Genomic DNA, 56,046 nt, shown 5'->3' with positions numbered 1-56,046 from the left:
TGGCCTGGCTCGCCTGGGGCCTGTGCACCTCTAGCCCGGCTTCCCGCACGAAGGAGGTGGTCACGATGAAGAAGATCAGCATGATGAATACGATATCCAGCATGGGGGTCATGTCGATCTGCACTTCATCACGCTGGCGTTTGGATTGCCGTCTCATTGCATTACCTTCTCTTCTCGCAGGCCGTCCCGGGTCTTGGCCAGCGCACGCTTGGCCTGGCTCTCGAGACGACTGAGTAACAACACGCCGGAGAGCGCCACCACCATGCCTGCCATGGTGGGGATGGTGGCGCGGGAGATCCCGCCCGCCATGCTCTCCGGGTTAAAGCGGTTGGCGGCGGCCAACGCATCGAATACGCCTATCATGCCGGTCACAGTGCCGAGCAGACCCAGCATGGGGCAGAGCACCACCAGGGTGCGGATGAAGATGAGATGGCGGTTGAGCTCGAGTTCGGCCTCGGCCAGCCAGCGGCTGCGGATCGCCTTGGCGTGCCAGCTGTGGCGCTCGCTGCGCCCCTGCCAGCGGCCGAACAGCTGCCGCTGCAGCGGACCGAAACCCAGGTTGAGGTAAAGCAACCGCTCGATCATCAGAATCCACATCAGCACCAGCAGGGCCAGGATGACCCAGAGCACGGGGCCGCCACGGCCCATGAAGCTCTGCAACTGTTGCCAGATGTCGACCATCATGCCACCCGCTCCATCCCGTCCCCGTTATTCTCGGCCCGCTCGGCCAGAATGCCGGCGACCTGCTGCTCCAGCACGTTGGAGAGCTCGGTGAAACGGGATTGCAGCAGGCTGTGGGCCAGGATCAGCGGAATAGCGGCCACCAGCCCCTGTACTGTGGTGATCAGCGCCATGGAGATGCCGCCCGCCATGATCTTGGGATCGCCGGTGCCGAACTGGGTGATGGCCTGGAAGGTGCCTATCATGCCGGTGACGGTGCCGAGCAGCCCCAGCATGGGGGCAATGGCCGCGATCACCTTGACCATGCCGATGCCACGCTCCATCCGGGGCGTCTCCTGCAGTATGGCCTCGTCCAGCCTCAGTTCGAGGGTCTCCATGCTCAGCTCCGGGTGCTTGTCTGCCACCGTCAGCACCCGACCGAGGGCGTTGTCGGCGTGGTATTCGCCGCTCTTGAGCTGGCGACGCACCAGGGTCAGTTCGCGGGAGAGGGTCCAGAGCCGCACGGCGGCAATGCCGAGGCCGATGGCGGCCAGCAGCACTATGATGGCGCCTACCTGGCCCCCTTGCTGGACTTGCTGCCAGAAGGTCGGTGCCTGGGCCTGCATCTCGAGCAGGACGCCGTGGGAGGGATCCAGCGGCAACGCCTCGCCTTCCTTGCCCTGATAGGCGGTCAGCTCGGACAACAAGCCGCCGGGCAGTCCCAGTACAGGGATCAGCCCTTCGCCGCTCGGTTGCAGGAAGCCTTCGCTGCCAAACAGCGCGAAGCTGCCGACCCGGGTCAGCGCCTGCTCACTGGCCGCGCCCTGGGCATTGAGCACCTTGCCATCGAACTGGACAACCCGACCCGACTCGCGGATCTCCTGCAGCAGGGTGGCGGGCAGCAGGGCGAGGGCGGCGCGATCCGGCACCTGCTTGTCCTGGGCCATGGCCTTCAAGGCTGTCAGGCGATCCGGATACTGGCCCTGCACCGAGGAGTCACCCAGTAGCTTGACCGCATCGCTGGCCCCCTGGCGGGTCACCGCGAAGATCTCGTTCATGTCGCCGGAGGCTTGCTCCCAGCGGGTGTTGAGCTCGACCAGCTGCTTTTCATTGCTGGCAAACTGGCCGGCCAGCTCCTTGCTCAGGCGCTGAGCCTCGGCCAATCTGGCGCGGGCACTGTGCAATTCGGTGGAGACAGATGCCAGATCCTGCTGTGCCTGTTGCTCGCGGGCCTGTTCCTGCTGCTGCCACTCTTCATTGGCAAGGGCCAGCTGGGAGCAGAGGGAGAGGGTGATCAGAAGGGGGAACCATTTCATGACTGAGCCTCCTGGCTACGCGCGACAGACAGGGGCACATGCAACAGTTGCGGGACTTTCTTGTCGGCCGCCATGTCCAGCGCATCGGCAAGGGGGGTAAGCCACTCGCTATCCAGCGGCAACCAGGTCTTGCTCTCGGCGGACCAGCGCCAGCCCTGGGTGCGATCGGCTGTCATGGCCAGCAGGGAGACGCGACCGAGCGCCAGCACATCGACCCGGCGCTCGGCACCATCCAGCGCCAGCTGGGCGGGATAGGCATCCATCCTGCTGCCGTATTCGGCTTCGATCTGGTAGGCCTGCAGCAGCTGGCGGAACTTCTCCGCCTCGCTCACGTCCGCCCGGGCCAGGGTCACCTTCAGCTGCTCGACCCGCGCCAGACGGTCCTCCTTGCGCAGGGGAATGTCATCCTGCACCAGCTGTTCCAGATCCGCCTGCATCTGCAACATCAGCGGGATCAGGCCCTGACGGGTCTCCTGAACCGCTTCCAGCTGTTGAGTCAGCTTGCCCAGCTCATTCTGCTGATCGGCCACCAGAGACTGCATGTAGCGGTTGTAGGCTTCCAGATCCCGCAGTTGCAGCTGGGCATTTTGCAGCTCCAGCCGGGCGGCAACGGCGGCATCGGCCGCCTTTTCTACGCGCTGCTGGGAGGCTTTCCCATCCGCGATGCTGTTTTTCAGTGCGGGCGCGACCAGATCGTCTGCCGAGGCGACGAAATGAACGGCCAATGGCAACAAGGCCAGACCCCAGATCTTTTTCATGGTACACAATCTTAACAATGATAACTATTCTCATTGTCTCAAAGAGTGGGGTCAGTGGCAATCAGATGATTTTCTTGGCCTGTGGCTGAAAAAACAGGATACTTTTTAGACAAGCACGGGAACAACTGGCGTTGGTAGTCACAACACCATTTTAAATAACTAAAAAATGTCTTTTCGATCAGGATGATAAGTGGTCGAAGAAGGAGACTTACATGTTTAACGATGCGATCTGGGAACACATAGATCGGTTCACCAAGGCCAAGAAAACCAGCGACATCCAGCAACAACTGGAGCGCTTCAGCCATCAGATGGGATTTGATTACTTCAGATTGCTGATCATTTTCCCCATCAGTATGCAGAAATCACACGTGGCCTTGTTCAACAACTGCCCGACCAGCTGGTTTGATGCCTACACGGAGCGGCACTACCTGACCCAGGATCCTGTGGTCTTCCTGGGCCTGAAGCAGACCCAGCCCATCTTCTGGAACAAGCTCGACTGCGACTCCCCCTGGCTGCCCAGCGCCAGCCGGGAAGTGATGAACCTCGCCGCCGACTTTGGCGTGAGAAACGGTGTCTCCTTCCCGCTGCACACCCCTCAGGGGGAACACGGCATCCTCTCCTTCATCAGCAAGGAAAGGTCCAACTCTGACCTGATGTTTGAAAACGTTCCCATGCTCTCATTTTGTGCCAGCTACATCTTCAACGCGGCGCTGCAGCTGATAAAGAGCAGGCCGGACCTGATGAAGCATCTGGCCGAGCTGTCGGATCGGGAGAAGGAGTGCCTATTCTGGGCCAGCGAGGGCAAGACCTCCTGGGAGATAGCCACCATACTGGGCATCAGCGAGCGCACAGTGAACTTCCACCTCAATCAGGTCACCAACAAGACGGATTCGAAGAACCGCAACCAGGCGATCGCCAAGAGCATCTCCAGCGGCATCATAGTGCCCTCGCTGGACGACGTGACCATCACCAATCTGCGGCTGTCATAACAGCAACCCCGCCAAGCAACCAAAAAAAGAGCCGCAACAGCGGCTCTTTTTTCATGTCTGACAACGGCTTATTCCACGGTCACGGATTTCGCCAGGTTACGCGGCTGATCCACGTCGGTGCCCTTGATGAGGGCCACGTGGTAGGAGAGCAGCTGCAACGGCACCGTATAGACGATGGGGGCTATCATCTCTTCCACGTGATTCAGGCTCATCACCCGCATGGTCTCGTCGCTCTTGAAGCCGGCGTCCGCATCGGCGAACACATAGAGGATACCGCCACGGGCGCGCACCTCTTCCACGTTGGACTTCAGCTTCTCCAGCAGATCGTTGTTCGGCGCCACGACGATGATGGGCATCTCGGCATCGATCAGTGCCAGCGGGCCGTGCTTGAGCTCGCCGGCGGCATAGGCCTCGGCGTGGATGTAGGAGATCTCTTTCAGCTTGAGCGCCCCCTCCATGGCGATGGGGTACTGGCTGCCACGGCCGAGGAAGAGGCTGTGATGCTTGTCGGCAAACTCTTCGGCCAGGGTCTCAATCTGCTTGGCCAGCGCCAGGCTCTCCTTGATGCGCAGCGGCAGGGCCTGCAGCGCCTTGACCAGTTCGGCCTCAGCCTCGGCGCTCAGGTTGCCGCGGCAGTGACCGACGGAGGCCACCAGCATCAGCAGGCCGGCCAGCTGGGTGGTGAAGGCCTTGGTGGAGGCCACCCCGATTTCTGCCCCGGCCCGGGTCATAAAGGCCAGGTCGGATTCGCGCACCAGGGAGGAGCCCGGCACGTTGCAGATGGCGAGCGAGCTCATGTAACCGGACTCCTTGGCCAGGCGCAGGGCCGCCAGGGTGTCGGCGGTCTCGCCGCTCTGGGAGAGGGTCACCAGCAGGCTGTTGGGGCGCACCACGGACTTGCGATAGCGGAACTCGGAGGCGATCTCCACGTCGCAGGAGACGCCGGCGATTTCCTCGAACCAGTAGCGGGCCACCATGCCGGAGTTGTAGGAGGTGCCGCAGGCGACGATCTGGACGTGCTCCACCTTGTCGAAGATGGCACGGGCGCCATTGCCGAAGGACTCGACCACCACGTGATCCGTGCCCAGACGGCCTTCCAGGGTGTTGGTGATGGCCTTGGGCTGCTCGTAGATCTCCTTGAGCATGTAGTGGCGGTACTCGCCCTTGTCACCGGCGTCGTGGGAGAGCTCGGACTCCAGCTCCTCGCGCACCACGGCATTGCCGTCGGTGTCGAAGATGTGCACGTCGCGGCGGGTCACCTCGGCCACGTCACCCTCTTCCAGGAAGATGAAACGGCGGGTCACCGGCAGCAGGGCCATCTGATCGGAGGCGATGAAGTTCTCGCCGATGCCGCGACCAATCACCAGGGGCGAGCCGGAGCGGGCCACCACCACGCGGCTGTCGTCACGGCTGTCCATCACCACTGTGCCGTAGGCACCGCGCAACTGCTTCACCGTGACCTGCATGGCCGCCAGCAGGCTGGGGGCGGATTTCAGCTCGTGGTGGACCAGGTGGGCGATCACCTCGGTGTCGGTGTCCGAGGTGAACTCGTAGCCCATGCCCTGCAGCTGGCTGCGCAGCTCTTCGTGGTTCTCTATGATGCCGTTGTGCACCACGACGATATGCTCGGAGACATGGGGGTGGGCATTGCGCTCGGACGGCTCGCCGTGGGTCGCCCAGCGGGTGTGGGCTATGCCGGTACCGCCATGGACGGACTGCTCCTCCAGTGCCTTGGCCAGCTCGGCCACCTTGCCGAGGCGACGCACCCGCTGCAGCGGCTGGTTGGCGCTGAACACGGCCACACCGGCGGAGTCATAGCCGCGGTATTCCAGACGGCGCAGGCCTTCTACCAGGATTTCAGCCACATCACGTTGGGCCACTGCCCCGACGATGCCACACATAGACTTCTCCTTGAAATGTAAGACGTTAATTCGATTGGATAATAGATGTTTGGGTCAAACCGCCACGGGGGCGCAGATCAGTGCTATCCCCCTGGCCTGGATCTGTGCTCTGGCCTCGTCGTCCAGCCCCACGTCGGTCACCAGGGTATGGATGCTGGACCAGGGCAGCTCGAGATTGGGGATCTTGCGGCCTATCTTCTCCGACTCCACCATGACGATGACCTCGCGGGACACCTCGGCCATTACCCGAGAGAGGCCCACCAGCTCGTTGAAAGTGGTGGTGCCCCGCTCCGGGTCTATGCCGTCGGCGCCGATGAACAGCTGGTCGAAGTCATAGGAACGCAACACCTGCTCCGCCACCTGTCCCTGGAAGGATTCGGAGTGGGGATCCCAGGTGCCGCCGGTCATCAGCAAGGTGGGCTCGTTCTCCAGCTCGCGCAGGGCACCGGCCACGTTGAGGGAGTTGGTCATCACGATGAGGCCGCGCTTGCTGCCCAGCATGGGGATCATGGCGCTGGTGGTGCTGCCGCTGTCGATGATGACGCGGTTGTGATCGCGGATGCGCTCGGCGGCGGCACGGGCGATGGCCAGCTTTCGTTTCGAAACTTGATCCGGGTTGCTGTCCACCACCATCTCGCTCGGCAGAGGCACGGCACCACCGTAACGGCGCAGCAGCAGACCGCCGGTCTCCAGCACTGCCAGATCCTTGCGGATGGTCACTTCCGAGGTGGAGAAGTGCTTGGCCAAGGCATCGACGCTGACTTCGCCCTGTTCCTGCACCAGGGTCACTATGGTGTGACGGCGCTGTTGAGTGTTGCGTTTGGTCATCTTAAAGTTTCGATTCGAAAGAATGGCGAAATATTAATACCTTTTTGGGAAAAATCAAACGGCAAATAGGATCCGATTTGGTTCGATGCCAGAATGGTCAGGCCGATTTGTGACGAGGACGCCATGCAAAAACGAGTCATCTGGCTGGTGGAAGATGAGGCCAGCATTGCCGACACCCTGATCTATGCCCTGCAGACCGACGGTTTCGAGGTGGAGTGGTTCCCCCTCGGCCAGCCGTTGCTGGCGCGACTGGAACAGTCGCACCCGGATTTTCTGATCCTGGATGTGGGGTTGCCTGACATCAGCGGCTTCGAGCTGTGCAAGCAGGTGCGGGCCCTGACCGACACTCCCCTGATGTTTCTCACCGCCCGCAGCGAGGAGATAGACAGGTTGATCGGGCTGGAGATAGGGGCCGACGACTACGTGGCCAAACCCTTCTCGCCGCGGGAGGTGTGCGCCAGGGTGAGGGTGATACTGCGCCGCAGCCAGCCGAGCGCTCCCCAGCCCAGCGCCCTGCTGGCACTGGACGAGGAGCGGGCCCGCATCTGCTTCCACGGTCAGCCCCTGACCCTCACCCGCTACGAATATCTGCTGCTCAAGACGCTCATGCAGGCGCCGGGCCGGGTCTACTCCCGCCAGCAGCTGATGGACCTGGTGTGGAGCGGGGCCGAAGAGAGCCTGGATCGCACCGTCGACACCCACATCAAGACCCTGCGCGCCAAGCTGCGGGAGCGGGACTCCGAGGCCAATCTGATCCTGACCCACCGCGGGCTGGGCTACAGCCTGGAGCTGGCATGAACTCAGGGGTGCCGGGCACCGGCCGGGGGATGAGATGAGAATCGGATTGCAACTGCTGTGCGGCCTGGTGCTGATCTTCGCCCTGGCCGCCTGGTTCGTGCTGGAGATCTTCGTCGAGGAGATCAAACCCGGGGTGCGCAGCGCCACCGAGGATACCCTGGTGGATATGGCCCAGCTGCTGGCCCCCCTGGCCCTGGACGATCTGCAGGAGGGGAGGATGGCGGATGGCCGGCTGGCCAGCGCCTTCGCCCGCCTCAACCAGAGCCCCATCAACGCCCTGATCGACGGTCACCTCAAGCAGCAGGCGGAGTACCGCATCTATGTGGTCGACGCTAAAGGCAAGGTGGTCTATGACTCGGACGGAGTGGATCTGGGCAAGGACTATTCCCGCTGGAACGACGTCTACCGCACCCTGCGCGGGGAGTATGGCGCCCGCAGCACCCGCAGCGATCCCGACGATCCCGCCAGCTCTGTGATGCACGTGGCTGCCCCCCTGCGCGAGGGGGACGAGATCCTGGGTTCCCTCACCGTCGCCAAGCCCAACCGCACCCTGCTGCCCATGATAGAGCGCAGCGAGCACCAGCTGTTGCAGGGGGCGGCCCTGCTGCTGTTCATCTCGCTGCTGATCGGCGCCCTGCTGGTGTGGTGGCTCACCCGCGCCATCGGCAAGCTGGTGCACTATGCCGATGCGGTCAGCCAGGGTCAGCCCGCCAGCCTGCCGAGGCTCCACAGCCCGGAGCTGGACCGGCTCGGCCACTCCCTCGAGACCATGCGCCGCCAGCTGGACGGCAAATCCTACATCGAAGCCTATGTGCACAGCCTGACCCACGAGCTCAAAAGCCCGCTGGCCGCCATTCGCGGGGCTGGGGAGATCCTCGCCGAGGCGCCGCCCCCCGAGGTGGCGCGGCGCTTTATCGGCAACATCAACCTGGAGACGGCCCGCATGCAGCAACTGATCGAGCGCATGCTGCAGCTCGCACGCCTCGAATCGGGGCAGGGGCTGGACAGACAGGCCACAGCCCCCGCCACGCTGGGCAGGCGGGCTCTGGATGCCCGCCAGATAGTCGCAGCCCGTCGTCAGGTGGCCCTGGGGGCAGAGCTCGCCGACGCCCCCAGGCAGAAGTGGGATCCCCTGCTGGTGGAGCAGGCACTGGGCAACCTGCTGGACAACGCCCTCGACTTCTCACCCGCCGGGGGTCACATCCGGCTGAGCGGCGCCATGGAGGAGGGGGGCTACTGCTTCCGGGTACGGGATCAGGGGCCCGGCATCCCGGACTATGCGCTGCCGCGGATCTTCGAGCGCTTCTACTCCCTGCCCAGACCCGACAAGGGCAAGAGCAGCGGCCTCGGGCTCAGCTTTGCCGCCGAGGTGGCCCGCCAGCACGGCGGCCGGCTGACCCTGGGCAACCAGCCGGAAGGCGGAGTGCTGGCCGAACTCTGGCTGCCTGCCGGCTAGGGGACTTCACACTGAACACACAGAGCCGGGCTAAGCTGCGCCTCCTCGGATAGGGTCCAGCCCGGACCCGTCTACCCGCGTTCTGATGAATCAAGGAGATGTTCATGCCCCGCATTCTGTTGTCCGGCCTGCTTGCCGCCGGCCTCTTCTGTGCCTTGCCCGCCAGCGCCACCACGGGCTGCCTGCTGTTCGCCGATGGCAGCGGCAAACCCCTCAGCGCCCAGGGTGACTGCGCCAGCCAGCTGACGCCCGCCTCCACCTTCAAGATCCCGCTGGCGCTGATGGGCTATGAGAGCGGCTTCCTGGTGGATGAACAGCTGCCCGCCCTGCCATTCAAAGCCGGCGACCCTGACTTCCTGCCGGAATGGAAGCAGACCACCACCCCGAGCAACTGGATGAAGTTCTCGGTGATCTGGTACTCCCAGCGCCTCACCGAATGGCTGGGAGAGGCGCGCTTCCAGCAATACGTCGACCGCTTCGACTACGGCAACCGGGAGTTGTCGGGCAACCCGGGCAAGCACGATGGCCTGACCCAGGCCTGGCTCAGCTCCAGCCTCGCCATCAGCCCCCAGGAGCAGGCCCGCTTCCTCGGCAAGCTGGTGAGCGGCAAGCTGCCGGTCTCCGCCGAGGCGGTGCGCCGCACCAGCACTCTGCTGCGTCAGCCCGACATCGATGGCTGGCAGATCCACGGCAAGACCGGCATGGGCTACCCCAAGTTGCTGGATGGCAGCCTCAACCGGGATCAGCAGATCGGCTGGTTCGTCGGCTGGGCCAGCAAGCAGGACAAGCAGCTCATCTTCGTGCACACAGTGGTGCAAAAACCCGGCAAGCAGTTCGCGTCCCTCAGGGCAAAGGAAGAGGTGTTTGCCGCCTTGCCAGCAGAGCTGAAGAAACTCTGATCCCCAACCGGCGCCTGGCGCCGGTTTTTTTATCCCCCTTCACTCCCACTTCACAGGGCCCCATCCCCGCTTCACCCGACCAGGGCACAGTCGATCCCATCAACAAGGAGAGGCGTCATGGTCAAACAGATATTCACCCACAAGATTGTGCTGCTGCTGTTGCTCAGCCTGCTGCTGATGATCCCGGTTCACTCCATCATGGAGCTGAACCGGGAGCGCCAGGCCTACCGTAGCCAGGCCATCCACAGCATCATGGCCAGCAGCAGCGGTCCGCAGCGCCTGCTGGGGCCTGTACTGGTGCAACCCTATACCCGGGCCGTCACCGTCGAGCAGGATGGCAAGCGCTTCGTGCGCGAGGAGCGGGTCTATCGCTACCTGCTGCCGGACAGACTGGATGTGCGGGCCAGCATGGAAGTCACCCCACGCAAGCTCGGCATCTATCAGGCTCAGGTCTATCACGGCCGGCTCTCCCTCTCCGGCCGCTTGCCGGCCAGCCTGGCCGACAAGGTGCTGGTGGCCGGCAACCCGGATCTCAGCTTCGACGCCGCGGATCCCGCCCTGATCCCGGGCAAGCCCTACCTCAGCCTGGTGCTGTCCGATGCTCGCGGCATCAGCAGCGTGCCCGAGCTGCAACTGGGGGAGCGGCGCATTCCGTTCGCCCCCGGAGCCCTGCTGGGTGACGGCCTGGCCGGCATCCATGCTCCGCTCGAGCGCCTGCCCGGGGAAGATGGCCGCTTTCACATCGAGCTTAACCTGCAGGGCATGAACGCACTCGAGGTGGTGCCGATCGGCCAGGACAGCAGGTTCAACCTGAGTGGCAACTGGCCCCATCCCAACTTCATCGGCGATTTTCTGCCCGGCAACCGCACCCTGAACGATCAGGGGTTCGACGCCAGCTGGCAGACCAGCTGGTTTGCCACCGACATGGAGCGGCGCTTCACCCGCATGATGAAGGGGGCGGGGGCCGAGTTGCCCACCTTCAGCGTCAGCCTGGTGCAGCCGGTGGATCACTACCAGCTGAACGAGCGGGCCGCCAAGTACGCCCTGCTGTTCATCGGCCTCACCTTCCTCAGCTTCTTCATGTTCGAGCTGCTCAGGGGGCTGCGGGTACACCCGATCCAGTACGCCCTGGTGGGCATGGGGCTGGCCATCTTCTATCTGGTGCTGTTGGCGCTGACCGAGCACCTCGGCTTTGGCTGGGCCTATCTGATTGCCAGCCTCGCCAGTGTGTCGCTCAACGGCTTCTACCTCAGCCATGTGCTGGGGGGGCCGCGTCAGGGCCTCGGCTTCGCGGCCCTGCTCGGGCTGGTCTACGCCATCCTGTTCGGGCTGCTGCAAGCCGAGGAGATAGCCCTGCTGCTCGGCGCCCTGCTGCTGTTCGCCATCCTGGCGCTCATCATGGTGCTGACCCGCAAGCTGGACTGGTATGGAGTGATGGGCAACCCGCCCCCTTCTCCAGCCCCGGGCCAAGAGAGCTGAAAACAAAACCGGCGCCCTCAGGGCGCCGGTTTCATTTCATTGATCGGGCATCACTTCTTCTTGACCGGGCGGGCCCAGTTCTTGATGTGGCGCTGGGGCACCCGGGTGATCACCAGCTCGTGCTCGGCCACATCCTTGGTGATGGTGGAGCCGGCCCCCAGGGTCGCCCCCTTGCCGATGCGCACCGGCGCCACCAGCTGGGTATCGGAGCCGACGAAGACGTCATCCTCTATGATGGTCTGGAACTTGTTCACCCCATCATAATTACAAGTGATGGTGCCGGCACCGATATTCACCTTGGCGCCGATGTCCGCATCCCCCAGGTAGGTCAGATGACCACACTTGGAGCCGACCCCGAGCCGGGATTTCTTCATCTCGACGAAGTTGCCGACATGGGCATCCTGCTCCAGCACGGCACCCGGACGCAGACGGGCGAAGGGGCCGACCGAACATTGATCGGCCACCAGGGCACCCTCGATGACGGAGTAGGGTTTCACCTCGCTGTGATCGCCAATCTCGCAATCCTTCAACACGGCACCGGCACCTATGCGCACATGGTTGCCGAGCTTGACCTTGCCCTCGATGATGACGTTGACGTCGATCACCACCTCCTCCCCGATCTCCAGGGTGCCGCGCAGATCGAAGCGGGCCGGATCGATCAGGGTGACCCCGGCGATCATCAGCTTCTCGGCCTGCATCTGCTGATAGCTGCGCTCGAGGGCCGCCAGCTGGACCCGGTTGTTGGCCCCTTCCACCTCCATGGCGCTGTCCGGATGGACGGCGGCGATGGGGCAGCCATCCCCATGAGCCATGGCGATCACGTCGGTCAGATAGAACTCCCCCTGGGCGTTCTTGTTGTCCAGGCGCGACAGCCAGCCGCTCAGCTGGGCGCCATTGGCCACCAGCACACCGGTATTCACCTCGCGGATGGCGAGCTGTTCGGCACTGGCATCCTTCTGCTCGACGATGCCGACCACCTGGCCGTTTTCCCGCACTATGCGGCCGTAGCCGGTGGGGTTGTCCAGCACCACAGTCAGCAGCGCCATGCCGTCGTCGGCCTTGGCGGCCAGCAGCCGTTGCAGGGTCTCGGGCTGGATCAGCGGGGTGTCGCCGTAGAGCACCAGCACGTCATCCTCATCCTGCCAGAACGGGATCGCCTGGGCGACCGCATGGCCGGTGCCCAGCTGCTGCGCCTGCAACACCCAGTTGAGATCCGGGGCGGCGATCCGCTCCTTGAGCAGCTCGGCGCCGTGGCCATAGACCAGGTGCAGTTGCTCGGCACCTATCTGGCGGGCGGTGTCGATCACATGGGACACCATGGGTTTATTGGCGACAGGGTGCAGCACCTTGGGCAGAACGGAACGCATGCGAGTACCTTTACCCGCAGCCAGGATCACGACGTTGAGAGACATAGCCAGCCTTTGAAACATGAGGAAATGCTCGGCGGAGTCTATCCAACGGGCAAAAAAAAAGCGACCCGAAGGTCGCTTTTTGCATCACCGTGATTAGCGGTAATTCTTTTTGACGATATCGATAACCCGCAGCTGGGCCATTGCTTTGGCCAGCTCGGCAGACGCCTGAGCATAGTCGATATCACCATGGGAGCTGCTGATCCGCTCTTCGGCACGACGCTTGGCTTCCTGGGCTTTCGCCTCATCCAGGTCATCGGCACGAATGGCGGTATCGGCCAGCACGGTCACGGCTTCGGGTTGTACTTCCAGCATGCCGCCGGAGATGTACAGCACCTCTTCGCTACCATTTTGCTTGATCAAGCGGACCAGGCCCGGCTTGATGGCAGTCAGCAACGGAGCATGACCGTGGCGGAGACCCAGCTCACCCTCGGAGCCTGTTACCTGGGCAGATTGCACGCGACCGGAAAACAGTTTCCCTTCGGCGCTCACTACATCCAGGTGAAATGAGATCATCTCAGCCATGGGCCCTCCTATCGAGGCTTACAGTTTCTTGGCTTTCTCGACGACTTCGTCGATACCGCCAACCATGTAGAACGCCTGCTCGGGCAGATCGTCATACTCGCCTTTCAGGATGCCCTGGAAACCGCGAATGGTCTCTTTCAGCGGCACGTACTTGCCGGAAGAACCGGTAAATACTTCGGCCACGAAGAACGGCTGGGACAGGAAACGCTCAATCTTACGGGCACGGGATACGGTCAGTTTGTCTTCTTCTGACAGTTCATCCATACCCAGGATGGCGATGATGTCCTTCAGCTCCTTGTAGCGCTGCAGCACGATCTGCACACCACGAGCGGTCTCATAGTGATCCTTGCCAACCACCAGCGGATCCAGCTGACGGGAGGTGGAGTCCAGCGGGTCAACGGCCGGGTAGATACCCAGTGCCGCGATCTGACGGGACAGAACTATGGTCGCATCCAGGTGGGCGAAGGTGGTCGCCGGAGACGGGTCGGTCAAGTCATCCGCAGGCACGTAAACGGCCTGGACTGAGGTGATGGAACCGGTCTTGGTGGAGGTGATACGTTCTTGCAGAACACCCATCTCCTCGGCCAGGGTCGGCTGGTAACCTACTGCGGACGGCATACGGCCCAGCAGTGCGGATACCTCGGTACCGGCCAGGGTGTAACGGTAGATGTTGTCCACGAAGAACAGCACGTCACGACCCTCGTCACGGAACTTCTCGGCCATGGTCAGACCGGTCAGCGCCACGCGCAGACGGTTTCCGGGCGGCTCGTTCATCTGACCGTATACCAGAGATACTTTGTCCAGTACGTTGGACTCCATCATCTCGTGGTAGAAGTCGTTACCCTCACGGGTACGCTCACCCACACCGGCGAATACAGAGTAACCACTGTGTTCGATCGCGATGTTACGGATCAGCTCCATCATGTTGACGGTCTTGCCTACACCGGCACCACCGAACAGACCGACCTTACCACCCTTGGCGAACGGACAAACCAGGTCGATAACCTTGATGCCGGTCTCCAGCAGCTCGGCGCTGTTGGACTGATCTTCGTAGCTGGGGGCTTCGCGGTGGATGGACCAACGCTCTTCTTCGCCGATCGGACCCTTCTCGTCGATGGGCTCGCCCAGTACGTTCATGATACGACCCAGGGTCGAGGTACCAACCGGTACCTGGATGGCCTTGCCGCTGTTAACTACTTCCAACCCACGACGCAGACCGTCGGAGGAACCCATGGTGATGCAACGAACGACGCCGCCGCCGATCTGTTGCTGAACTTCCAGTACCAGACCCTGGCCTTGGCCTTCGCTGATGACTTTCAGTGCATCGTACACCTGGGGCACGGCATTCTGCGGGAACTCGATGTCCACTACAGCGCCGATGATTTGGACGATGAAACCGTTACTCATGTCAAATCCTCTAAACCTTTGATAACCCTTGCCTTACACCGCAGCAGCACCGGATACGATCTCTGTCAGTTCCTGGGTAATACTGGCCTGACGGGCCTTGTTGTACACCAGTTGCAGATCGTTAATCAGGTTGCCGGCGTTGTCAGTCGCGGCTTGCATGGCAACCATTCGGGCTGCCTGTTCACTTGCCAAGTTTTCTACCACGCCCTGGTACACCTGGGATTCGACGTAGCGAATCAACAGGGTATCCAGCAGCTGCTTGGGATCCGGCTCATAGAGGTAATCCCAGTGGTGTTTCTTGGCGAGCTTGCTGTCTTCTGTTACGGGCAAAGGCAGCAGTTGATCGACTTTTGGTTGCTGAACCATGGTGTTGACGAACTTGTTGTACACCAGATACAGCCTGTCAATCTCACCGTTGTCGTAAGCCTTCAGCATGACCTTGACTGAACCAATCAGGTCATTGACGCTCGGGTTGTCACCCAGTCCGGAGACATGGGCTTTCACCTTGGCGCCGTGCCGTTCAAAGAAGTTGGAGGCCTTGCTACCGATCAGTGCCAAGTCAACCTTGGCACCTTTCGCGCTCCATTGCTTCATATCGTTGAGGGCAGCTTTGAACAGGTTGATGTTCAGGCCGCCACACAGGCCACGGTCGGTGGAGACGACGATGTAACCCACTCGCTTGACCTCACGTTCGATGAGGTAGGGGTGCTTGTATTCCAAGTTCCCCTGAGCGATATGGCCGATCACCTTGCGCATGGTTTCAGCGTACGGACGGCTGGCAGACATGCGTTCCTGCGCACGGCGCATCTTGCTGGCTGCCACCATTTCCATAGCGCTGGTGATCTTCTGAGTGTTCTTCACACTCCCGATCTTGTTACGTATCTCTTTTGCGCCGGCCATCTCTTCTCTCCATCAGGTGGCAGCTTGCGCTGCCACACACGCTTACCAGGTCTGGGTTGCCTTGAAGCTATCCAGCAACGCAGTCAGCTTGCCAACGATCGCGTCGTTGTAGTCGGCCTTGGCATTGATTTCAGCCATCAGCTCGGCATGCTGGGTATTGGCGTAAGAGAGCAGAGCGGCTTCGAAGTCGACTATCTTGCTCAGTTCGACATCGGCGAGGTAGCCCTTCTCGGCGGCGAACAGCACCAGAGACTGGTGAGCCACGCTCATCGGAGAGTACTGCTTCTGCTTCATCAGCTCGGTCACTTTCTGACCGTGATCCAGCTGCTTGCGAGTCGCATCGTCCAGATCGGAAGAGAACTGGGCGAAAGCCGCCAGCTCACGATACTGGGCCAGCGCGGTACGGATACCACCGGACAGCTTCTTGACGATCTTGGTCTGAGCGGCACCGCCCACACGGGATACGGAGATACCCGGGTCAACCGCCGGACGAATACCGGAGTTGAACAGCTGAGTGGTCAGGAAGATCTGGCCATCGGTGATGGAGATCACGTTGGTCGGAACGAACGCAGACACGTCGCCAGCCTGGGTTTCGATGATCGGCAGCGCGGTCAGAGAACCGGTCTGGCCAGTCACGGCACCCTTGGTGAACTTCTCGACGTACTCGACGTTGACGCGGGAAGCACGCTCCAGCAGACGGGAGTGCAGATAGAAGACGTCGCCCGGGTAAGCTTCACGTCCTGGCGGACGGCGCAGCAGCAGGGAGATCTGGCGATAGGCTACGGCCTGCTTGGACAGGTCATCATAGATGATCAGCGCGTCTTCACCGCGGTCACGGAAGTACTCACCCATGGAGCAACCGGCATAGGGAGCCAGGTACTGCAGGGCAGCTGCTTCGGAGGCGGAGGCGACGACCACTATGGTGTTGGCCAGGGCGCCGTGCTCTTCCAGCTTACGCACCACGTTGGCGATGGTGGAGGCCTTCTGGCCAATCGCAACGTAGACGCACTTAATGCCGGAGTCTTTCTGGTTGATGATGGTGTCGATCGCGATGGCGGTCTTACCAACCTGACGGTCACCGATGATCAGCTCACGCTGGCCACGACCGATGGGGATCATGGCATCGATGGCTTTCAGACCGGTCTGGACTGGCTGGTCAACAGACTTACGCTCGATAACGCCCGGGGCAATGACTTCGATAGGCGAGTAGCCGTCGTTGTCTACCGGACCCTTACCGTCGATCGGCTGACCCAGGGTGTTGACCACCCGGCCCAACAGACCACGACCGACCGGCACTTCCAGAATACGGCCGGTACCCTTTACTTTCATCCCTTCAGCCAGGTTGGCATAGGGACCCATGACAACGGCACCAACGGAGTCACGCTCCAGGTTCAATGCCAGAGCGAAGCGGTTACCCGGCAGCTCGATCATTTCACCCTGCATGGCATCGGCCAGACCGTGGATACGAATGATACCGTCACTCACAGAGACGATGGTACCTTCGTTACGCGCTTCGCTTTTGACATCAAACTGCGCAATGCGCTGCTTGATCAGCTCGGCGATTTCAGTGGAATTCAGTTGCATGCTCTAATACCCCAATCAAGATTGCAGCGCGTCGGCCATGCGATCCAGCTTACCGCGGACCGTGCCGTCGATAACCAGATCACCGGCCTTGATGAGCACCCCGGCCATCAAGGACGCATCTGTGCTGCAATTCAGCTTCACTTTGCGCGCGAGACGTTGTTCCAGAGAAGCCTGAATAGCGGCCTTCTGCTGGTCGGTCAGTTCGATCGCCGAAATCACGTCAGCCTGAACTTCTTTGTCCAGTTCAGCCTTGAGCGCGACATATTCAGCAACGACAGCCGGCAGCACACCCAAGCGACCATTCTCAGCCATCACCCGGATCAGGTTCTGACCATGCTCGTTGAGCTGCTCACCGCAGACACCGACAAACAGATTTGCCAGTTCTTCGGCGGCCACGGAGCCGTTTACCAGGTCATGGATGGTCTCGTTCTCTGCCACTTGTGCGGCGAAACCGAGCATCTCCAGCCATTGGTCAACCGCCTTGTGCTCAACGGCAAACTCGAAAGCAGCCTTGGCGTAGGGGCGAGCGATTGTAGTCAGTTCAGACATAGCCCCGTTCCCGTTACAGTTCTGCTACCAGTTTGTCGACGATGTCGCTGTTGGCAGCCTGGTCGATTTGGCGTGCCAGGATCTTCTCTGCACCCGCGATGGCAAGAGCAGCAACCTGCTTGCGCAGTTCTTCTTTGGCACGATGACGTTCAGCTTCGATCTCTGCACGGCCCTGAGCCAGGATTTTTTCCCGCTCTGCTTGAGCTCCAACAGCGGCTTCATCAATGATCTGGGCCTTGCGTTTGTTGGCCTGATCGATGATTTCAGCAGCCTGAAGCTTGGCTTCTTTCAGCTGATCGGTGGCGTTGGCCTTGGCCAAATCCAGATCTTTCTTGGCACGTTCGGCAGAAGAGAGACCATCAGCAATTTCTTTCTGACGGGCTTCGATGGCAGCGATCAGCGGCGGCCATACGTACTTCATGCAAAACACTACGAAGATGAAAAAAGCAACTGCTTGGCCGAGGAGGGTGGCGTTGATATTCACAGCCGATGTCCTCTTAAGTTAGTTAATGGGTTCTGCGTGAGTCGTGACGACTTAGGCAACCGCAAACATCACATACAGACCCAGACCAACGGCGATCATCGGGATCGCATCCACCAGACCCATGACGATGAAGAACTGGGTACGCAGAACAGGGATCAGGTCCGGTTGACGAGCAGCACCTTCCAGGAACTTGCCACCCAGGATACCGATACCGATGGAGGCGCCGATAGCCGCCAGACCCATCATCATTGCAGCAGCGATGTACAGCAGGTCCATGTTCAAGTTTTCCATGAGGATCTCCATTTATTTAGATGTAATTGATTGTATAAAAAGGATTATTTGAGTTGCATCAACCATGGTCTTCTTGCGCCATCGACAGATAGACGATGGTCAGAACCATGAAGATAAACGCCTGCAAAGTGATGATCAGGATGTGGAAAATTGCCCAAGGCACGGACAGGATCCACTGTGACCACCAGGGTAACAAACCCGCAATCAGGATAAAGATCAGTTCGCCAGCATACATGTTGCCGAACAGTCGCAGACCCAATGAAACAGGCTTGGAAATCAACGTGACGGTTTCAAGGATGAAGTTAACCGGGATGGCAGCGGGATGGTTGAAAGGCTGAAGCGTCAGCTCCTTCACGAATCCGCTGATACCCTTGACCTTGATGCTGTAGTACAGGATCAAGAAGAACACGCCCAAAGCCATGGACATGGTGATGTTAACGTCAGCAGAGGGAACCACACGCAGATAGGGAACACCCATCAACTGTGCAGCGTGAGGGATAAAGTCAACGGGGATCAGATCCATGAAGTTCATCAGGAAGATCCAGACAAACACTGTCAGTCCCAGCGGTGCGATGACCGGGTTCCGACCATGGAAGATGTCTTTGACGTTACCATTCACAAACTCGACCAGCATCTCCACAAAGCACTGCAGTTTACCGGGCACACCGCTGGTGGCCTTGACGGCTACACGGCGGAACGACCAGATAAACAGGGCGCCTAGCAAGACGGAAAATATCATTGAGTCGATATTCACCGTCCAGAACCCGGACCCGACTTGCAGGTGGGTCAGGTGGTGGGAGATATATCCCTGAGGAGTCAGGACTTCTCCGGTTGCAGACATGAGTTTTCCTAATAGTGGTTGTTAAGCGTGAATGAAACTATCCACTGTACAACGAGGGCGAGGATATAAGTGGCGAAGAACGAGACGGTGTCGACCTCGATCCCGGAGCCAAACATCAGGGCGAAAAGTCCTGTTGTAGTAATGAGCTTAATCCCTGCCCCACCATAAAAGTCCCGCAAAACCAGGCCCACGCTCTCTTTCGTCACCTTGCGGCGCAGAACCCAGAGCGTGAACAGGGCTTGAGGAACCCAGTACATTCCCCCCCCGAAGAGGGAAGAACGTCCGGCAAGCGCCCCGCTCTGATAAAACCAGACGGAACCGATCGCCAGGATCAGGATGAGCTGACAAACGAGCATAGCCAAGGCTAGCGTCAAACCTTCCAAGGCTACTTTCTGTTTCACCAACCTACCCCTGAACATTACAGAACTGTAAAAAATCGGGATCCGAAGACCCCAGGTTCACAGCTCGAAAAGCCGGTCAAATTATACCCGTGAAGACGGCTATTGCAACATGGCAAAAATCCTTAATTTTTGCGGCTTTCCGCGCGAAATTAAGGTTATGTTCATATCGAAAGGAATGGATGTTTTATTACTACAAAAAGCGTAAAAATCACGATTCTGACAGACCAAAATAGCCCAATACCCGGTCCAAATCCGCTAAGTTATCGTAACTTATTACTAACTTGCCGCTATCCTTCTTGCCTGGCTGAAGCTGTACCTGATTGCCAATTTTTTCTGAAATCTGGCGCTCGAGGTAACCAAACTGCGGATCGCGGACTGGCTCGACCTTGGTTTTTGCCGGTTCCAGCGTTTTTTGCACCAGTTTCTCGGTATCTCGCACCGTCAGCCCCTTCTGGGCGACCAGCTTGGCCAGCTCGGACTGGGCCGGGCCGCTCAGGGCAAGCAGGGCACGGGCATGGCCCATGTCGAGATCCCCGTGCTCGACGAACCGCTTCACGTCTTCGTTGAGCTGGTTCAGGCGCAGCAGGTTGGTGACCGTGGTGCGGGACTTGCCCACCGCTTCGGCCACCTGCTGGTGGGTCAGCTCGAATTCGGTCAGCAGTCGCTGCAGGGCCACCGCCTCTTCGATGGCGTTGAGATCCTCGCGCTGGATATTCTCAATCAACGCTATGGCCACCGCCGCCTCGTCGGGCACGTCCTTGACGATGCAGGGCACCACCTCGAGCCTGGCAAGCTGGGACGCGCGCCAGCGCCGCTCACCGGCGATGATCTCGAAGCGATTCTCGCCGATGGAGCGTACCACTATCGGCTGAATCACGCCTTGCACCCGTATCGAGTTGGCCAGGTCTTCCAACGCATCCTGCGACATGTCCTTGCGCGGCTGGTACTTGCCGGATTGCAGCCACTCCAGCGGCAGCTTGCGCAACTCGCCCTGGTTGGTGGGGGCCATGGCCTGTTCGGTACGCTGGTCGCTCATCACCTGTTTCTGGCGGGCGGCCGTGCTGGTGCTGAGCAGGGCATCCAACCCCTTGCCCAGCCCACGTTTCTTCGGCGTCATATGCTCTCTCGGTCTGCGGTGATCGGCTGAGACTCCTGCTCCTGACGACGCAGGATCTCGCCAGCCAGGGCCAGATAGGCCTTGGCCCCCACCGATGATTTGTCATAGTGCATGGCCGGGGCACCGAAGCTCGGCGCCTCCGCCAGTCTAACGTTGCGGGGGATGATGGTGCGATAGACCTTGTCCCCGAAATGCTGTTTCAGCTGATCGGACACATCATTGGCCAGCCGGTTGCGGTGATCGAACATGGTGCGCAGCACCCCTTCGATCTTCAGCTCCGGGTTGACCACGGCCGCCAGCTTGCTGATGGTATCCACCAGGGCGGTGAGCCCTTCCAGCGCGTAATACTCGCACTGCATGGGCACCAGCACGGAGTCGGCGGCGGCCATGGCGTTGACGGTCAGCATGTTGAGAGAAGGCGGGCAGTCGATGAAGACGTAATCGTACTTGTCCCGTACCGAGGCCAGGGCGTTGCGCAGGCGGATCTCGCGGGCGAAGAACTCCATCAGACGGATTTCCGCCGCCGTCACGTCGGCATTGGCGGCGATGAGGTGATAGCCACCCGAGGTCTCGGGGATGATCACCTCCTTGATGGGGGTGTCTTCGATCAGCAGTTCATAGGCGGTGCGTTCGACTTCGTACTTGTCGACGCCGCTGCCCATGGTGGCATTGCCCTGCGGATCCAGATCGATCACCAGCACCTTGCGCCGGGTGGCGGCCATGGAGGCGGCCAGATTCACACAGGTGGTGGTTTTACCCACTCCACCCTTCTGGTTGGCTATGGCAATGACTTTTCCCACACTATCCCCTAAATGAATACGGCGGCCCTATTCGGGCTGGATGGCTTTAAACTCCAGCAGATGACGCTCACCTTCCAGTTCGGGCACCACCAGCTGATGGGTGGCAACCAGACGAATGCTGGCAGGCAACTGTGCCAGTTCCTGCTCGGGGTATTGTCCCTTGAGTGCCAGGAAGCTGCCCTCGGGTGACGGCAGATGGTGACACCAGTTCAACATGTCCTCCAGGGAGGCGAAGGCCCGGCTGAGAACACCATCGAAGCCCACCTCGGGTTGATACTCCTCCACCCGGGATTTGACCGGCGTCACGTTGGTCAGCCCCAGCTCCTGGATCACCTGGCGGATGAAGTTGATCCGCTTGCCCAGGCTGTCGAGCAGCACGAACTGCTTGTCCGGATTGATGATGGCCAGCGGCAGACCGGGCAGACCCGGGCCTGTGCCCACATCGATGAAACGCTCACCGTGCAGGTGAGGACTCACCACCAGGCTGTCGAGGATGTGCTTGACCAGCATGGCGTCCGGATCCCGCACCGAGGTGAGATTGTAAGCCTTGTTCCACTTGTGCAGCAACTCAACCAACTGCACCAACTGGGTCTTTTGGGTGTCGGTGATAACAATACCGGCCTGCATGAGCAGGCCGTTCAATCTTTCCAGCATGGGATTCCTCAGGCGGTTTTACGCAGCAGGCCGTGTTTCTTCAGGTGAACCAGCAGGATGGAGATGGCCGCAGGGGTGATGCCGGAGATGCGGGAGGCCTGACCTATGGTCTGCGGCTTGGCATCGTTCAGCTTGGCGATCACCTCGTTGGAGAGACCGTTCACGTCGCGGTAGTTCATGTCCAGCGGCAACAGGGTGTTCTCGTTGCGCAGCTGCTTCTCCACCTCGTCGTGCTGGCGCTCGATGTAGCCGGCGTACTTGATCTGGACCTCCACCTGATCCGCCGCGGCCGCGTCTTCCAGCGCCGGGCCAACCCCTTCGATGGCCATCAGGGCATCGTAGGTCACCTCGGGGCGACGCAGCAGCTCTTCCAGGCTCTGCTCCCGGGTCAGGGGCGTGTTCACCAGGGCGTTGACTGCCTCCAGCGACGGGTGCTGCGGGTGGATCCAGGTCGAACGCATGCGCTGACGCTCCTGCTCCACCTGCTCCATCTTGGTGTTGAACAGGCTCCAGCGATGGTCATCCACCAGGCCCAGCTCGCGACCTATGGCGGTCAGGCGCAGATCGGCGTTGTCTTCCCGCAGCAGCAGACGGTATTCGGCGCGGCTGGTGAACATGCGGTAGGGCTCGCGAGTACCCAGGGTGGAGAGATCGTCCATCATCACGCCCATGTAGGCCTGATCCCGGCGGGGATGCCAGGCATCCTTGCCTTGGGCGCGCAGACCGGCGTTCAGACCGGCCATCAGCCCCTGGGCGGCCGCCTCTTCATAGCCAGTGGTGCCGTTGATCTGGCCGGCGAAGAAGAGGTTTGGAATGCACTTGCTCTCCATGTTGGCCTTGAGATCCCGCGGATCGAAGAAGTCATACTCGATGGCGTAGCCGGGGCGGGTGATGTGGGCATTCTCGAAGCCACGGATCGAACGGACGATCTGCACCTGCACGTCGAACGGCAAGCTGGTGGAGATCCCGTTCGGGTAGAGTTCGTGGGTGGTCAGGCCTTCCGGCTCGACGAAGATCTGGTGCGCCGTCTTGTCGGCGAAACGGGTGATCTTGTCCTCGATCGACGGGCAGTAACGGGGGCCTATCCCCTCGATCACCCCGGCGTACATGGGGCTGCGATCCAGGTTGTTGCGGATCACCTCGTGGGTCTTCTCGTTGGTGTGGGTAACGTAGCAGGGCACCTGACGCGGGTGCTGGCTGGCGTTGCCGATGAACGAGAAGACGGGACGAGGATCGTCACCGTGCTGCTGCTGCATCACGGAGAGATCGACGGTACGGGCATCGATACGTGGCGGCGTGCCTGTCTTGAGCCGATCGATGCGCAGCGGCAGCTCACGCAGACGCTGAGCCAGGGCGATCGAGGGAGGATCCCCGGCACGACCGCCCTTGTAGTTTTCCATCCCGATGTGGATCAAACCGTTCAGGAAGGTCCCTACCGTCAGCACCACCGTCTTGCCGCTGATGCGAATCCCGCTCTGGGTGACCACGCCGGCGACGCGATCCCCGTCCATGACGAGATCGTCACAGGCTTGCTGGAAGATCTTCAGGTTCGGGTAATTTTCCAGGGTCTGGCGCACCACGGCCTTGTAAAGCAGGCGATCCGCTTGGGCACGGGTGGCACGCACCGCGGGCCCTTTGGAGGAGTTGAGGGTGCGGAACTGGATCCCGCCAAGATCAATGGCCTGCGCCATGATCCCGCCCAGGGCATCCACTTCCTTGACCAGGTGTCCCTTGCCGATCCCGCCGATCGCCGGATTACAGGACATGTGTCCCAGCGTATCGATGTTATGGGTCAGCAACAGGGTATTCAGGCCCATACGGGCGGCCGCCGTTGCTGCTTCGGTTCCTGCATGACCGCCACCGACGACGATCACATCAAATTGTTCATGGTATTGCATTGGGGATCACCTTGATCTGCACGCCTGAAGATCTTTATTTGCCTGGGCTGAAGGGCGGATCATTCTATCCGTTTCGCCTCTTGAGGGGAACGTCTACTTCAGGATCAGTATGGATGCAGGATCCGTTAGTAGATCTTAAGGATCTTTAGATCGATCTTTTACTGGATCTTTTATTAGGATCCGGGGTTTCTGTTGATAAGCCCTTTTTGATCATAAAGATCATCCGTTTAAAGACGATCCCAGCTTGTGGAAAAGCTTGGATCCCAGGGCCGTGAACGGGGGGATAACCAGTGGTTTTATACACAGACCAGAACTGGATTAGATCTCATACATGGATAACTATAGGTTTTACAGAGCTTAACACTGTAGTTATACACATTACCCCTGGGCGTTGTGGGTAACCCTGTAGAACAACTCTCCCGGATCTATCTGTTAATAACCTGGTGGATAGGAATTTGGGGATAAGCGGGGAGATCAAGGTGTTTTTACCGGATCTCCCAGGCCCTGATCAGGCGATCATCTGCATCCAGTCCTGGATCCAGGCTTCGGCGGCATCTTCCGGGATCTCGTACTGGGTCACGTCTATCTCCAGACGATCCCCGATCCGGCTGGCGCCACATTCGGCCAGCAGTCGATCCAGCGTCTTGCCACCCTGGCAGAAGGTGTCATAACTGCGGTCCCCAAGCCCGATCACCCCATATTTCAAGGTGTTGAGATCCGGATGCTGGTCGGCAAGATCCTTGGCGAAGGGCTGAAGATTGTCGGGCACATCGCCGGCACCGTGGGTGGAAGTGATCACCAGCAGGATCGCATCCGGCTCCGCCAGCACCTCGGCCAGGCTGGCCGGGTTGTGGATCCGGGTCTGGTGGCCCGCCTGTTCCAGCAGGCTGGCGACATGATCTGCGACATATTCGGCGGCGCCCAGCATGGAGCCGACGACAAGATTGAGTTTGGCCATGGAATGGATCCTGATGTCATTGAAAGAAACGGAGAGCCGGGATTCTACCGCCAAAGGATGTGGATAAATATGGATAAAGCTTGGGGATAAGGATCCTGCACGATTTTTATGGCGAAGGCCGCCCTCGCCATCTTTTTTCATCTTCCTCTGTGTTCCCTTCTCTTGATCACCCTCCTGAATGAGTCTTTCTGCCGGAAAAGTCGCCCGTTGATACAACAGGTAACAATAGAGATGCAAATGATTAGCAATTATTGAATCGATTCGATCATGGCTCCTGTAGTAGCATTATGCCGATTTATTCGCCTAAGGAGTCGGGCAGACCGGCAGCATTGGGCACCCATAATAAGAAACCAATTTATAACTCATTGATATTTGAGACACTTATATGATTGCGCAAAAAAATACCCAAGATGCAGTGATGCGAAAGAAGGGGGCCCAGCTGTTGCCGCTCTCCTGCCTGCTGGCGAGCCTGCCGGTGCTGGCCGCAGAACCGGTGGATAAAGAGCTGCCCAAGGCGGCTGAAACCATGGTGGTGACCGGCACCGCCATGAAGGTCGAGGTGCCCATGGCCGAGACCCCCCGCGCCGTCTCCGTGGTCAACCGTGAAGAGCTGGATCAGCACGCCGTGCAGCAGCTCGACGAGTCCGTGCGCTACCGCTCCGGCGTGCTCACCGGTTTCTATGGCTCGGACAACAACACCGACTGGTTCAAGGTGCGTGGCTTCGATGCCGCTCAATACCTCGATGGCAACCGCCTGTTCGGCACCGGCTACTATGTCTGGACACCGGAGCCATTTGGTCTGGAAAGCGTGGAGCTGCTCAAGGGCCCGGCCTCCATCCTCTACGGCGAGGCGCCTCCCGGCGGCGTGATCAACTCCATCAGCAAGCGCCCCACCGCGACCCCTCAAGGCCTGGTCAATCTGCAACTGGGCAACCGGGATCTGCGCCAGGTCGGGGTCGATTTCTCCGACGATTTGACCGACGACAGCCGCTATCGCATGGTTGCGCTCTATAAAGAGCGCGACGGCGTGCTGGATGGCACCTACAACGAGCGCGCCTACCTGGCGCCGAGCGTGACCCTGGACATCTCGGATCGCACCAGTCTCACCCTGCTGGCCAGCTTCCTGCATGATGAAGGAGTGCCCACCAACGGCTTCTTCCCCGTCTATGGCACCCTCAATACCGAGGGCGGACAGATCGATCCCAGTACCAACCTGAGTCAGCCGGATTACGATCGCAACCGCAACACCCAGATCTCCACCGGTTACGAGCTGGCCCACCAGTTCAACCAGACCTGGGAGTTCAAGCAGAACGTCCGCTTCAACTACAACGATCTGCTGCTGCGCCAGACCTATATCTTCCCGACCTATGAAGGCACCACCGCCTACCGCGGCCTGGTCTACCGTGACGGCGACACCAAGAGTGCCACCATGGACAACCAGCTGGTGGGTTACTGGAACACGGATCGCACCGAGCAGACCCTGTTGATGGGGATAGATCTGCAGCGCCACGTGAACGAGGGGGTCGAGGCCGACAACTACGGCATGGGGTCCATCGACACCATGAACCCGGATTACAGCGGCTTCCCTGGCTTCGACGAGTCCACCGCCACCTATCAGAAGAACACCAAGGGTCAGAGCGGCCTCTACGCCCAGCATCAGATCCGCTGGGACGATCGCTGGTTGCTGACCGCAGGTGGCCGCTTCGACTATGTGGAGACCCACAACATCAGCGAAGCCACCAGCAAGAACGAGAAGCAGTATGACGACAACCTCTCGCTCTCTGGCAGCCTGATGTACCTGGCCGACAACGGCCTCTCCCCGTACTTCGCCTATGCGGAGTCGTTCGAAGTGCTGCCTGGCATAGACCCGAACACCAAGAACTCCTACAAGCCGCTGGAAGGCAAGCTGTATGAGACCGGCATCAAGTACGCCCCCAGCTTCCTCGATGGCTACATCAACCTGGCGCTGTTCGATCTGGAACAGACCAACTCGCTCGTCTCTACCGGCTCCGGCCAGCAGACCCAGGCCGGTGAAGTGACCTCCCAGGGGATCGAACTGGAAGGGAGCGTGCAGGCCACAGAGGCGCTGCGCCTGACCGCTGCTTATACCTACACCGATGCCAAGACCAACGACACCGGCAACGGTGATCGCCAGGCCAGCCTGATCCCGCGTCACCAGGCCTCCTTCTGGGGCAACTACAAGGTGCAGCAGGGTCCGGTCTCCGGGCTGGAAGTGGGCACCGGGGTGCGTTATATCGGCTCCAGCGTCGGCATAGGTGCCGTGAATGCGGACTACACCCCCATCTACGGTTCGGCCCAGGTGCCGGCCCAGACGGTGTGGGATGCGATGATCGGGTATGACTTCGCCAAGAACTGGCGTGCCCAGGTCAACGTCAACAACCTGCTGAACGACACCTATGTAGCGAGCTGTGACTACTACTGCTACTACGGTGAGCCGCGCAGCATAGTCGGCTCAGTCAACTACCGCTGGTAAGATACAGGCCGGGCGGGAGCCTCAAGCTCCCGCCCTCCTTCTTTTTGTACACAGGCCTGTCATGGAACTCTTGTCACTGGTTTACCGCCAATACCGTTGGCCCTTCATCGCCATTACCCTGCTCAGCCTGCTCAGTGCTGTCAGCGGGATAGGTGTCATTGCCTTTATCAATCAATATCTTATCGAGTCAGTCGGCGATCCGTTGCCGATCCTGGGTCAACTTGTCGGCCTTATCTTTTTGCTGCTGGTGATCACGCTCGGCTCTCAGCTGGCCCTGACCACCCTCGGTCATCATTTCGTCTACCGGTTGCGCGGCCGCCTGCTCAAGCAACTGCTGGACACCGACGTCGCCCGCATTCGCCAGATAGGGCAGGGGCCGCTGCTGGCCTCCCTCTCCAGCGACATCGGCCAGATCACCATCGCCTTCGTGCGCCTGCCGGAGCTGGTGCAGGGGCTGGTGCTCACCCTGGGTTCCATCATCTACCTCGGCTTGCTCTCTCCCGCCCTGCTCGGTGTCACCGCCCTCTGGGTCACCGTGACCATGGTGGTGGGCTGGCTGCTGGTGAACCGGGTCTATCGCCACCTGGCCCGGATGCGTCAGGCCGAAGACAGGCTCTACCAGAACTACCAGTCCATCATCGCGGGCAGCAAGGAGCTGGCCCTCAATCGCGAGCGGGCTCACTTCGTCTACCACCAGCTCTATGATCAGAACGCCCGGGACTACCGCCGGGAGATCATCCGTGCCGATACCTATCACCTGAGCGCGGTGAACTGGTCGAACATCATGATGCTGGGGGCCATAGGCCTGGTCTTCTTCCTGGCCAATGGCCTCGGCTGGGCCAACACCAATGTGGCCGCCACCTTTGCCCTGACCCTGCTGTTCCTGCGTACCCCGCTGCTGCAGGGCATCGGCGCCCTGCCGACCCTGATCTCGGCCCAGGTGGCGTTCGACAAGATAGCGACCCTGAATCTGGCCGAGCCGGAACCCAGGTTCCCGCTGCCACCGGCCCCCAGTGCCTGGCAACGGATCGAGCTGGAGCAGGTGAGCTTTCACTATCAGGGGGAGGGCGGCTTCGCCGTGGGCCCCATCAATCTGACCATTGAGCGGGGGGAGCAGATCTTCATCATTGGCGGCAACGGCTCCGGCAAGTCGACCCTGGCCATGCTGCTGACCGGGCTCTATCAGCCGGTCTCTGGCCGGATCCTGCTGGATGGTGAACCCATTGCCGATCGCAACGCCTACCTGGCGCTCTTCTCCGCCATCTTCACCGACTACCACCTGTTCCAGCACCTGCTGGGGCCTGAGCCGAAAGAGGCCCTGGTGGCCGAGTGGCTGGAGCGGCTGCAGATGGGCAGCAAGCTTTCCATCGAGGAGGGCTTCATCGCCAACATCGATCTCTCCCAGGGGCAGCGCAAGCGGGTGGCCCTGCTGCTGGCACTGGCGGAGCAGCGCGAGGTGATGCTGTTTGACGAGTGGGCGGCGGATCAGGATCCCCAGTTCCGCCGCATCTTCTATCAGGTGCTGTTGCCACGCCTCAAGGAGATGGGCAAGACGGTGATCGCCATCAGCCACGACGATCTCTATTTCTCCCTGGCGGATCGTCTGCTGGAGATGCGTCAGGGCCAGCTCACCGAGCTGACCGGCGAGCGGCGCGAGCAGGTGAGCCGGGATGCGGTCGCCCATCTCGATAGCGAGGTGCCGGTCTGATACCGGCCGCAAGGGGGAGGCGAGTGCCAACCCCTTTCAGTACAGGAATGAATCATGTTTGAGAGGAAATCTGCCGGTTTTATGGTGAACGCTCGCCGAGCCATGGCGCTCACCGACCCGAGCGTCGAGCACAGAGCCGGCACGGGAGCAGATCATGTTTGAGATGAAAGCCGCCAGCTTCGCGGTCAACGACCGCACCCTGCTGCAACCCACCAGCCTGCGTTTCGAGCAGGGTCAGGTCTACGGCCTCATCGGCCACAACGGCTCGGGCAAATCCACCCTGCTCAAGCTGCTGGCACGCCAGCAGCCCCTGAGCGATGGGGAGATACTGTTCGATGACAAGCCGCTGCAGGAGTGGGGCAACCGGGACTTCGCCCGTCAGGTGGCCTATCTGCCCCAGCATCTGCCGAGCGCCGAGAACCTGCTCGGCCGGGAGCTGGTGGAGATGGGGCGCTATCCCTGGCGCGGTCTGCTGGGCCGCATGGGGGAGGCCGATCACCGCCAGGTCGACAAGGCCATAGCGCTGACCCATACCGAGGGGTTTGCCGACAGGCTGGTGGATACCCTCTCCGGCGGCGAGCGGGGCCGGGTCTGGCTGGCCATGCTGCTGGCCCAGGAGAGCCGCTTCATCCTGCTGGACGAGCCGCTGGCTGCCCTGGACGTGGCCCATCAGGTGGAGGTGCTCACCCTCGTCAAACAGTTGAGTCGCCAGCTCAACCTCGGGGTCATCATCGTCATTCACGACATCAACATGGCGTCCCGCTTCTGCGATCGGCTGGTGGCGCTGCACGGCGGTCGTCTGCTGACCCACGGTGAGCCCGAACAGATCATGACAGGTGAGACCCTGCATGCCATCTATGGCATCCCGATGGAGGTCATTCGCCACCCGGCTCATGACCACGCCATCGCCATCGTTTAGACAAGGTTTGTTATCCCGATGCGTTTATTTGTACCCATATCACTGCAGACTGGCGAGACCCTGCACTCCATGCACCATGGCATCCCCATGGAGGTCATTCGCCATCCGGCTCATGACCACGCCATCGCCATCGTCTGACCGGGGGAGCTCTTGAACCTTTTATTGAAGATGGCCCCCTGCCTCGTCAGCCTGCTGCTGCCGCTGGCGACGCAGGCCGAGACGCAGCCCGCAGCCCCTGTTGCCGACGGTACTGTTCCGCGCATCGCCACCGTGGACTGGACCATAGCCGAAACCCTGCTGGCCCTCGGCGTGACCCCGCTGGCCATGGGGGATGTGAACTCCTATCGCGCCTGGGTCGGCGAACCCAGGCTCCCCGCCGGGGTGATCGACATCGGCCTGCGGGCCCAGCCCAACCGGGAACTGCTGGCTGAGCTCAAACCCGATCTCATCCTCATCTCCCCGCTGGCGGCCCCCCTGGCGCCGACCCTGTCCCGCATCGCGCCGGTGCAGTCCATCGCCCTCTATGAACCCGATGCCGAGCTGTGGCCGCGGCTGCGCGAGGCGACCCTGACCATAGCCGCGCTGGTGAACAGAACCGCCGAGGCCGAGCGCCAGCTCGCCGCGCTGGAGCGGGATCTGGCGCAGATGAAGGAGACGCTGCCCGCCGATCTGTCCCCCTTGCTGGTGGTGCAGTTCATCGACGAGCGCCATGTACGGGTGTTTGGCCGCCACAGCCTGTTCGAGGCGGTGATGGCGCGGCTCGGCCTGCGCAATGCCTGGCAGGGGGAGACCAACGCCTGGGGCTTCTCGGTGGCCAGTCTCGAGCAGTTCTTGGCCATTCCCGAGGCCAGGCTGGTGGTGGTGGATCCCATTCCCGTGGGGGTGAGTGAAAAGCTGCAGGAACCCGGGCTCTGGCAGCACCTGCCGCTGGTACAGAACACGCCCGTGCTGCATCTGCCCGCGACCTGGAGTTTCGGCGGCATGCTGGCCGCCCGTCGTTTCGCCACCCTGCTCGGCGAGGCCCTGCAGCCTCAGGGCGGCGTGGCCCTCAAGGGGGAAGCCCAATGAATCGTTTCGTCTCCTCTCCCTTGCTGCGCCCGGGCCTCTGCCTGCTGGCGCTGACCCTGGTGCTGGCCTATGGTGAGCTGGCGCGCCAGTTGCCGGGCGCACTCTGGTGGCAGGCGCTCTTCTCCCCCAGGCTGGACGACGCCCGCCAGGCGGTCATTCACTTCAGCTGGCTGCCGCGGCTGGTGGTCTGCCTGCTGGCCGGTGCCGCCCTCGGGCTGGCCGGCACCCTGATGCAGCAGGTGCTGCGTAACCCGCTCGCGTCCCCCACCACGCTGGGGGTGGCCTCCGGCGCCCAGCTGGCGCTGATGATGGTGACCCTGTTCGCCCCCTCCTGGCTGCTGATCGGGCGCGAGTGGATCGCCATGGCGGGGGGGAGCCTCGCCATGGGGCTGGTGTTTGCCCTGGCCTGGCGTCGCCAGCTCAACCCTGTGGTCATCGTATTCGCCGGGCTGGTGATCAACCTCTATCTGGCGGCCATCAGCATGGGGCTGCTGCTCTTCTTCCAAGAGGAGCTCAAGGGCCTGCTGGTGTGGGGTAGCGGCTCCCTGGCCCAGAACAGCTGGAGCGGCGTCCTCTACCTGCTGCCACGGCTGCTGCTGGCCGGCGTCCTGGCCGCTGTGCTGGTCCGCCCGCTGGGCGTGCTGGAGCTGGATGATGCCAGCGCCCGCAGCCTGGGGGTCTCCCTCAAGCAGCTGCGCTTTGCCGGCCTAGGGCTCGCGGTCTTCGTCACCGCCTGCGTGGTGAGCGTGGTGGGGCTGATCGGTTTCATCGGGCTGGCGGCACCGGCCATGGTGCGACTGCTGGGGGTGAGGCAGCTCGGCCAGCGCCTGCTGTGGGCCCCCATACTGGGTGCCTTGCTGCTGGCGGCCACGGATCTGCTGCTGCAATCCCTGAGCCGCTTCTGGCCTGTGCTGATCCCGACCGGGGCCATGACGGCACTGCTGGGGGCCCCTCTGCTGCTCTGGCTGATCCCTCGGCTTGCCTTCAAGTCAGGCGCTCCCAAGGCCGCCAGCGGCCTGACGGTGGCACGCCATGGGGCGCCCGCTCGCCTTATCGGCCTGCTGTTGATGGGGCTGCTATTGGCGGTGGTTGCGTCCCTGCTGGTCGGGCAGGGGATGCACGGCTGGAGCTGGCCGAGCTGGCTCAGGTGGCAGGCCCAGCTGGAGTGGCGCCTGCCGCGTACCCTGGCTGCCGGTGCTGCCGGTGTGCTGCTGGCCCTGGCGGGCACCCTGTTGCAGCGGGTCAGCAACAACCCCATGGCGAGCCCGGAGCTGCTGGGGGTGAGCGGCGGCACCTTTATGGGGGTGATAGCGACGGCCTTGCTGCTGCCCGCTTTGCCACTGCCCATGATGCTGCTGGGGGGCCTGCTCGGTGCCTTCGGCTGCCTGCTGCTGCTGGTGCTGGTGCTGGTCAATCGCAAGCACGGTTTCCAGCCTGAGCGGATCCTGCTCTCCGGCATCGCCATCACGGCACTGTTCGAGCCGCTGCAGGCCATCGCCCTGGCCAACGGCGATCTGCGGGTGCAGCAGCTGCTCTCCTGGATGTCCGGCTCCACCTATTACGTCACCCTGCCGGTGGCCTATGGCCTGACCGGGTTGGCGCTGCTGATGCTGGCGGCCTGCCTGCTGGTGAGCCGCTGGCTCGATCTTATGCCCATGGGGCCGGCGGTGGCGACGGCGCTCGGCATTCGTCTCAACCGCGCCCAGCTCATCATACTGCTGCTGGTGGCCGTGCTCACCGCCAGTGCGACCATGGTCATAGGCCCGCTCTCCTTCGCCGGCTTGCTGGCCCCCCACATGGCCAAGCTGATGGGGCTGGTGCGGGCCCGCTGGCACCTGCTCGGTGCGGCGGGATGCGGGGCCCTGCTCATGGTGTTGGCGGACTGGGTCGGCCAGCAGATCCTGTTCCCGCAGGAGGTGCCGGTCGGGCTGGTCTCCACCCTGTTAGGGGGCGCTTACTTCATGTGGTGCCTGCGCCGCCTCTAGGTTTGTGGATAAAAAATGCACAAAAAAAAAGCCCGGGATCATCCCGGGCTTTTCATTGCCTGTCGTGCAGGTTTATTTGCCGATGCAGAAGCTGGAGAAGATGCGCCCCAGCAGATCGTCCGAGCTGAACTCGCCGGTGATCTCGGAGAGGGACTCCTGCGCCAGGCGCAGCTCCTCGGCCACCAGCTCGCCGGCCACGAAGACCTCGAGCTGCTCCCTGGCCACCAGCAGCCGCTCGGCGGCGCGCTCGAGGGCGTCCAGGTGGCGGCGGCGGGCCATAAAGCCCCCCTCGGTGTTGCCCTGGAAGCCCATGCAGGCCTTCAGGTGCTCGCGCAGGGCGGGCAGCCCCAGCTCGGTCTTGGCTGAGATGCGGTAGACGGCGTGGCCCAGCTCCTGGCTAGGTTCCAGATCCTCGCCGGTCAGGTCGGCCTTGTTGCGCACCACGGTGAGGCCGATCTTTTTTGGCAACCGATCAACAAATTCCGGCCAGATCTCCCGCGGGTCGACCGCATCCGTGGTGGTGCCATCCACCATGAAGAGCACCCGATCGGCCTGTTCTATTTCGGCCCAGGCACGCTCGATGCCGATCTGCTCCACCTTGTCCTGGGTATCGCGCAGGCCGGCGGTGTCGATGATGTGCAGCGGCATGCCGTCCAGGTGGATGTGCTCGCGCAGCACGTCGCGGGTGGTGCCGGCGATCTCGGTGACGATGGCGGATTCGCGGCCCGCCAGGGCGTTGAGCAGGCTGGACTTGCCGGCGTTGGGACGGCCGGCGATCACCACCTTCATCCCTTCCCGCAGCAGGGCCCCCTGCTTGGCCTCGCCGCGCACGTCATCCAGCTCTGCCATGATGGCGTAAAGATCCCCCGCCACCTTGCCGTCTGAGAGGAAGTCGATCTCCTCGTCCGGGAAGTCGATGGCGGCTTCCACATAGATGCGCAGCCGGGTGAGACTCTCCACCAGTTGCTGGATCTTGCCGGAGAACTGCCCCTGCAGGGAGTGCATGGCACTGCGGGCGGCCTGCTCGCTGGAGGCTTCGATCAGATCGGCGATGGCCTCGGCCTGGGCCAGATCCAGCTTGTCGTTGAGGAAGGCGCGCTCGCTGAACTCGCCGGGACGGGCGGGGCGGATGCCCTCGATTTGCAGAATGCGGCGTATCAGCATGTCCAGGATGACGGGGCCACCGTGGCCCTGCAGCTCCAGCACATCCTCGCCGGTGAAGCTGTTGGGGGCCTTGAACAGCAGGGCTATGCCCTGATCCAGAGGCTGGCCCTGCTCGTCCTTGAACGGCAGATATTCGGCATAGCGCACCCTGGGCAGCCGACCGAGCACGATTTCGGCGACTCGTTCGGCGGCGGGGCCTGAGACGCGGACTATGCCGACGCCACCCCGGCCGGGGGCGGTGGCCTGGGCCACGATCGTATCTGTTGTCATCTTGCTTGACTCGTCTGTTCGGTAATTGGGGACATTGTAATAAAAAAGGCGGCCCGAAGGCCGCCTCTTTTGTCATCAGGGAAGATGGGCTGCGCATCAAGTGCGTGAGTGCAGGCCTTTCTTCTCCAGCTGACGATAGATGATGGTCTGCTGGATGATGGATATGACGTTGCTCACCAGCCAGTACAGGGTCAGACCTGCCGGGAACCAGAGGAACATGAAGGTGAAGATGATCGGCATGAACTGCATCACCTTCTGCTGCATCGGGTCCGTGATGGTGGTCGGGCTCATCTTCTGCAGATACCACATGGAGGCACCCATGAGGATCGGCAGCACGAAGAAGGGGTCCTTCACCGACAGGTCGGTGATCCACAGGGCGAACGGCGCGTGACGCAGCTCGACAGACTCCATCAGTGCCCAGTAGAGGGCGATGAAGATGGGCATCTGCACCAGGATCGGCAGACAGCCACCGAGCGGGTTGACCTTCTCCTTCTTGTACAGCTCCATCATGCCCTGGGACATCTTCTGGCGATCGTCACCGAAGCGTTCCTTGAGCGCAGCCAGCTTGGGTTGCAGCATGCGCATCTTGGCCATGGAGGTGTACTGGGCCTTGGTCAGCGGGAACATGATGCCGCGTACCAGCAGGGTCAGCATGATGATGGCCAGACCCCAGTTCTGGACGAAACCGTGGAACACGGTCAGCAGCCAGTGCAGCGGCTGGGCGATGAACCACAACCAGCCGTAGTCGACGGTCAGGTCCAGGTGGTTGGCCACCTTCGCCATCTGATCCTGCAGCTTGGGACCGACCCACAGCTTGCCGCTTACTTCGGCCTGCTGACCGGCAGCCACGTCAACCAGCGGCGCCTTGTAGCCGATGATGGCCTGGTCTTTACCCGGGATCACGCGGCTGTAGAAGCTGTTGGTGTCCTCGGCGTTCGGTGCCCAGGCGGAGACGAAGTAGTGTTGCAGCATGGCGACCCAACCACCCTTGGTGGTCTTGTTCAGGTCGGCATCCTTCATCTCGTCGAAGGTGTACTTCTTGTAGCGGGTATCTTCGCTGGAGAAGGCACCACCACGGTAGGCGCTGGCCACCATGGCATGGCCTTCCTGGTCCTTCGGCGTGGTCACGGTCTGCTTCAGCTGACCGTAGAACTGCACCTGAACCGGCTCGGCAGACTTGTTGTCGATCTTGTAATCGACGCCAATGGCGTAGTCACCGCGCTTGAGCACGAACTCCTTGGTGAAGACCACGCCCTTGCTGTCGGTCCAGGTCATCGGCACGACGACTTGATCCTGACCGTCGGCCAGCTGGTAGCTGGTCTGGGCGGCTTCGTAGGTGGGACGACCCTGGGGCTGGCTGTCAGGACCGTTGCGACCCACCAGACCACTCTGGGCAACATAGAGGTGTGCAGGCTGGCTGGTCAGCAGGGTGAACGGCTGTTCCTTGCCTTCTTCCAGCTTGTGGGCCAGCAGTTCGGCAGAGACGATGTCACCGCCCTGGGTATCCAGGGTCAGCTTGAGCACGTCGGAGGAGACGGTGATCAGCTTGCGTGCGGTAGTGGCGTTGGCTTGCTCGGAAACCTGAGGAATATCACCGGTCTGACCGGCTTCAGGTACGAAATGTTCGGTTTGGGCCACGGTAGTCGGGGCCGGCTTCGGAGCCTTGTCGGACTCCCACTGTTGCCAGAGCAAGAAGCTCACGAACAGCAAACCGATCAGGAGTAAATTGCGTTGTGATTCCATAGTCTTCAGTTTCTTCGCTTTGGTTGCGGAACCGGGTCATAACCACCCTCGGATAAGGGATGGCATTTTAATAGACGTTTGCTGGCTAACCAAACGCCTTTTATGAAACCGTGAAGTCGGATTGCTTCTATCGCAAATTGGGAACAAGTCGGGGTGAAACGGCAGCGCGGCCCGAGCAGGGGACTAATGATTAGCTGATACAGGCGTATCAGTTTGATAGCTACCCATTGCAACGGCGTGACAGAGTGCGCCATAGCTTTTCCAGTAACTTGAACAGCTCTTCGTTATCCATCTCCTTTACGCCACCCTTGGCTATGACGACGATGTCGATAGCGGGCAGATTGGCCTGATTGAGACGGAAGCTCTCCCGTACCACTCGTTTGACACGGTTACGCCAGACGGCACGCTTGAGTGCTTTTTTGGGCACAGCTAGGCCAAGACGGGGGTGTTCGAGGGAATTGGGGCAAGCAAGAAGCGTAATTTGCGGAGAAGCGGCCCGGACAGGCTCGGCGAAAACGCGTTTGAAGTGTTCGGGAGTTAACAGACGTAACTCCCGAGAGAAGGTGTGCTGGGTAGGCATTAGACTACCAGGCGGGCACGACCCTTGGCACGACGAGCGGCCAGAACTTTGCGGCCGTTGGCAGTAGCCATGCGAGCGCGGAAACCGTGAGAGCGCTTGCGCTTCAGGTTGGACGGTTGAAAAGTACGTTTCATGATTCGATTCCGTATTTCTGTACAGTTTTGATTGTCACACTTAGCCGACGCGCCAGCTATAGCGTGTGACGACTAGCAAAAGAGGCCGAATTCTAAACAGAGTTCGGCTTCTCGTCAATCCGCCGTTCCCTCTCATCTTCTTCTGGCTCAACAATAAGCAGGAGAAGCTGGCAGGATCCAGAGGATCAAGGGCCCCGAATTATACTGGCAACCCCGGGTTAAACAAGGATCCACCAAGAAAAAAGGCGGCCAGGCCGCCAAAGAGAGAGCTATTTAAGGACTTTGCGCAGGAACTCCCGGGTGCGGGGATCCTGCGGATCGACCAATATCTGATCCGGCGGGCCCTGTTCGACGATCCGGCCCCCCTCCATGAAGATCACCCGGTCGGCGACATCACGGGCAAACTCGATCTCGTGGGTCACCACCACCATGGTCTGGTGCTGGCGGGCGAGCTCCTTCATCAGCCCCAGCACCTCGTCGACCCATTCCGGATCCAGGGCCGAGGTGGGCTCGTCAAACAGGATGACCTTGGAGTGGGCCGCCATGGCGCGGCCTATGCCGACCCGCTGCTGCTGGCCACCGGAGAGGGACGCCGGGTAGGCATCCTGTTTGTCGGCGAGGCCTATGTCCTTGAGGATGCCAAGGGCGGTGGCACGGGCCTCCGCCTTTGGCTGTTTCCAGACGGTGATCAGCCCCTCGGCGATGTTGTCCAGCGCCGTCTTGTTGGCAAACAGGGCGTAGTTCTGGAACACGAAGGAGGCGCGCTTGCGCAGCTCTATGGCCTGCTGCTCGCTGGCACGGGCCAGATCCAGCTGCAGATCATCGATGGCAAGGGTGCCTGCATCCGGGGTCTCCAGCAGGTTGAGGCAGCGCAGCAGGGTCGACTTGCCGGTGCCGGAGGGACCGATGATGACGACAATGTCACCCTTCTTTACCTCCAGATCGATGCCGTTCAATACCTGATTGCCGTCATAGGCCTTGGAAAGACCCGTTAACTTGATCATGACAGGTCTCCTTCAATGGGCGCGGCTGTTGAGAGGTACTCCCAGCCTGTGCCGCAAGTGGGTAATGGCGTGCTCATCATCGCTGGCATCCTCTTAGTAAGCACGATTGAGGCGTACTTCCAGCAGGTGCTGCAAGCGGGTGAAGAAGATGACCACCACCCAGTAGACCAGGGCCACCGCCATGAAGCTCTCGAAGAACTTGAAGGAGGAGGAGGCCTCCATCTGCGCCTTGCCCATGATCTCGGCCACCCCCAGGGTAAACGCCAGTGAGGTGCTCTTGATCATGTCGATGAAGTAGTTCATCAGGGACGGCGTCGCGATGCGGGCCGCCTGCGGTAGTATTATCCGCCGCATCGCCTGATAGCGGCTCATGCCGATGCTGAGGGCAGCTTCCATCTGGCTCTTGTGGATGCCGAGAATGGCGGCCCGGATCGACTCGGCCATGTAGGCGGCGAAGTGCAGGGTCAGCCCTATGATGGCGGCGGTAAAGGCATCCATCCCCACGAAGACAGGGAACAGTTGCGGCAGCCCGTAGTAGAGCAGGAACAGCTGGACGAGCAGGGGAGTCCCCCGGAAGAACGAGATATACAGCATCGCCAGCCAGTGAATTGCGGGAACGCGAAACACCCGTACTATCGCCAGGGCCAGCGACAGTACGAGTGCCAATACGAATCCCCACAGGGCCATTTCCATCGTGGTGCCCAGGTATTTGAGCAGGATGGGAAACAGCCCTAGCGTGTACTCGAGATCAAATTCCATCATTTATTTGCTGGTGATGTCCGCTGCGAACCATTTTTCCGAGATCTTGGTCAGGGAGCCGTCTTTACGCATGGCGGTCAGCGCCTCGTCGACCTTCTTCAGCACGGCCTGTTTTTCCGGGGTCTTCAAGAAGGGCAGGGCGTTCTCGATAGTCTCGAACGGTGCGCCTGCCTGTTGCAGCGGCAGCTTGGATTCCTTGATCAGCTGGGCGGTGGAGACGCGGTCCATCACGAAGGCATCGATGCGACCCAGGGCGACGTCCTGCTCGAAGCTGGAGTCATAGGTACGGATGTCGATCTTCTTGTTCGGGTCGTTCTTGCGCAGCAGCTCTTCGAAGTTGGAGCCCAGGTTCACCGCGACCGTCTTGCCTTCCAGATCCTTGAGACCGTGGATGGTGCTGTTGCCCTTGCGCACCACTATCTGGGCGCCGTCATAGACGTAGGGCTGGGAGAAGGCGTACTTGGCCTTGCGCTCGTCGGTGATGGTGATCTGGTTGGAGATGGTATCGACGCGACCGGTTTCCAGCATGCCGAACAGGCCGGAGAAGCTGGCGGTGACGAACTCGACCTTGTAACCGGTGCGCTCACCGATCTGGTTCCACATGTCCACCTCGAAGCCCTGCAGCTTGTCCTGCTTGACGAAGGTGAACGGGAAATACTTGCCGGACATGCCGACCTTGATGGTTTCCTGGGCGATAGCCTGGCCGGACAGGCTGGCCAGCAGAATGGCGGCGCCGGAAATCAGCTTGATGGTGGTCTTCATGGGGATTCCTCTCTCTGTAGTTCTGTATTTTTAGTTGTAATCACGGGTTGGCGCTGATGTTATTGGAATAAAATATAAAGAATAAATGATATTTGGTTATATAAAATAACCGCAGCAGCAGGCTCTCATTCTGTCCACATCACCGGTCGGTGGCTGTGGGTAACTTTGGGGATGAAATCAGATCCTGGGGCGTTGGATCCTTGAAAGTCAAGGATCTTATTTGCTGGATCCGTGCGGCGGCAACTGGAGATCCAGCCACTAAAAACGTAGAATAGCCGGTCTTTACTTAATCAATTGACGGGAGTCTAGAGTGACTGCTTCGCTATGGCAGCAGTGCCTTAACCGGCTGCAAGATGAGTTGCCCTCGGCAGAATTCAGCATGTGGATCCGGCCGCTTCAAGCGGAGTTGAGTGACAATACTCTGACCCTGTATGCACCGAATCGCTTCGTTCTGGACTGGGTACGCGACAAGTACCTGCTCCGGGTCAATGGCATCATCAACGAGCTGTGCGGAGCCGATGCTCCCACCCTGCGTTTTGACATCGGTAATCGTCCCCATCCCGTCGCGGTCGCCAGAGCGCCGGCGCGCGGTGTCGATCCTGTGAATAACTCTCACAAGAGCTGGGAAAGCAAGGCGGAAGCCAAGCCCGAGCCGAACCACAAGAGCAACACCAACGTGAACTACACCTTCGAGAATTTCGTCGAAGGTAAGTCCAACCAGTTGGCCCGTGCGGCGGCCCGTCAGGTGGCCGACAATCCGGGTGGCGCCTACAACCCGCTGTTCCTCTATGGCGGCACCGGTCTGGGCAAGACCCACCTGCTGCACGCCGTTGGCAACGCCATCAAGGAACGCAAGAAAGACGCCAAAGTCATCTACATGCACTCCGAACGGTTCGTGCAGGACATGGTGAAGGCGCTGCAGAATAACGCCATTGAAGAGTTCAAGCGTTATTACCGTAGCGTCGATGCCCTGCTCATCGATGACATCCAGTTCTTCGCCAACAAGGAGCGCTCCCAGGAGGAGTTCTTCCATACCTTCAACGCCCTTCTCGAAGGCAACCAGCAGATCATCCTGACCTCGGATCGTTACCCGAAGGAGATCAACGGTGTCGAGGATCGCCTCAAGTCCCGCTTCGGCTGGGGTCTGACGGTGGCGATCGAACCGCCCGAGCTGGAGACCCGCGTCGCCATCCTGATGCGCAAGGCGGACGAGAACCAGATCCATCTGCCGGACGAAGTGGCCTTCTTCATCGCCAAACGTCTGCGCTCCAACGTCCGTGAACTGGAAGGCGCCCTCAACCGGGTGATCGCCAACGCCAACTTCACCGGTCGTGCCATCAACATCGACTTCGTGCGCGAGGCGCTGCGCGACCTGCTGGCCTTGCAGGAGAAGCTGGTCACCATCGACAACATCCAGAAGACGGTGGCGGAGTACTACAAGATCAAGCTGGCGGATCTGCTGTCCAAGCGTCGCTCCCGCTCCGTTGCCCGCCCGCGTCAGCTGGCGATGGCCTTGGCCAAGGAGCTGACCAACCACAGTTTGCCGGAGATAGGGGATGCCTTTGGTGGCCGTGACCACACCACCGTTCTTCATGCCTGCCGCAAGATCGAGCAGCTGAAGGAGGAGAGTCACGACATCAAGGAAGACTATTCCAACCTGATCCGTACCCTTTCTTCCTGATAACGGAACGGAGTGGACAGATGGGGCTCGAATATTCCAACCTGATCCGAAAATTTTCCTCCTAATCACAACGGAGAGCACAGATGCAGCTCGAAATTAGCCGTGAGGCCCTGTTACGTCCTCTGCAACTGGTGTCCGGTGCCCTGGGTGGCCGGCCGACCCTGCCCATCCTCGGCAACGTCCTGCTCGATGTCAGCAATGGCCTGCTGTCGCTGACCGGGACAGATCTCGAGGTGGAGATGATAGGCCAGGTCTATCTCAGCAGCGACAGCCAGGATGGGCGCACCACAGTGCCGGCGCGCAAGTTGCTGGATATCTGCCGCGGCCTGCCGGAAGGGGCGGATATCCGTCTCAACACGGAAGGGGAGCGCCTCATCATCCGCTCCGGTCGTTCCCGCTTCAATCTCTCGACCCTGCCGGCGACCGAGTACCCGAACATCGAGGACTGGGAATCCGTGCTCGAGTTCGATATCAGCCAGCTGGAGCTTAAAAAACTGATCGATGCGACCCAGTTCTCCATGGCCAGCCAGGATGTGCGTTACTACCTGAACGGCATGCTGTTCGAGAGCGAGGGCCATGGTCTGCGCACCGTCGCCACCGACGGTCACCGCCTGGCCACCTGTCGCCGCGAAGTGGTCGGGGAATCGCTGCCCGATCATCAGGTCATCCTGCCCCGCAAGGGCGTGCTGGAGCTGGTGCGCCTCCTGGAGGCGGAAGACAAGCCGGTGCGGTTGCAGGTCGGTCGCAGCAACCTGCGTGCCGCCCTGGATGGCTTCATCTTCACCTCCAAGCTGGTGGATGGCCGCTTCCCGGACTGGCGTCGCGTCATTCCCCGGGGGAGTGACAAGGCCCTGATCGCCGGTCGTGAGGATCTGCGCCAGGCCTTCGCCCGCGCCGCCATCCTCTCCAACGAGAAATTCCGTGGGGTGCGTCTCAATCTGCAGGAAAACCTGCTGCGCATCACCGCCAACAACCCGGAACAGGAAGAAGCCGAGGAGCTGCTTGACGTACAATATGCTGCTGGCGAGATGGAGATCGGCTTCAACGTCTCCTATGTGCTGGACGTGCTGAATACGTTAAAATGTGACCAAATCCGGATCAGCCTGAGCGATTCCATCAGCAGTGCCATTATTGAGGATTTTGACAGCCAAGATGCCCAGTATGTGGTGATGCCGATGCGGATCTAGTCGTGTCCCTGGTCAAACTCCAGCTCAGCGACTTTCGCAACATCCAGCACGCCAGTCTCGCGCTGTCCCCCGGCCTCAATATCCTGGTCGGGTGCAATGGCAGCGGCAAGACCAGCGTGCTGGAAGCCATCCATTACCTCGGTCTCGGTCGTTCTTTTCGTACTCACCTGACCGGGCGGGTCATCCGCCAGGGGGAGAGGGCGTTTACCCTGTTTGCCCAGTGCGAGCTGGAAGGGCGTCAGGTGCCCATCGGGCTTGCCAAGGACAAGGGGGGCGAGACCCAGCTCAAGATCGCCGGGGCCCAGGCCCAGCGATTGGCCGATCTGGCCGAGCTGTTGCCGGTGCAGTTGATCCACCCCGATGGTTTCAACCTGCTGACCGGCGGACCTCAGGCTCGCCGGGCCTGGCTGGACTGGGGTGTCTTTCATCAGGAGCCAACCTTCTTCTCCCTGTGGGGGCGGGTGCGGCGTCTGCTGAAACAGCGCAATGCGCTGCTGCGCCAGAGCAGCCAGTATCGCCAGCTGGCATTCTGGGATCAGGAGCTGGTGCGGCTAGGGGGTGAGCTGGCGGAGTTTCGCGCCAGTTATTGTCAGGCCATTACCCCCCTGATCAAGGAGATGACGGCGGATTTTCTGCCGGAATTCGACATCAGCCTCGGTTTCTATCGGGGCTGGGAGAGAGAGACTCCCCTCGGCGACTTGCTGGAGGCGGGGTTCGAGCGGGATCGTTCGCTGGGGTACACTGGGGTCGGTCCGCAGAAGGCGGATGTGCGGCTCAAGGCGAACGGGGTGCCCGCTCAGGATATTTTGTCCAGGGGTCAGTTGAAGTTGCTGGTCTGTGCCATGCGACTGGCTCAAGGGCTCTATTTGAATCAACATAGCAGCCGTGGCTGTATTTTTTTAATTGACGATTTTGCCTCTGAACTGGATGTCGACAAACGTCGCCTGCTGGCCGCAAGGCTGAAGCAGTGCGCGTCCCAGGTGTTTATCACCGCCATCGATACCGGTCAGCTCGCAGACATGATGGATGCGAGTGACTGCAAGCTGTTCCACGTGGAACAAGGCAAGATCTCCGAAACGTTAGAGAAGGCAGAGAGTAAGCTATGAGTGAAAATACTTACGACTCCTCGAATATCAAGGTGCTGAAGGGCCTGGATGCGGTCCGCAAGCGCCCGGGGATGTATATCGGCGATACGGATGATGGCTCGGGCCTGCACCACATGGTGTTCGAGGTCGTCGATAACTCCATTGACGAGGCTCTGGCTGGCTACTGCTCCGATATTCAGGTCAAGATCCATTCCGACGGTTCCGTCTCCGTGCGTGACAACGGCCGGGGTATTCCGGTCGACATGCACGAGGAGGAGGGCCGCTCCGCCGCCGAAGTCATCATGACGGTGCTGCACGCCGGCGGCAAATTCGATGACAACTCCTACAAGGTATCCGGCGGCCTGCACGGCGTGGGTGTCTCGGTGGTGAACGCCCTCTCTGACAAGCTGCTGCTGACCATACGTCGCAACGGCCACGTCTACGAGCAGACCTATCACCTGGGTGAGCCGCAGGCGCCGCTCAAGCAGATTGGCGACAGCACGGGTACCGGTACCGAAGTGCGCTTCTGGCCGAGTCCGACCATCTTTACCGATACCCTGTATCACTACGAGATCCTGGCCAAGCGGCTGCGTGAGCTCTCTTTCCTGAACTCCGGTGTCTCCATCCGCCTGATGGACGAGCGGGATGGCCGCGAGGCTCACTTCTGCTACGAGGGCGGCATCAAGGCCTTCGTCGAATACCTGAACCAGAACAAGACCCCGATCCATCCCAAGGTGTTTCACTTCACCACTGAGCAGGATGGTATCGGCGTCGAAGTGGCGATGCAGTGGAACGACGCCTATCAGGAAGGGGTCTACTGCTTCACCAACAACATCCCGCAGCGGGATGGGGGCACCCACCTGGTGGGCTTCCGTACCGCGCTGACCCGTACCCTCAACTCCTACATGGACAAAGAGGACTACAGCAAGAAGGCCAAGTCTGCCGCCAGTGGCGACGACGTCCGTGAAGGCCTGATTGCGGTCATCTCCGTCAAGGTACCTGACCCTAAGTTCTCCTCCCAGACCAAGGACAAGCTGGTCTCTTCCGAAGTGAAGACAGCCGTTGAACAGGCGATGGGCGAGAAGCTGGCGGACTTCCTGCTGGAAAACCCGGGCGACGCCAAGATAGTGGTCAACAAGATCATCGACGCGGCCCGTGCCCGTGAAGCGGCCCGCAAGGCCCGCGAACTGACTCGCCGCAAGGGCGCCCTGGACATCGCCGGTCTGCCCGGCAAGCTGGCGGACTGTCAGGAGAAAGACCCGGCCCTCTCCGAACTCTACATAGTGGAAGGGGACTCTGCTGGCGGCTCCGCCAAGCAGGGTCGCAACCGCAAGAACCAGGCCATCCTGCCGCTCAAGGGCAAGATCTTGAACGTGGAAAAAGCCCGTTTCGACAAGATGATCTCCTCGCAAGAGGTGGGCACCCTGATCACGGCGCTGGGCTGCGGCATAGGTCGCGACGAGTACAACCCGGACAAGCTGCGCTACCACAACATCATCATCATGACGGATGCGGACGTCGATGGTGCGCACATCCGTACCCTGCTGCTGACCTTCTTCTACCGTCAGATGCCGGAGATCATCGAGCGTGGCTACGTCTTCATCGCCCAGCCGCCGCTCTACAAGGTCAAGAAGGGCAAGCAGGAGCAGTATCTGAAAGACGAAGATGCACTGCTGCAGTACCAGACCTCCATGGCGCTGGACGGTGCTACCCTGCACGTCAACGAGTCTGCCCCGGCCATCGGTGGCGAGGCGCTGGAGCGTCTGGTCAACCAGCACCGTGCCGTCTCTCACCTGATCACCCGCATGTCCCGCCGCGCCCCGGATGCCGTGCTGACCCAGCTGATCTATCAGCCTGAGTTGAACGAAACCCTGCTGGCCAGCGAGAGCGATCTGCTGGCCTGGTGCCAGGGGATGGAAGCCGTGCTCAACGAGAGCAACCACGGCATCCAGTACCAGATCCAGGTACGTCGCGACGAAGAGCGCAGTTTGTTCGTGCCGCACGCCGTGGTTCGTCAGCACGGTGTTGACCGGGAATACCCGCTCAGCTACGACTTCCTGCAGTCCGGTGAATACCGTCAGCTGGTCTCCCTGGGCAAGGAGATTGCCAACCTGATCGAGGAAGGTGGTTTCATCAAGCGTGGCGAGAAGGTCAAACCTGTGGCCAACTTCGTGGAAGCCGTCGACTGGCTGATGGGCGAAGGCAAGCGTGGCATCTACATCCAGCGCTATAAAGGGCTGGGTGAGATGAACCCGGATCAGCTGTGGGAAACCACCATGGATCCGGAAGCCCGTCGCATGCTGCGTGTCACTATCGACGACGCCGTTGGTGCCGACCAGCTCTTCTCCACCCTGATGGGTGATGCGGTCGAGCCTCGCCGTGACTTTATCGAGACCAACGCCCTGCGGGTCGCCAACCTCGACGTCTGATCGACGCAGTCAGACAGTAAAAAGCCGCTCCTTGTGAGCGGCTTTTTGTTTTCTGTGTGAGAGGGGAAAGTGGCGCGTTCCACGTGAAACATGAAACCGCCTTGGTGTTGATAGCACCGACTCAGCCCGGTTCTGCTGCCAGGCAGTAGAGGCGCAGGCGATGGCCATCGGGATCAAGTGCCATGCCGGTATAGCCAAACTCCATCCGGATCGGCTGCTGGATGATGGTCAGGCCGCGAGCCTGACACTCGGCCAAGCCAGAATCGACACTGGCTTCATCGGGCAGCGGGAAGGCCAGCTCCATGGCGCCGGCACACTGGGTCACGGCAGGCTCGACGGTAGCGCTGGACCAGAGCGCCAGTTTTGCTCCCGACTCGAACACGAACATGACAAAGGTAGGGGACTCCTCTACCGGTGGGCGACCGAAAAGCTCGCGATAGATGCGGGCGCTGCGGGCCGGATTAGAAACATAGATAATGGTGAACGGTGGGACTAACAACATGGTGATGCTCCTTGATTCGGGGAGGGCGCATCTGCGCCGACCCCGTCAGCATGGCGCTACCTGCTGTCAGTTTCTGTCAGCAATGAATTTGGGTTGCGGGATCTGCTGGGTGGCGCGCCACACTTTCAGCAAGCTCTCCCTGCTTTTGGGATAGCGGCAATCTTGCGGCTGCATCCGGGTGATGCGATCGACCCGAAAGTGGCGAAAGCCCTGACGTAGTTCGCACCAGGCGACCAGTACCCGCACCTGCTCGAAGTAGCCAAGAGCAAAGGGCCAGACGGTGCGCTCAGAAGCATCTTCCTTGAGATCGCGATAGCTCAGGAGCACTTTGCGCTGCTGGCGGATGGCGCTGCGCAACGGGGCTTCATCGGTGAGGCTGTCGCTGCGGGAGGTGCCGATCAGCAGGGCATTGCTCTGGAGCTGCTGGCGATAGTCGGCGGGCAACACGGCTTCTATCTTGGCCAGCGCGCTGCTGGCCGATGCACTCAAGGCTCCGTCACCGTGCGCGACCACCCAGCGCGACCCCAGCACCAGTGCATCCAGCTCCTCTTCGCTGAACATCAGCGGCGGCAGCATGAAGCCGGGGCGTAGCACATAACCGATACCCGGTTCTCCCTCGATATGGGCACCTTGCGCCTGCAGGGTGGCGATATCCCGATAGAGGGTGCGCAGGCTGATGCCAAGCTGGCTGGCCAGTTCAGAGCCTGTGATGGCGTAGCGGTGGCCGCGCAGCAGCTGGATCAGGGCCAGCAGGCGTTCGGAACGGGACATGATATGACTCCTGAGTATTTCTGGTTAGCCTGCCATAGCGGGTTGAACCGGTACAGGGGGTGTCATCAGACGTTGTTGCCACGAAAAGAGCGGCGCCATTCACTCGGGGATACCCCGAAACGGGCGCGAAAATGCTGGCGCAGTATGGCGGCCGTCTTCAATCCTACCAGTTCGGCGATGCGGTCCATGGAGTGGCCGCTCGTCTCCAGCAACTCCTGGCTGCGCCTGAGACGCTCGGCCAGCAGCCACTCCCCGACGGAGAGGCCGGTCGCCTGCTGGAAGCGACGGGTGAAGGTGCGCCGGCTCATCAGGCAGTGCTCTGCCAGTGCGTCCAGGTTGTGAGGCTCGGCCAGGTGCATACGCAGGTGATCGAACAGCTGGTTGATCCTGGCATCCCGGGTGGAGGCGGGCACCGGCTGCTCAATGAACTGGGCCTGGCCCCCCTCTCTATGGGGTGGCACCACCAGCCTCCTAGCCAGCTTGTTGGCGATCCGGCTGCCATGGTGCTCGCGCACCAGGTAGAGGCAGCAATCCAGCCCGGCGGCGGTGCCGGCCGAGGTGATCAGGCCCTCATCGTCCACGTAGAGGGCATTGGTATCGAGCCGCACGGCGGGAAAGCGGCCCATGAAGTCCTGCTCGAACTCCCAATGGGTCGAGGCCCTGCGTCCCTCCAGCAGACCGGCATAGGCCAGCACATAGGTGCCCAGACAGAGCCCCACTATCTGGGCACCCCTGCTTCGGGCGGCAACCAGGGCATCGAGCAGTGGCTGGGCCGGTCGCTCGGCCGGATCGCGCCAGAAGGGGATGATGACGATGTCAGCCCCGATCAATCCCTCCAGCCCGTGGCTTGCGTCGATGCGAAAGCCCTGGGCGGAACCGGGCTGGCGGGTGGTGTCGCCGGCGCAGAGCCTGAGTTCGAACAGGGAGGCGCCAGGCATCATGGTGTCGCCGAAGATGAGGCAGGGCACGGCGCAGTGAAAGGGGCTGAAGTGATCGAAGGTGATGACGGCGACGACGATGGGATTGGGCATAGTAGCAGACTCCTTTGCACTCGGATCCCCATGATAAGGGGCGGCAACAGAAAGCCGAAGGGCCATGTGGTCACATGGCCCGCTCGATCAGAGGACGATGGACTCGCCATCCTCGGGCACCCGCACCCGCGTTGCCATCCCCTGTTTGCCAAGGTAATCGCGCAGCTCGCGCCTAGTCAGCAGGGCATGATTGACCGCCTCCATGTGGCTGGCGATCAGGGTGGCCTGTGGCGCTGCCTGATAGACGGCGGCGACATCCTCCTTGCCCATGATGATGGAACCCAGCCCCGGCACCTGGGCATCGCCACAGTTGAGGATGACGACCTCGGGCTGGTACTGTTGCAGCGCTTGTTCAACCTGGGCGTTCCAGACGGTGTCACCCGCCAGATAGAGGGTCTTCTCTGCGGGATGGGAGAAGACCACTCCGGATACCTCACCCAGCCGCTCGCCCAACACCGCCATGACCTGATCGTTGCCGTGTTGCCCCTCGGTCTGTTGCAACCGGATCCCGGCAAACCCGACCTGCTCGCTCAGCAGGCGTACATCCCTGAAGCCGCAGGCGCTTATGGTGTCAGCATCTTTCTGATGCTGCACAAACAGCGGGAGGTGCTTGGGGATCTGCTGCTGAGCGACCGGGTCCCAGTGGTCGAGGTGATCATGGGTCACTATCACCGCATCCACATCGAGGATCTCCGCCATGGGCAGGGGCAGTTCGACCAGCGGATTGCGCAGCTGGCTGTTGGCCGTTCCCTCAAACCCCGGGAGGCTGCCCTTGGTAGACAGCATGGGATCGATCAGGAAGCGGGTGCCGGCGTAGTGGATGAGCAGGGTGGCATTGCGAACCTGGGTAACTTTCATGGTGTGCTCCGGTCTCTGGTGGGGGGACGCAACCAGTATGGCGCGGAGGGGATTGGGGGATGAGTGGCCCGCGGGCAGAATATCATATCAATCGGGCCATTTTCGACGCTGACAGGCGACCAAAAATTTCTTTTCATTTTTTCCCTTGAAAGGAAAAAGTGAGCCCCTATATAGGTAACAAGGCCGGAACGCTCGACAGAGGTTTCGACCAGGCGCCCGTCCATATGGAGGGCAAACAATCCGTTATCGCTCACAAGAGGGTAATACTATGCGTTCTATAGACTTTTCTCCGCTCTATCGTTCTGCCATTGGTTTCGATCGTCTGGCCAATCTCATCGAATCTGCGGCCAGCAATGGCAATGCCGGTTATCCCCCCTACAACATCGAGCAGCTGGGTGACAACGACTACCGCATCAGCATGGCGGTGGCGGGCTTTACTCAGGAAGAGCTGGAGCTGAGCTTCCAGGAAAATCTGCTGACGGTGAAGGGCAACAAGCAGGCTGACTCCGAGCGCCACTATCTCTATCAGGGCATAGCCGAGCGCGGCTTCGAGCGTCGCTTCCAGCTGGCCGACTATGTGCGGGTGAAGGGTGCCGATCTCAAGAATGGTCTGCTGCACATCGATCTGGCCCGTGAAGTGCCCGAGGCGATGAAGCCCCGCAAGATCGAGATCAACGGCTGACAGCCTGAACTCTCAGTGTTTTTACCTGCTTCCCGGGTGCCGATGACGGGCCTGTGGAGAGTCAAACCTGTTGCTTACTAGAAGGATAGGATTATGCGTAACCTCGATTTTTCTCACCTCTCTTCCAATGCCGTCGGCTTCGAGCGGATGGCCCGCGAGCTGGAAGGCCTGTTCGACCAGAAGGCGGCGGCCTATCCCCCTTACAACATCGAAAAGCGGGAGCATGACGGCTACCGCATCACGGTTGCCGTGGCTGGCTTCGAGCGCGACGAGCTGGAGCTGGAGACCGAAAACGGCACCCTCAAGGTGAAGGGGCGCAAGGCCGCTGCGGCCGGTGAGCGTCAGTTCCTCCATCAGGGGATTGCCGAGCGTGACTTCGAGCTCGCCTTCAAGCTGAGCCAGCACGTGGAGGTGAAGGGGGCCAGACTGGAGCATGGTCTGCTGACCATAGATCTCGCCCGCGAATTGCCGGAGGCACTCAAGCCCCGCGCCATCCCCATCGGCAAACCCGATCAGCTGGCGCTGCCGAGTTAAGCCGGGGAGCTGACACCAGAGACGAGAAAGGCCTGCGATCGCAGGCCTTTCTTTTATCTGCAGGCGAGTCAGCTGCCGCGGTAAATGGCGTTGATCTCGTCCGCCAGTATGGCGATGCCGCGCCGCACCAGCTCCTCGCTCTGGGAGTAGTTGAGGCGAATGCACTCCTGACTGTGGCGCCACTCAGGGTCCTCGATGCCGGGGAAGAAGTAGTGACCCGGCACTATCAGCAGGTTCTTCGCCTTCAGCCGCTCGTAGAGCGCCTGGCAGTGGATCGGCAGGCCTTCGAACCAGAGCCAGAGGAAGAGGGCGCCTTCCGGCTTGTGGATGTGGAAGCGCGGATCGGGAATGGCTTCTCGCAGTAGCTGGACCGCGAAGTCGGCCTTCTGCTTGTAGAAGGGTTTCACCACCTGCTCGCTCAGGGCGATGATCTCGCCGCTCTCTATCATGGGGATGGTGATGGCGGGCCCCAGGCTGCCCGGTGCCAGGTTGATGATGCCGCTCAGGTTGGTGATGGCCTGGATGATCTTCTCGTCGGCGATGACGATGCCGCAGCGGGTGCCCGGCAGGCCCAGCTTGGAGAGGCTCATGCAGAGTATGGTGTTGGCATTCCAGAACGGCTTGGCCTCGCTGAAGATGATGCCGGGGAAGGGCACGCCGTAGGCGTTGTCGAGCAGCAGCGGGATCCCCTTGTCGCGAGCGATCTGATCCAGATGCTCTATCTCTTCATCGGTCAGCACGTTGCCTGTGGGGTTGGTCGGGCGGGAGACGCAGATCACCCCTATGTCGTCACCCACCTCCAGGCTCTCGAAATCCACATGGTATTTGAACTGGCCGTCGGCCAGCTTCTCTATGGTGGGCTTGTAGGCGACGAAGTGATCCTCCGCCAGGGCCGAGTCCGCATAGCCGATGTATTCGGGGGCCAGGGGGAAGAGCACCTTCTTCTTGCGGCCATCGGCGAACTCGCCGGCCAGCAGGTTGAACAGATAGAAGAAGGCATTCTGGCTGCCGTTGGTCAGGGCTATGTTGCGGGCCGAGATGTCCCAGCCCAGCTCTCTCTTGAGCAGGGCGGCCAGCGCCTTGGTGAACCTGTCCTTGCCTTGCGGGCCATCGTAGTTGGCCATGGCCTTGATCAGCTCGCCATTGTCGAGCAGCTGCTTGGCCTCGGTCTGAAAGCGTTCCAGCATGCCGGGGATGGGGGCCGGATTGCCGCCTCCCAGCATGATGGCGTCCGGATTGAGCAGCCCCTGATTGAGGTCATCCATGAGTTGGGTAATACCGGCGTGGCGAGTGAACTTCTCGCCGAACAAGGAGAATTCCATTCGGTGACAGATCCAGAGTCAGTTACGGGGGAGCTAGCACCATAGCTCAGTTTAAAAGCGGGTGTCGATCAAAATCATGGGACGTTCCACGTGGAACGGGCCCAGGAAAATGGATGTGGTAAAAATAACCACTAATGGGTTTCAAAATAACCAACAAGATGGGAAGGGATGCCTTAAATGGCATCTATTTTTATTTTATTTAAACAAAATCAACTGTTTATATAGTTGGCACGACTATTGGAATAACTCTCTGGTCATCTCAACCACACCGGAGCAAGCCAGATGAAGACCCTGATCGCGACCCTGATACTGAGCAGCCTGAGCCTGAACGCCATGGCCAACGACAACCCCAGGCCCGAGCTGGATAGCGCCAAGCTGGCGCAGGAGATGCTTGCCCAGCAGCAGCAGGCATCCCGGGAGGTGGTACTGGATGCCATCCACAACCTCCAGCCATTGGCACTGGATACCCTGGTGGTGGAGGTCAGCCCCGCCGTGGCGACTCACCCCGAGAGTTGAGGTGACGCAGGGGCGTCTGCCCCGAGTGCTGTTTGAAGAAGCTGATGAAGGCGCTGTCGCTGGAAAATTCCAGGGAAGCGGCAATCCGGCTGATGGGTTCGTTTTCGGCCAGCAACTCCATGGCTCGCAGCAGTCGCCACTGCTGGCGCCAGGCCTGGTAGTTCATGCCGGTCTCTCTCATGAAGATGCGACCTATGGTCTTGTCACTGGCACCCACCTCCTCGGCCAGCCGGTTGAGCCGAGGGGGCAGGGTGTCGCCCCGCTTTATCTTCTGCAGCCAGGTCGCCAGACGCGGGTCTGACGGCAACGGCAGCTGCCAAGACTCTCGGGGTGCCTGCCCCAGCTCCTCCATGAACAATGCCAGCGTCCGCTGCTGCTCCTCTTGCGGCTGGTCCCACGGCCAGAGCGCCATCCGTTCGATCAGGGCGTGCAACAGGGGGTTGACCGCCAGCACCGCCATGCTGGTCGGCAACTCGGGGTGCGGGGTGAAGTAGAGGGACCGATAGGCCACCACCCCGCGCATCAGGACCCTGTGGGGCGTGCCCGCCGGCAGCCAGGCCGCTCGCGTCGGCGGGAGCAGGCAGACCCTGTCTGCGAGCTCCATGGTCATGCAGCCGGATTGGGCGAACAGCAGCTGGTGGCGCTGATGCCGATGCAGGCCGGAGTCGTGCCAGCCGAGCGCGGAGGCGATGCCGATCACGCTGCCCGTCAGCTGGTCGGGGTCGAAAGGGTGATCGGGAAGAATAAAGGCCATGTGTCCGATTCTTGATGTATATAGTCCTACTTATTGTAATCAGACAATCGGCATCTCTCTAGAATGACGACCTCTTGTGAAGGAGGTTTGTCATGAACAACAAGTTGCCACCGCGCTGGCTGGTGGTGGGATTGATGATGTTTCCCCAGATAGTGGAGACCATCTACAGCCCGGTGCTGACCCAGATCGCCACCCAGTTCCGGGTGAGCGAGGGGCAGGCATCCCAGACCCTGTCGGTCTATTTTCTGGCGTTTGCCGTGGGTGTGGTCTGCTGGGGCAGGCTCTGCGATCTGATCGGGCGGCGTCCCGCCATGCTGGCAGGTCTGCTCACCTATGGCGTCGGCACCCTGCTGGCGCTGTTGGCCAATGAGTTCGAGGTGTTGCTGCTGGCCCGGGTCATCTCGGCCTTCGGCGCCGCCGTGGGATCCGTGGTGACCCAGACCATGTTGCGCGACAGCTATCAGGGCAGCGATCTGGCGCGGGTCTTCTCGGTGATGGGCATGGCGCTCTCCCTCAGCCCCGTGCTGGGGTTGGTGAGCGGCGGCCTGCTGGCCGAGCGGCTTGGCTATCTCGGGGTCTTCAGCGGTCTGCTGGTGCTGGCGGCAGTATTGCTGCTGGTGGCCGGTCGGTGGCTGCCGGAAACCCGTCCGGCCACGACTCAGCGGGTTGCGCTCTGGCCGCTGGCGTGCCGGATGGTGAAAGATGGCGGGCTCTGGCGCAGTGCCCTGCTGGTCGCCCTGTTCAACACCATGCTGTTTGGCTACTACAGTCTGGCACCCTTCCTGTTTGCCGGGCTGGGATTGAGCACCGGCGAGTTTGGTTACTCGGGGATCTTGCTGGCGCTGGCGACCCTGCTCGGCAGCCTGTTCAACAAGCATCTGCTAGGAAGAGGGTGGCAGCCGTCATCCCTGATCAGGCTGGCCTGCACTCTGGCACTGGTTGCCGGGCTGCTGGTCTGGGCGAGTCAGGCCTCGCTCTGGTTCCTGCTGCCCATGATGGGGATAGTGGTGGCCTATGGGGTGGCGATCCCCAATGTGCTGAGCCAGGCGCTGCTGGCCTATCGCGAGGTGGCAGGCAGTGCTGGCGCCCTGTTCGGGCTCGGCTACTACCTGCTGCTCAGTCTGGGGTTGGCGGTGGCGGCCGGATTGCAGGATCTCGGCCTGTTGCTCTGTGGTTGTGGTCTGCTGGCGCTGATTTGCAGCGGGCGTCGTTCCACGTGAAACGTCAGTTGCCGATACCGGGTATGGTGTTTCGAACGGGGTAGGCTGCCTGTGACGGTTTCAACTGCCGATGAAGCGGTAGCCGATGCCGGATTCGGTCTCGATCAGGCTGGGGTTCTGGGGATTGTCTCCCAGCTTCTTGCGCAGGCTGGCAATGACGATGCGCAGGTAGTGGGTATCCTCCTTGTGGCTAGGCCCCCAGATGTCGTTGAGCAGCTGGGTCTGCAGCACCAGCTTGCCGGGGTGACACACCAGGGCCTGCAGCAGGGCGAACTCCTTGCGGGAGAGGGGGATCTCCTCATCTCCCATGGTGACCTTGTGACTGCCGGTATCCAGGCTCAGGCCGCATTGGGGAAAGTGGCGGCATTCGCCGCTGCTGACCCCGGCGCGCTGGCGCAGCAGCACCCGGATGCGGGCCATCATCTCGCCGATGCCGAACGGCTTGCTCATGTAGTCGTTGGCCCCGGCATCCAGCAGCCGCACCTTCTCCTGCTCCGAATCCCGTGCCGACAGCACCAGCACCGGGTTGGGGTGGTGCTCGCGGATGGCCTGCAAGATCTGGATGCCGTCCCCGTCCGGCAGGCCGAGATCCAGGATCACCAGATCGGGGTTGAGGTGGCGGTACTGCGCCAGCCCTTCGTTGACGCCCACCGCCTCGCTCACCTGGTGCCCCTCGGCGACCAGGCTGATCCGCAGAAAGCGGCGAATGGCCGCTTCATCATCTATGACCAGGATATGAGCCATCTAACCTCCAGAGGCGAGTGTTGAAGGGTCAGAAACCCGAAATGTATGCATCATACCTCAGGTGAGTTGAGGGAGAGTGGCAGGGAGATACGCATGCAGGTGCCGTTGCCGTTGGGGCCGGCAAATGCCCAGATGCGACCACCGTGGGCCTCTATCATAGCGCGGGAAATGGCGAGGCCAAGTCCGGTGCCGCGACTGCCGCAATCCCCTACCGGCTGGGTATAGAACAGATTGAAGATCTTGTCCCGATCCGATTCTGCGATGCCGACCCCGATGTCGATGATGTCGATGATGAGGTCGGGATCCGCCAGCATCACCTTGAACTCTATGGGGGTGCCGGCCGGCGAGTAGCGGGAGGCGTTGTCGAGGATGTTGACCAGCACCTGCTCGATCAGGGCGCCGTGCACATAGAGCTGGGGGATCTGCTGATCGAAGTGGATCAGCAGCTTGTGCTGGCGCCAGGAGGAGTCCAGCCGCTTGCGGGCACTCTCCACCAGGTCGGCGAGGTCGACCCACTCCCGCTTCAGCTGGAAGTCCGGGGAGCCGATGCGGGTCATGTCCAGCAGGTTCTGCACATAGCTGTGCAGGCGGCGCGCCTCCTCCTGCACCGAGTGGAGCAGCTCGTTGCGATCCTCGGCACTGATCCTGTCACCGTATTCCAGCAGTGTGCTGCCGGCCCCCATGATGGTGGCGAGCGGCGTCTTCAGATCGTGGGAGACCGAGGAGAGCAGGGCGGCGCGCATCCGATCCGTCTCCGCCTGCAGCTGGCTGTCGGCCAGTCGCTCGTTGAGATCGATCCGCGCCAGGGCGGCGCGGATGTCGGTGAGCAGCGCCTGCAACTGATGTTCGGCGGAGGAGGCGAGCGGGCTGGCCAGCCGTATCCCCAGCACCAGTTCATCGGTGAGGTGGTGGTACTGGGCCTCGGCCGCATTGAGGGTGGCGGTATGGGCCCCGGCGCTCTGCTTCTGGGCCAGGCACCAGTCGATGGCGGCCTTGTCGGTCTGGCCCGGTGCCCGCACCTCGTCTCCGGCTCTGTACTGGTACTCCTCATCCAGGGCGAACACGGGTTGCCCCAGGGCGAGGGAGATGGCCTGGGTACCCTGCCTGAGCACCTCCACCGGGCTGCTGGCGGTGGCCAGCCCCTGGCTGAGAGAGAGCAGGGCGTTGCCGAGCTGCTGGGTCTCGCGCAAGCCTACCAGCTGCTGGCGCTGGCGGGAGGCGAGCCGCCCCGCCGTCAT

General features: G+C 61.1%; 55 protein-coding genes (2 of these 55 running past the window's edge). 18 read left to right on the top strand and 37 right to left on the bottom strand.

All coding sequences use genetic code 11. The features are described from left to right. The 4 genes in view from HB860_RS19405 to HB860_RS19390 are tightly spaced (each overlapping or abutting the next) and all read right to left on the bottom strand, a layout consistent with a single transcriptional unit that may run on beyond the window. Positions 1-157: the 5' portion of an ExbD/TolR family protein gene (locus HB860_RS19405; protein ID WP_025328850.1), read on the bottom strand. The gene continues 245 nt to the left of window position 1, outside the view; the window shows 157 of its 402 coding nt (coding positions 1-157); the start codon lies at positions 155-157; its stop codon lies off the left edge, out of view. Continuing rightward, on the bottom strand, positions 154-684 hold the full coding sequence (locus HB860_RS19400) for a MotA/TolQ/ExbB proton channel family protein (RefSeq protein WP_025328851.1): 531 nt from the start codon (positions 682-684) through the stop codon (positions 154-156). The genes HB860_RS19405 and HB860_RS19400 overlap by 4 nt, the downstream gene beginning before the upstream one ends. Further along, a complete protein-coding gene (locus tag HB860_RS19395) occupies positions 681-1,976 on the bottom strand; it encodes a MotA/TolQ/ExbB proton channel family protein (RefSeq protein ID WP_247627655.1) in 1,296 nt (431 codons plus the stop codon). The genes HB860_RS19400 and HB860_RS19395 overlap by 4 nt, the downstream gene beginning before the upstream one ends. After that, the gene (locus HB860_RS19390; protein ID WP_205642817.1) at positions 1,973-2,734 is read right to left on the bottom strand and encodes a DUF3450 domain-containing protein; all 762 of its coding nucleotides are present in this window, start codon (positions 2,732-2,734) and stop codon (positions 1,973-1,975) included. The genes HB860_RS19395 and HB860_RS19390 overlap by 4 nt, the downstream gene beginning before the upstream one ends. 212 nt (positions 2,735-2,946) lie before the next feature. Here HB860_RS19390 and HB860_RS19385 point away from each other — a divergent pair, with 212 nt between their 5' ends. After that, positions 2,947-3,723: a LuxR family transcriptional regulator gene (locus HB860_RS19385; RefSeq protein ID WP_005326226.1), complete on the top strand. Its 777-nt coding sequence runs from the start codon at positions 2,947-2,949 to the stop codon at positions 3,721-3,723. A gap of 68 nt (positions 3,724-3,791) precedes the next feature. On the opposite strand, the gene glmS is transcribed toward HB860_RS19385, so the two are convergent. After that, positions 3,792-5,624 carry a glutamine--fructose-6-phosphate transaminase (isomerizing) gene (glmS, locus tag HB860_RS19380; protein WP_247627654.1) on the bottom strand — a complete coding sequence of 611 codons (1,833 nt, stop codon included), beginning with the start codon at positions 5,622-5,624 and terminating at the stop codon, positions 3,792-3,794. 54 nt (positions 5,625-5,678) lie between these two features. Further along, positions 5,679-6,452 carry a DeoR/GlpR family DNA-binding transcription regulator gene (locus tag HB860_RS19375; RefSeq protein WP_247627653.1) on the bottom strand — a complete coding sequence of 258 codons (774 nt, stop codon included), beginning with the start codon at positions 6,450-6,452 and terminating at the stop codon, positions 5,679-5,681. A 123-nt stretch (positions 6,453-6,575) separates the two neighbouring features. Between HB860_RS19375 and blrA the strand changes: the two genes are divergently transcribed. The 4 genes from blrA (at position 6,576) to creD (ending at position 11,084) form a co-directional block, all read left to right on the top strand. Further along, on the top strand, positions 6,576-7,250 hold the full coding sequence (gene blrA / locus HB860_RS19370; protein ID WP_247627652.1) for a two-component system response regulator CreB: 675 nt from the start codon (positions 6,576-6,578) through the stop codon (positions 7,248-7,250). Between the two features lie 34 nt (positions 7,251-7,284). Beyond that, positions 7,285-8,706, top strand: a complete 1,422-nt coding sequence (gene blrB, locus HB860_RS19365) for a two-component system sensor histidine kinase CreC (RefSeq protein WP_247627651.1) — start codon at positions 7,285-7,287, stop codon at positions 8,704-8,706. 104 nt (positions 8,707-8,810) lie between these two features. Beyond that, positions 8,811-9,605 (top strand): class D beta-lactamase, encoded by a 795-nt coding sequence (gene blaOXA, locus HB860_RS19360; protein ID WP_247627650.1) that lies wholly within the window; start codon positions 8,811-8,813, stop codon positions 9,603-9,605. A gap of 117 nt (positions 9,606-9,722) precedes the next feature. Further along, complete coding sequence (gene creD, locus HB860_RS19355; RefSeq protein WP_247627649.1) at positions 9,723-11,084, top strand: cell envelope integrity protein CreD; 1,362 nt, start codon at positions 9,723-9,725, stop codon at positions 11,082-11,084. 50 nt (positions 11,085-11,134) lie between these two features. On the opposite strand, the gene glmU is transcribed toward creD, so the two are convergent. The 15 genes from glmU to mioC form a co-directional block, all read right to left on the bottom strand. After that, complete coding sequence (gene glmU / locus HB860_RS19350) at positions 11,135-12,496, bottom strand: bifunctional UDP-N-acetylglucosamine diphosphorylase/glucosamine-1-phosphate N-acetyltransferase GlmU (RefSeq protein ID WP_247627648.1); 1,362 nt, start codon at positions 12,494-12,496, stop codon at positions 11,135-11,137. Positions 12,497-12,589: 93 nt separating this feature from the next. Next, positions 12,590-13,018, bottom strand: a complete 429-nt coding sequence (locus tag HB860_RS19345; RefSeq protein WP_025328862.1) for a F0F1 ATP synthase subunit epsilon — start codon at positions 13,016-13,018, stop codon at positions 12,590-12,592. Between the two features lie 18 nt (positions 13,019-13,036). After that, the gene (gene atpD / locus HB860_RS19340) at positions 13,037-14,425 is read right to left on the bottom strand and encodes a F0F1 ATP synthase subunit beta (protein WP_041206630.1); all 1,389 of its coding nucleotides are present in this window, start codon (positions 14,423-14,425) and stop codon (positions 13,037-13,039) included. A 33-nt stretch (positions 14,426-14,458) separates the two neighbouring features. Further along, the gene (gene atpG / locus HB860_RS19335; protein WP_041206629.1) at positions 14,459-15,325 is read right to left on the bottom strand and encodes a F0F1 ATP synthase subunit gamma; all 867 of its coding nucleotides are present in this window, start codon (positions 15,323-15,325) and stop codon (positions 14,459-14,461) included. Positions 15,326-15,367: 42 nt separating this feature from the next. Further along, positions 15,368-16,909, bottom strand: a complete 1,542-nt coding sequence (gene atpA, locus HB860_RS19330) for a F0F1 ATP synthase subunit alpha (RefSeq protein ID WP_005326253.1) — start codon at positions 16,907-16,909, stop codon at positions 15,368-15,370. 15 nt (positions 16,910-16,924) lie between these two features. Beyond that, the gene (gene atpH / locus HB860_RS19325; RefSeq protein ID WP_139437155.1) at positions 16,925-17,458 is read right to left on the bottom strand and encodes a F0F1 ATP synthase subunit delta; all 534 of its coding nucleotides are present in this window, start codon (positions 17,456-17,458) and stop codon (positions 16,925-16,927) included. 13 nt (positions 17,459-17,471) lie between these two features. Further along, the gene (gene atpF / locus HB860_RS19320; RefSeq protein WP_139437153.1) at positions 17,472-17,942 is read right to left on the bottom strand and encodes a F0F1 ATP synthase subunit B; all 471 of its coding nucleotides are present in this window, start codon (positions 17,940-17,942) and stop codon (positions 17,472-17,474) included. Positions 17,943-17,993: 51 nt separating this feature from the next. Then, positions 17,994-18,233 (bottom strand): F0F1 ATP synthase subunit C, encoded by a 240-nt coding sequence (gene atpE, locus HB860_RS19315; protein ID WP_010672265.1) that lies wholly within the window; start codon positions 18,231-18,233, stop codon positions 17,994-17,996. 58 nt (positions 18,234-18,291) lie between these two features. Beyond that, positions 18,292-19,074 carry a F0F1 ATP synthase subunit A gene (gene atpB / locus HB860_RS19310; RefSeq protein WP_025328868.1) on the bottom strand — a complete coding sequence of 261 codons (783 nt, stop codon included), beginning with the start codon at positions 19,072-19,074 and terminating at the stop codon, positions 18,292-18,294. 8 nt (positions 19,075-19,082) lie between these two features. Continuing rightward, complete coding sequence (locus HB860_RS19305) at positions 19,083-19,493, bottom strand: ATP synthase subunit I (RefSeq protein ID WP_162519234.1); 411 nt, start codon at positions 19,491-19,493, stop codon at positions 19,083-19,085. A gap of 190 nt (positions 19,494-19,683) precedes the next feature. Continuing rightward, positions 19,684-20,592: a ParB/RepB/Spo0J family partition protein gene (locus HB860_RS19300; protein ID WP_247627647.1), complete on the bottom strand. Its 909-nt coding sequence runs from the start codon at positions 20,590-20,592 to the stop codon at positions 19,684-19,686. Further along, a complete protein-coding gene (locus tag HB860_RS19295; protein WP_202048001.1) occupies positions 20,589-21,392 on the bottom strand; it encodes a ParA family protein in 804 nt (267 codons plus the stop codon). Before HB860_RS19295 ends, HB860_RS19300 begins: the two co-directional genes overlap by 4 nt. A gap of 27 nt (positions 21,393-21,419) precedes the next feature. Then, positions 21,420-22,046, bottom strand: a complete 627-nt coding sequence (rsmG, locus tag HB860_RS19290) for a 16S rRNA (guanine(527)-N(7))-methyltransferase RsmG (RefSeq protein ID WP_106887825.1) — start codon at positions 22,044-22,046, stop codon at positions 21,420-21,422. Between the two features lie 8 nt (positions 22,047-22,054). Beyond that, positions 22,055-23,944, bottom strand: coding sequence for a tRNA uridine-5-carboxymethylaminomethyl(34) synthesis enzyme MnmG (gene mnmG, locus HB860_RS19285; RefSeq protein ID WP_247627646.1), 1,890 nt, complete (start codon positions 23,942-23,944; stop codon positions 22,055-22,057). A gap of 508 nt (positions 23,945-24,452) precedes the next feature. After that, a complete protein-coding gene (gene mioC / locus HB860_RS19280) occupies positions 24,453-24,902 on the bottom strand; it encodes an FMN-binding protein MioC (protein WP_202048000.1) in 450 nt (149 codons plus the stop codon). A gap of 385 nt (positions 24,903-25,287) precedes the next feature. On the opposite strand from mioC, the gene HB860_RS19275 reads away from it, so the two are divergent. The 5 genes from HB860_RS19275 to fhuB all read left to right on the top strand — a co-directional run bounded on the left by HB860_RS19275 (position 25,288) and on the right by fhuB (position 33,076). Continuing rightward, positions 25,288-27,396: a TonB-dependent siderophore receptor gene (locus HB860_RS19275; protein WP_247627645.1), complete on the top strand. Its 2,109-nt coding sequence runs from the start codon at positions 25,288-25,290 to the stop codon at positions 27,394-27,396. A gap of 61 nt (positions 27,397-27,457) precedes the next feature. After that, positions 27,458-29,104 carry a multidrug ABC transporter permease/ATP-binding protein gene (locus HB860_RS19270; RefSeq protein ID WP_247627644.1) on the top strand — a complete coding sequence of 549 codons (1,647 nt, stop codon included), beginning with the start codon at positions 27,458-27,460 and terminating at the stop codon, positions 29,102-29,104. 154 nt (positions 29,105-29,258) lie between these two features. After that, positions 29,259-30,023: an ATP-binding cassette domain-containing protein gene (locus tag HB860_RS19265; RefSeq protein WP_247627643.1), complete on the top strand. Its 765-nt coding sequence runs from the start codon at positions 29,259-29,261 to the stop codon at positions 30,021-30,023. 168 nt (positions 30,024-30,191) lie between these two features. Further along, on the top strand, positions 30,192-31,091 hold the full coding sequence (locus HB860_RS19255; protein WP_247627659.1) for an ABC transporter substrate-binding protein: 900 nt from the start codon (positions 30,192-30,194) through the stop codon (positions 31,089-31,091). Beyond that, a complete protein-coding gene (gene fhuB, locus HB860_RS19250; protein WP_247627642.1) occupies positions 31,088-33,076 on the top strand; it encodes a Fe(3+)-hydroxamate ABC transporter permease FhuB in 1,989 nt (662 codons plus the stop codon). The genes HB860_RS19255 and fhuB overlap by 4 nt, the downstream gene beginning before the upstream one ends. Positions 33,077-33,148: 72 nt before the next feature. On the opposite strand, the gene mnmE is transcribed toward fhuB, so the two are convergent. From mnmE to HB860_RS19210, 8 genes are all read right to left on the bottom strand, one after another. Then, the gene (gene mnmE, locus HB860_RS19245; protein WP_043132733.1) at positions 33,149-34,510 is read right to left on the bottom strand and encodes a tRNA uridine-5-carboxymethylaminomethyl(34) synthesis GTPase MnmE; all 1,362 of its coding nucleotides are present in this window, start codon (positions 34,508-34,510) and stop codon (positions 33,149-33,151) included. Between the two features lie 96 nt (positions 34,511-34,606). Then, positions 34,607-36,253, bottom strand: a complete 1,647-nt coding sequence (yidC, locus tag HB860_RS19240) for a membrane protein insertase YidC (RefSeq protein WP_139437134.1) — start codon at positions 36,251-36,253, stop codon at positions 34,607-34,609. Between the two features lie 5 nt (positions 36,254-36,258). Continuing rightward, positions 36,259-36,507 carry a membrane protein insertion efficiency factor YidD gene (gene yidD / locus HB860_RS19235; RefSeq protein ID WP_010672280.1) on the bottom strand — a complete coding sequence of 83 codons (249 nt, stop codon included), beginning with the start codon at positions 36,505-36,507 and terminating at the stop codon, positions 36,259-36,261. Further along, on the bottom strand, positions 36,474-36,833 hold the full coding sequence (gene rnpA / locus HB860_RS19230) for a ribonuclease P protein component (RefSeq protein ID WP_025328882.1): 360 nt from the start codon (positions 36,831-36,833) through the stop codon (positions 36,474-36,476). The genes yidD and rnpA overlap by 34 nt, the downstream gene beginning before the upstream one ends. Next, positions 36,833-36,967 (bottom strand): 50S ribosomal protein L34, encoded by a 135-nt coding sequence (gene rpmH, locus HB860_RS19225; protein WP_005307156.1) that lies wholly within the window; start codon positions 36,965-36,967, stop codon positions 36,833-36,835. The genes rnpA and rpmH overlap by 1 nt, the downstream gene beginning before the upstream one ends. Positions 36,968-37,236: 269 nt before the next feature. Further along, positions 37,237-37,971 carry an amino acid ABC transporter ATP-binding protein gene (locus HB860_RS19220; RefSeq protein WP_139437132.1) on the bottom strand — a complete coding sequence of 245 codons (735 nt, stop codon included), beginning with the start codon at positions 37,969-37,971 and terminating at the stop codon, positions 37,237-37,239. Positions 37,972-38,064: 93 nt separating this feature from the next. Continuing rightward, on the bottom strand, positions 38,065-38,733 hold the full coding sequence (locus tag HB860_RS19215) for an amino acid ABC transporter permease (RefSeq protein ID WP_139437129.1): 669 nt from the start codon (positions 38,731-38,733) through the stop codon (positions 38,065-38,067). Then, the gene (locus HB860_RS19210; protein WP_042650677.1) at positions 38,734-39,492 is read right to left on the bottom strand and encodes an amino acid ABC transporter substrate-binding protein; all 759 of its coding nucleotides are present in this window, start codon (positions 39,490-39,492) and stop codon (positions 38,734-38,736) included. A gap of 310 nt (positions 39,493-39,802) precedes the next feature. Between HB860_RS19210 and dnaA the strand changes: the two genes are divergently transcribed. From dnaA to gyrB, 4 genes are all read left to right on the top strand, one after another. After that, positions 39,803-41,173, top strand: a complete 1,371-nt coding sequence (gene dnaA / locus HB860_RS19205) for a chromosomal replication initiator protein DnaA (protein ID WP_025325183.1) — start codon at positions 39,803-39,805, stop codon at positions 41,171-41,173. Between the two features lie 83 nt (positions 41,174-41,256). After that, entirely contained in the window at positions 41,257-42,360 is a 1,104-nt protein-coding gene (gene dnaN / locus HB860_RS19200; protein ID WP_005326306.1) for a DNA polymerase III subunit beta, read from the top strand. A 2-nt stretch (positions 42,361-42,362) separates the two neighbouring features. Then, positions 42,363-43,466 (top strand): DNA replication/repair protein RecF, encoded by a 1,104-nt coding sequence (gene recF, locus HB860_RS19195; protein ID WP_005326309.1) that lies wholly within the window; start codon positions 42,363-42,365, stop codon positions 43,464-43,466. Next, the gene (gene gyrB, locus HB860_RS19190) at positions 43,463-45,874 is read left to right on the top strand and encodes a DNA topoisomerase (ATP-hydrolyzing) subunit B (protein WP_139437127.1); all 2,412 of its coding nucleotides are present in this window, start codon (positions 43,463-43,465) and stop codon (positions 45,872-45,874) included. Before recF ends, gyrB begins: the two co-directional genes overlap by 4 nt. A gap of 121 nt (positions 45,875-45,995) precedes the next feature. On the opposite strand, the gene HB860_RS19185 is transcribed toward gyrB, so the two are convergent. The 4 genes from HB860_RS19185 to HB860_RS19170 form a co-directional block, all read right to left on the bottom strand. After that, complete coding sequence (locus HB860_RS19185; protein ID WP_348773049.1) at positions 45,996-46,373, bottom strand: VOC family protein; 378 nt, start codon at positions 46,371-46,373, stop codon at positions 45,996-45,998. Positions 46,374-46,442: 69 nt separating this feature from the next. Then, positions 46,443-47,147 (bottom strand): helix-turn-helix transcriptional regulator, encoded by a 705-nt coding sequence (locus HB860_RS19180; RefSeq protein WP_247627640.1) that lies wholly within the window; start codon positions 47,145-47,147, stop codon positions 46,443-46,445. Positions 47,148-47,212: 65 nt separating this feature from the next. After that, positions 47,213-48,178, bottom strand: a complete 966-nt coding sequence (locus HB860_RS19175) for a GlxA family transcriptional regulator (RefSeq protein ID WP_247627639.1) — start codon at positions 48,176-48,178, stop codon at positions 47,213-47,215. A gap of 87 nt (positions 48,179-48,265) precedes the next feature. Then, positions 48,266-49,036, bottom strand: a complete 771-nt coding sequence (locus HB860_RS19170) for an MBL fold metallo-hydrolase (protein WP_247627638.1) — start codon at positions 49,034-49,036, stop codon at positions 48,266-48,268. A gap of 268 nt (positions 49,037-49,304) precedes the next feature. Between HB860_RS19170 and HB860_RS19165 the strand changes: the two genes are divergently transcribed. After that, a complete protein-coding gene (locus HB860_RS19165; protein WP_042000332.1) occupies positions 49,305-49,718 on the top strand; it encodes an Hsp20 family protein in 414 nt (137 codons plus the stop codon). Positions 49,719-49,811: 93 nt separating this feature from the next. Beyond that, on the top strand, positions 49,812-50,252 hold the full coding sequence (locus HB860_RS19160) for an Hsp20 family protein (protein ID WP_043132728.1): 441 nt from the start codon (positions 49,812-49,814) through the stop codon (positions 50,250-50,252). Between the two features lie 68 nt (positions 50,253-50,320). Here the strand turns inward: HB860_RS19160 and HB860_RS19155 are convergent, their stop codons facing one another. Further along, positions 50,321-51,574, bottom strand: a complete 1,254-nt coding sequence (locus HB860_RS19155; protein WP_247627637.1) for a valine--pyruvate transaminase — start codon at positions 51,572-51,574, stop codon at positions 50,321-50,323. Positions 51,575-51,856: 282 nt separating this feature from the next. On the opposite strand from HB860_RS19155, the gene HB860_RS19150 reads away from it, so the two are divergent. Beyond that, entirely contained in the window at positions 51,857-52,090 is a 234-nt protein-coding gene (locus HB860_RS19150; protein ID WP_247627636.1) for a hypothetical protein, read from the top strand. On the opposite strand, the gene HB860_RS19145 is transcribed toward HB860_RS19150, so the two are convergent. Further along, positions 52,056-52,844, bottom strand: a complete 789-nt coding sequence (locus tag HB860_RS19145; RefSeq protein WP_202047989.1) for an AraC family transcriptional regulator — start codon at positions 52,842-52,844, stop codon at positions 52,056-52,058. The two genes, HB860_RS19150 and HB860_RS19145, sit on opposite strands and share 35 nt — an antisense overlap. A gap of 92 nt (positions 52,845-52,936) precedes the next feature. On the opposite strand from HB860_RS19145, the gene HB860_RS19140 reads away from it, so the two are divergent. Further along, complete coding sequence (locus tag HB860_RS19140; RefSeq protein WP_247627635.1) at positions 52,937-54,064, top strand: multidrug effflux MFS transporter; 1,128 nt, start codon at positions 52,937-52,939, stop codon at positions 54,062-54,064. Positions 54,065-54,124: 60 nt separating this feature from the next. Here HB860_RS19140 and HB860_RS19135 read toward each other — a convergent pair whose 3' ends face one another. Together HB860_RS19135 and HB860_RS19130 are read right to left on the bottom strand one after the other, a co-directional pair. Next, positions 54,125-54,808, bottom strand: coding sequence for a response regulator (locus tag HB860_RS19135; protein WP_139437109.1), 684 nt, complete (start codon positions 54,806-54,808; stop codon positions 54,125-54,127). 50 nt (positions 54,809-54,858) lie between these two features. Then, a protein-coding gene (locus tag HB860_RS19130) for a sensor histidine kinase (RefSeq protein ID WP_247627634.1) crosses the window boundary here: on the bottom strand, positions 54,859-56,046 show its end. 1,401 nt of this gene lie beyond the right edge of the window; 1,188 of the gene's 2,589 nt are visible here — the last part of the coding sequence; the start codon falls outside the window, past its right edge; its stop codon occupies positions 54,859-54,861.

This window comes from Aeromonas genomosp. paramedia (assembly GCF_023093515.1).
GTDB lineage: Bacteria > Pseudomonadota > Gammaproteobacteria > Enterobacterales > Aeromonadaceae > Aeromonas.
Note: the sequence above shows the minus strand (reverse complement) of the source record. Positions and strands in the feature narration are given on the sequence as shown.

Excerpts from the sequence above, each read along its gene's own strand:
- glmS (WP_247627654.1), bottom strand. The coding sequence starts at position 5,624 with ATGTGTGGCATCGTCGGGGCAGTGGCCCAACGTGATGTGGCTGAAATC.
- HB860_RS19395 (WP_247627655.1), bottom strand. The coding sequence starts at position 1,976 with ATGAAATGGTTCCCCCTTCTGATCACCCTCTCCCTCTGCTCCCAGCTG.
- mioC (WP_202048000.1), bottom strand. The coding sequence starts at position 24,902 with ATGGCCAAACTCAATCTTGTCGTCGGCTCCATGCTGGGCGCCGCCGAA.
- yidD (WP_010672280.1), bottom strand. The coding sequence starts at position 36,507 with ATGGCGCACTCTGTCACGCCGTTGCAATGGGTAGCTATCAAACTGATA.
- mnmE (WP_043132733.1), bottom strand. The coding sequence starts at position 34,510 with ATGACAACAGATACGATCGTGGCCCAGGCCACCGCCCCCGGCCGGGGT.
- atpE (WP_010672265.1), bottom strand. The coding sequence starts at position 18,233 with ATGGAAAACTTGAACATGGACCTGCTGTACATCGCTGCTGCAATGATG.
- HB860_RS19135 (WP_139437109.1), bottom strand. The coding sequence starts at position 54,808 with ATGGCTCATATCCTGGTCATAGATGATGAAGCGGCCATTCGCCGCTTT.
- HB860_RS19255 (WP_247627659.1), top strand. The coding sequence starts at position 30,192 with ATGGCCCCCTGCCTCGTCAGCCTGCTGCTGCCGCTGGCGACGCAGGCC.
- HB860_RS19300 (WP_247627647.1), bottom strand. The coding sequence starts at position 20,592 with ATGACGCCGAAGAAACGTGGGCTGGGCAAGGGGTTGGATGCCCTGCTC.
- HB860_RS19215 (WP_139437129.1), bottom strand. The coding sequence starts at position 38,733 with ATGATGGAATTTGATCTCGAGTACACGCTAGGGCTGTTTCCCATCCTG.
- HB860_RS19220 (WP_139437132.1), bottom strand. The coding sequence starts at position 37,971 with ATGATCAAGTTAACGGGTCTTTCCAAGGCCTATGACGGCAATCAGGTA.
- HB860_RS19150 (WP_247627636.1), top strand. The coding sequence starts at position 51,857 with ATGAAGACCCTGATCGCGACCCTGATACTGAGCAGCCTGAGCCTGAAC.
- HB860_RS19180 (WP_247627640.1), bottom strand. The coding sequence starts at position 47,147 with ATGTCCCGTTCCGAACGCCTGCTGGCCCTGATCCAGCTGCTGCGCGGC.
- blrA (WP_247627652.1), top strand. The coding sequence starts at position 6,576 with ATGCAAAAACGAGTCATCTGGCTGGTGGAAGATGAGGCCAGCATTGCC.
- HB860_RS19155 (WP_247627637.1), bottom strand. The coding sequence starts at position 51,574 with ATGGAATTCTCCTTGTTCGGCGAGAAGTTCACTCGCCACGCCGGTATT.
- HB860_RS19165 (WP_042000332.1), top strand. The coding sequence starts at position 49,305 with ATGCGTTCTATAGACTTTTCTCCGCTCTATCGTTCTGCCATTGGTTTC.
- HB860_RS19400 (WP_025328851.1), bottom strand. The coding sequence starts at position 684 with ATGATGGTCGACATCTGGCAACAGTTGCAGAGCTTCATGGGCCGTGGC.
- blaOXA (WP_247627650.1), top strand. The coding sequence starts at position 8,811 with ATGCCCCGCATTCTGTTGTCCGGCCTGCTTGCCGCCGGCCTCTTCTGT.
- HB860_RS19170 (WP_247627638.1), bottom strand. The coding sequence starts at position 49,036 with ATGAAAGTTACCCAGGTTCGCAATGCCACCCTGCTCATCCACTACGCC.
- dnaN (WP_005326306.1), top strand. The coding sequence starts at position 41,257 with ATGCAGCTCGAAATTAGCCGTGAGGCCCTGTTACGTCCTCTGCAACTG.
- HB860_RS19275 (WP_247627645.1), top strand. The coding sequence starts at position 25,288 with ATGATTGCGCAAAAAAATACCCAAGATGCAGTGATGCGAAAGAAGGGG.
- atpA (WP_005326253.1), bottom strand. The coding sequence starts at position 16,909 with ATGCAACTGAATTCCACTGAAATCGCCGAGCTGATCAAGCAGCGCATT.
- HB860_RS19345 (WP_025328862.1), bottom strand. The coding sequence starts at position 13,018 with ATGGCTGAGATGATCTCATTTCACCTGGATGTAGTGAGCGCCGAAGGG.
- HB860_RS19270 (WP_247627644.1), top strand. The coding sequence starts at position 27,458 with ATGGAACTCTTGTCACTGGTTTACCGCCAATACCGTTGGCCCTTCATC.
- glmU (WP_247627648.1), bottom strand. The coding sequence starts at position 12,496 with ATGTCTCTCAACGTCGTGATCCTGGCTGCGGGTAAAGGTACTCGCATG.
- yidC (WP_139437134.1), bottom strand. The coding sequence starts at position 36,253 with ATGGAATCACAACGCAATTTACTCCTGATCGGTTTGCTGTTCGTGAGC.
- HB860_RS19160 (WP_043132728.1), top strand. The coding sequence starts at position 49,812 with ATGCGTAACCTCGATTTTTCTCACCTCTCTTCCAATGCCGTCGGCTTC.
- HB860_RS19210 (WP_042650677.1), bottom strand. The coding sequence starts at position 39,492 with ATGAAGACCACCATCAAGCTGATTTCCGGCGCCGCCATTCTGCTGGCC.
- HB860_RS19375 (WP_247627653.1), bottom strand. The coding sequence starts at position 6,452 with ATGACCAAACGCAACACTCAACAGCGCCGTCACACCATAGTGACCCTG.
- gyrB (WP_139437127.1), top strand. The coding sequence starts at position 43,463 with ATGAGTGAAAATACTTACGACTCCTCGAATATCAAGGTGCTGAAGGGC.
- mnmG (WP_247627646.1), bottom strand. The coding sequence starts at position 23,944 with ATGCAATACCATGAACAATTTGATGTGATCGTCGTCGGTGGCGGTCAT.
- atpG (WP_041206629.1), bottom strand. The coding sequence starts at position 15,325 with ATGGCCGGCGCAAAAGAGATACGTAACAAGATCGGGAGTGTGAAGAAC.
- atpB (WP_025328868.1), bottom strand. The coding sequence starts at position 19,074 with ATGTCTGCAACCGGAGAAGTCCTGACTCCTCAGGGATATATCTCCCAC.
- HB860_RS19390 (WP_205642817.1), bottom strand. The coding sequence starts at position 2,734 with ATGAAAAAGATCTGGGGTCTGGCCTTGTTGCCATTGGCCGTTCATTTC.
- rnpA (WP_025328882.1), bottom strand. The coding sequence starts at position 36,833 with ATGCCTACCCAGCACACCTTCTCTCGGGAGTTACGTCTGTTAACTCCC.
- HB860_RS19385 (WP_005326226.1), top strand. The coding sequence starts at position 2,947 with ATGTTTAACGATGCGATCTGGGAACACATAGATCGGTTCACCAAGGCC.
- creD (WP_247627649.1), top strand. The coding sequence starts at position 9,723 with ATGGTCAAACAGATATTCACCCACAAGATTGTGCTGCTGCTGTTGCTC.
- HB860_RS19175 (WP_247627639.1), bottom strand. The coding sequence starts at position 48,178 with ATGCCCAATCCCATCGTCGTCGCCGTCATCACCTTCGATCACTTCAGC.
- rsmG (WP_106887825.1), bottom strand. The coding sequence starts at position 22,046 with ATGCTGGAAAGATTGAACGGCCTGCTCATGCAGGCCGGTATTGTTATC.
- HB860_RS19265 (WP_247627643.1), top strand. The coding sequence starts at position 29,259 with ATGTTTGAGATGAAAGCCGCCAGCTTCGCGGTCAACGACCGCACCCTG.
- rpmH (WP_005307156.1), bottom strand. The coding sequence starts at position 36,967 with ATGAAACGTACTTTTCAACCGTCCAACCTGAAGCGCAAGCGCTCTCAC.
- HB860_RS19305 (WP_162519234.1), bottom strand. The coding sequence starts at position 19,493 with ATGTTCAGGGGTAGGTTGGTGAAACAGAAAGTAGCCTTGGAAGGTTTG.
- atpH (WP_139437155.1), bottom strand. The coding sequence starts at position 17,458 with ATGTCTGAACTGACTACAATCGCTCGCCCCTACGCCAAGGCTGCTTTC.
- HB860_RS19140 (WP_247627635.1), top strand. The coding sequence starts at position 52,937 with ATGAACAACAAGTTGCCACCGCGCTGGCTGGTGGTGGGATTGATGATG.
- HB860_RS19145 (WP_202047989.1), bottom strand. The coding sequence starts at position 52,844 with ATGGCCTTTATTCTTCCCGATCACCCTTTCGACCCCGACCAGCTGACG.
- blrB (WP_247627651.1), top strand. The coding sequence starts at position 7,285 with ATGAGAATCGGATTGCAACTGCTGTGCGGCCTGGTGCTGATCTTCGCC.
- fhuB (WP_247627642.1), top strand. The coding sequence starts at position 31,088 with ATGAATCGTTTCGTCTCCTCTCCCTTGCTGCGCCCGGGCCTCTGCCTG.
- atpD (WP_041206630.1), bottom strand. The coding sequence starts at position 14,425 with ATGAGTAACGGTTTCATCGTCCAAATCATCGGCGCTGTAGTGGACATC.